Source organism: Candidatus Colwellia aromaticivorans (genome assembly GCF_003333305.1).
GTDB classification, from domain to species: Bacteria; Pseudomonadota; Gammaproteobacteria; order Enterobacterales; family Alteromonadaceae; genus Colwellia; species Colwellia aromaticivorans.
Genome location: NZ_QOLD01000066.1, coordinates 1 through 57671, shown reverse-complemented (window position 1 = coordinate 57671; position 57671 = coordinate 1). Strand labels below are relative to the sequence as shown.

Annotated in this window: 44 protein-coding genes (1 of these 44 running past the window's edge); 18 read left to right on the top strand and 26 right to left on the bottom strand. The window is 38.0% G+C overall.

Annotated elements, in window-relative coordinates:
• Nucleotides 1-220, top strand: partial view of an arginase family protein gene (locus tag DWA31_RS10185; RefSeq protein WP_114326480.1) — the 3' portion only. 887 nt of this gene lie to the left of the window's left edge; only the last 220 of its 1107 coding nucleotides appear in the window; its start codon lies off the left edge, out of view; the stop codon is at nt 218-220.
• 167 nt (nt 221-387) lie between these two features.
• Here DWA31_RS10185 and DWA31_RS10180 read toward each other — a convergent pair whose 3' ends face one another.
• On the bottom strand, nt 388-1983 hold the full coding sequence (locus tag DWA31_RS10180; RefSeq protein WP_114326479.1) for a YfaP family protein: 1596 nt from the start codon (nt 1981-1983) through the stop codon (nt 388-390).
• A gap of 236 nt (nt 1984-2219) precedes the next feature.
• On the opposite strand from DWA31_RS10180, the gene DWA31_RS10175 reads away from it, so the two are divergent.
• Both DWA31_RS10175 and DWA31_RS10170 read left to right on the top strand, forming a co-directional pair.
• Nucleotides 2220-3554: a dicarboxylate/amino acid:cation symporter gene (locus DWA31_RS10175; RefSeq protein WP_114326478.1), complete on the top strand. Its 1335-nt coding sequence runs from the start codon at nt 2220-2222 to the stop codon at nt 3552-3554.
• 396 nt (nt 3555-3950) lie between these two features.
• Nucleotides 3951-4511, top strand: a complete 561-nt coding sequence (locus DWA31_RS10170; RefSeq protein WP_114326477.1) for a DUF5610 domain-containing protein — start codon at nt 3951-3953, stop codon at nt 4509-4511.
• Between the two features lie 159 nt (nt 4512-4670).
• Here DWA31_RS10170 and DWA31_RS10165 read toward each other — a convergent pair whose 3' ends face one another.
• Genes DWA31_RS10165 through DWA31_RS10145 form a run of 5 tightly spaced genes read right to left on the bottom strand, consistent with a single transcriptional unit; the run spans nt 4671 to nt 10288 of the window.
• Complete coding sequence (locus tag DWA31_RS10165) at nt 4671-5651, bottom strand: ABC transporter ATP-binding protein (RefSeq protein ID WP_210725580.1); 981 nt, start codon at nt 5649-5651, stop codon at nt 4671-4673.
• Nucleotides 5648-6646 (bottom strand): ABC transporter ATP-binding protein, encoded by a 999-nt coding sequence (locus DWA31_RS10160; protein ID WP_245942580.1) that lies wholly within the window; start codon nt 6644-6646, stop codon nt 5648-5650. Before DWA31_RS10160 ends, DWA31_RS10165 begins: the two co-directional genes overlap by 4 nt.
• A complete protein-coding gene (locus DWA31_RS10155; protein ID WP_114326476.1) occupies nt 6643-7542 on the bottom strand; it encodes an ABC transporter permease in 900 nt (299 codons plus the stop codon). The genes DWA31_RS10160 and DWA31_RS10155 overlap by 4 nt, the downstream gene beginning before the upstream one ends.
• Entirely contained in the window at nt 7539-8492 is a 954-nt protein-coding gene (locus DWA31_RS10150; protein ID WP_114326475.1) for an ABC transporter permease, read from the bottom strand. Before DWA31_RS10150 ends, DWA31_RS10155 begins: the two co-directional genes overlap by 4 nt.
• A complete protein-coding gene (locus tag DWA31_RS10145) occupies nt 8492-10288 on the bottom strand; it encodes an ABC transporter substrate-binding protein (protein WP_168427329.1) in 1797 nt (598 codons plus the stop codon). Before DWA31_RS10145 ends, DWA31_RS10150 begins: the two co-directional genes overlap by 1 nt.
• Nucleotides 10289-10553: 265 nt before the next feature.
• On the opposite strand from DWA31_RS10145, the gene DWA31_RS10140 reads away from it, so the two are divergent.
• Entirely contained in the window at nt 10554-12395 is a 1842-nt protein-coding gene (locus DWA31_RS10140; protein WP_114326473.1) for a M3 family metallopeptidase, read from the top strand.
• A 625-nt stretch (nt 12396-13020) separates the two neighbouring features.
• Here DWA31_RS10140 and DWA31_RS10135 read toward each other — a convergent pair.
• Together DWA31_RS10135 and DWA31_RS10130 are read right to left on the bottom strand one after the other, a co-directional pair.
• The gene (locus DWA31_RS10135) at nt 13021-13512 is read right to left on the bottom strand and encodes an EF-hand domain-containing protein (protein WP_168427328.1); all 492 of its coding nucleotides are present in this window, start codon (nt 13510-13512) and stop codon (nt 13021-13023) included.
• Nucleotides 13513-13598: 86 nt separating this feature from the next.
• Nucleotides 13599-13769 carry a DUF3545 family protein gene (locus DWA31_RS10130; protein WP_168427327.1) on the bottom strand — a complete coding sequence of 57 codons (171 nt, stop codon included), beginning with the start codon at nt 13767-13769 and terminating at the stop codon, nt 13599-13601.
• 1762 nt (nt 13770-15531) lie between these two features.
• Here DWA31_RS10130 and DWA31_RS10120 point away from each other — a divergent pair.
• Complete coding sequence (locus tag DWA31_RS10120; protein WP_114326469.1) at nt 15532-16407, top strand: TIR domain-containing protein; 876 nt, start codon at nt 15532-15534, stop codon at nt 16405-16407.
• A gap of 73 nt (nt 16408-16480) precedes the next feature.
• Here the strand turns inward: DWA31_RS10120 and sucD are convergent, their stop codons facing one another.
• From sucD to sdhC, 8 genes are all read right to left on the bottom strand, one after another.
• A complete protein-coding gene (sucD, locus tag DWA31_RS10115; RefSeq protein WP_114326468.1) occupies nt 16481-17353 on the bottom strand; it encodes a succinate--CoA ligase subunit alpha in 873 nt (290 codons plus the stop codon).
• Complete coding sequence (gene sucC / locus DWA31_RS10110; RefSeq protein WP_114326467.1) at nt 17353-18519, bottom strand: ADP-forming succinate--CoA ligase subunit beta; 1167 nt, start codon at nt 18517-18519, stop codon at nt 17353-17355. Before sucC ends, sucD begins: the two co-directional genes overlap by 1 nt.
• Before the next feature lie 179 nt (nt 18520-18698).
• Nucleotides 18699-20174: a 2-oxoglutarate dehydrogenase complex dihydrolipoyllysine-residue succinyltransferase gene (gene odhB, locus DWA31_RS10105; RefSeq protein ID WP_114326466.1), complete on the bottom strand. Its 1476-nt coding sequence runs from the start codon at nt 20172-20174 to the stop codon at nt 18699-18701.
• An 85-nt stretch (nt 20175-20259) separates the two neighbouring features.
• Complete coding sequence (sucA, locus tag DWA31_RS10100) at nt 20260-23061, bottom strand: 2-oxoglutarate dehydrogenase E1 component (protein ID WP_114326465.1); 2802 nt, start codon at nt 23059-23061, stop codon at nt 20260-20262.
• Between the two features lie 280 nt (nt 23062-23341).
• Complete coding sequence (locus tag DWA31_RS10095; RefSeq protein ID WP_114326464.1) at nt 23342-24049, bottom strand: succinate dehydrogenase iron-sulfur subunit; 708 nt, start codon at nt 24047-24049, stop codon at nt 23342-23344.
• Between the two features lie 11 nt (nt 24050-24060).
• Nucleotides 24061-25827: a succinate dehydrogenase flavoprotein subunit gene (gene sdhA, locus DWA31_RS10090; RefSeq protein WP_114326463.1), complete on the bottom strand. Its 1767-nt coding sequence runs from the start codon at nt 25825-25827 to the stop codon at nt 24061-24063.
• A complete protein-coding gene (sdhD, locus tag DWA31_RS10085; protein WP_114326462.1) occupies nt 25828-26175 on the bottom strand; it encodes a succinate dehydrogenase, hydrophobic membrane anchor protein in 348 nt (115 codons plus the stop codon).
• Nucleotides 26169-26543, bottom strand: a complete 375-nt coding sequence (gene sdhC, locus DWA31_RS10080; RefSeq protein WP_114326461.1) for a succinate dehydrogenase, cytochrome b556 subunit — start codon at nt 26541-26543, stop codon at nt 26169-26171. The genes sdhD and sdhC overlap by 7 nt, the downstream gene beginning before the upstream one ends.
• A gap of 660 nt (nt 26544-27203) precedes the next feature.
• Between sdhC and DWA31_RS10075 the strand changes: the two genes are divergently transcribed.
• Together DWA31_RS10075 and tcdA are read left to right on the top strand one after the other, a co-directional pair.
• Complete coding sequence (locus DWA31_RS10075; protein WP_114326460.1) at nt 27204-28490, top strand: citrate synthase; 1287 nt, start codon at nt 27204-27206, stop codon at nt 28488-28490.
• An 860-nt stretch (nt 28491-29350) separates the two neighbouring features.
• Complete coding sequence (gene tcdA, locus DWA31_RS10070; RefSeq protein ID WP_114326514.1) at nt 29351-30160, top strand: tRNA cyclic N6-threonylcarbamoyladenosine(37) synthase TcdA; 810 nt, start codon at nt 29351-29353, stop codon at nt 30158-30160.
• Between the two features lie 66 nt (nt 30161-30226).
• On the opposite strand, the gene DWA31_RS10065 is transcribed toward tcdA, so the two are convergent.
• A complete protein-coding gene (locus DWA31_RS10065) occupies nt 30227-31954 on the bottom strand; it encodes a SufS family cysteine desulfurase (protein ID WP_114326459.1) in 1728 nt (575 codons plus the stop codon).
• 136 nt (nt 31955-32090) lie between these two features.
• Here DWA31_RS10065 and DWA31_RS10060 point away from each other — a divergent pair, with 136 nt between their 5' ends.
• Nucleotides 32091-32363, top strand: coding sequence for a hypothetical protein (locus DWA31_RS10060; RefSeq protein ID WP_114326458.1), 273 nt, complete (start codon nt 32091-32093; stop codon nt 32361-32363).
• Between the two features lie 177 nt (nt 32364-32540).
• On the opposite strand, the gene DWA31_RS10055 is transcribed toward DWA31_RS10060, so the two are convergent.
• The 9 genes from DWA31_RS10055 to rimP all read right to left on the bottom strand — a co-directional run bounded on the left by DWA31_RS10055 (nt 32541) and on the right by rimP (nt 44853).
• A complete protein-coding gene (locus tag DWA31_RS10055) occupies nt 32541-34097 on the bottom strand; it encodes a tetratricopeptide repeat protein (protein WP_114326457.1) in 1557 nt (518 codons plus the stop codon).
• 35 nt (nt 34098-34132) lie between these two features.
• Entirely contained in the window at nt 34133-35059 is a 927-nt protein-coding gene (gene nlpI / locus DWA31_RS10050) for a lipoprotein NlpI (protein WP_245942579.1), read from the bottom strand.
• Nucleotides 35060-35463: 404 nt separating this feature from the next.
• Nucleotides 35464-37578, bottom strand: a complete 2115-nt coding sequence (gene pnp, locus DWA31_RS10045) for a polyribonucleotide nucleotidyltransferase (RefSeq protein ID WP_114326456.1) — start codon at nt 37576-37578, stop codon at nt 35464-35466.
• A gap of 374 nt (nt 37579-37952) precedes the next feature.
• Nucleotides 37953-38222, bottom strand: a complete 270-nt coding sequence (rpsO, locus tag DWA31_RS10040; RefSeq protein WP_114326455.1) for a 30S ribosomal protein S15 — start codon at nt 38220-38222, stop codon at nt 37953-37955.
• Between the two features lie 217 nt (nt 38223-38439).
• Nucleotides 38440-39387, bottom strand: a complete 948-nt coding sequence (gene truB / locus DWA31_RS10035; RefSeq protein ID WP_114326454.1) for a tRNA pseudouridine(55) synthase TruB — start codon at nt 39385-39387, stop codon at nt 38440-38442.
• Nucleotides 39388-39804 (bottom strand): 30S ribosome-binding factor RbfA, encoded by a 417-nt coding sequence (gene rbfA / locus DWA31_RS10030; RefSeq protein ID WP_114326453.1) that lies wholly within the window; start codon nt 39802-39804, stop codon nt 39388-39390.
• Nucleotides 39805-40013: 209 nt separating this feature from the next.
• Nucleotides 40014-42695 carry a translation initiation factor IF-2 gene (gene infB / locus DWA31_RS10025; RefSeq protein ID WP_114326452.1) on the bottom strand — a complete coding sequence of 894 codons (2682 nt, stop codon included), beginning with the start codon at nt 42693-42695 and terminating at the stop codon, nt 40014-40016.
• A 23-nt stretch (nt 42696-42718) separates the two neighbouring features.
• Complete coding sequence (gene nusA / locus DWA31_RS10020; protein WP_114326451.1) at nt 42719-44215, bottom strand: transcription termination factor NusA; 1497 nt, start codon at nt 44213-44215, stop codon at nt 42719-42721.
• Nucleotides 44216-44397: 182 nt separating this feature from the next.
• Nucleotides 44398-44853 carry a ribosome maturation factor RimP gene (gene rimP / locus DWA31_RS10015; RefSeq protein ID WP_114326450.1) on the bottom strand — a complete coding sequence of 152 codons (456 nt, stop codon included), beginning with the start codon at nt 44851-44853 and terminating at the stop codon, nt 44398-44400.
• A gap of 557 nt (nt 44854-45410) precedes the next feature.
• On the opposite strand from rimP, the gene DWA31_RS10010 reads away from it, so the two are divergent.
• The 10 genes from DWA31_RS10010 (at nt 45411) to DWA31_RS09960 (ending at nt 56898) form a co-directional block, all read left to right on the top strand.
• Nucleotides 45411-47342, top strand: coding sequence for an EAL domain-containing protein (locus DWA31_RS10010; RefSeq protein WP_114326449.1), 1932 nt, complete (start codon nt 45411-45413; stop codon nt 47340-47342).
• A 168-nt stretch (nt 47343-47510) separates the two neighbouring features.
• Complete coding sequence (gene rsxA, locus DWA31_RS10005) at nt 47511-48092, top strand: electron transport complex subunit RsxA (RefSeq protein WP_114326448.1); 582 nt, start codon at nt 47511-47513, stop codon at nt 48090-48092.
• Between the two features lie 277 nt (nt 48093-48369).
• Nucleotides 48370-48939, top strand: a complete 570-nt coding sequence (gene rsxB, locus DWA31_RS09995; RefSeq protein ID WP_114326446.1) for an electron transport complex subunit RsxB — start codon at nt 48370-48372, stop codon at nt 48937-48939.
• A gap of 14 nt (nt 48940-48953) precedes the next feature.
• A complete protein-coding gene (gene rsxC / locus DWA31_RS09990; protein WP_114326445.1) occupies nt 48954-51161 on the top strand; it encodes an electron transport complex subunit RsxC in 2208 nt (735 codons plus the stop codon).
• Nucleotides 51162-51163: 2 nt separating this feature from the next.
• A complete protein-coding gene (rsxD, locus tag DWA31_RS09985; RefSeq protein ID WP_114326444.1) occupies nt 51164-52243 on the top strand; it encodes an electron transport complex subunit RsxD in 1080 nt (359 codons plus the stop codon).
• The gene (gene rsxG, locus DWA31_RS09980) at nt 52243-52959 is read left to right on the top strand and encodes an electron transport complex subunit RsxG (protein ID WP_245942578.1); all 717 of its coding nucleotides are present in this window, start codon (nt 52243-52245) and stop codon (nt 52957-52959) included. The genes rsxD and rsxG overlap by 1 nt, the downstream gene beginning before the upstream one ends.
• A complete protein-coding gene (locus tag DWA31_RS09975; RefSeq protein ID WP_114326443.1) occupies nt 52949-53752 on the top strand; it encodes an electron transport complex subunit E in 804 nt (267 codons plus the stop codon). Before rsxG ends, DWA31_RS09975 begins: the two co-directional genes overlap by 11 nt.
• Before the next feature lie 98 nt (nt 53753-53850).
• Complete coding sequence (gene nth / locus DWA31_RS09970) at nt 53851-54513, top strand: endonuclease III (protein WP_114326442.1); 663 nt, start codon at nt 53851-53853, stop codon at nt 54511-54513.
• 466 nt (nt 54514-54979) lie between these two features.
• Entirely contained in the window at nt 54980-55591 is a 612-nt protein-coding gene (locus DWA31_RS09965; RefSeq protein WP_114326441.1) for a LysE family translocator, read from the top strand.
• 581 nt (nt 55592-56172) lie between these two features.
• Nucleotides 56173-56898: a DNA/RNA non-specific endonuclease gene (locus DWA31_RS09960; RefSeq protein WP_114326440.1), complete on the top strand. Its 726-nt coding sequence runs from the start codon at nt 56173-56175 to the stop codon at nt 56896-56898.
• Nucleotides 56899-57671: the final 773 nt, after the last annotated feature.

Genomic DNA, 57671 nt, shown 5'->3' with positions numbered 1-57671 from the left:
TGCTAGTTCAACAGGTACACCTGAGCCTGATGGGTTAATGCCAGATGACGCAATGCAAATATTGCGAGCTATTGCAGCGAAATACCCAATAACAGGTGCTGATATGATGGAAATAGCACCCTTTACTGATAGCTCTGGTCAAGGTGAAATTAGCCGTATTAAAACGTTGAAAGTTGCCTGTGATATTTCTGCGTTTTTGCTAGAGGAAATGAGTAAATAAATTACAGACATTAATTTAATAAAAAACAAAAAAAAAGCTCAAAATAGAGCCCTTTCTGTAATACTTTAATCACTGAAGGTACAGTCACCTACAAAACCAAAACCGTTTGTAGAAAAATGGCAATGACTATTCCCTAATAACTGATTTATTTAACTAAACATAAGACATTAAAGACTTGGAGAGCTAAGAGTCCAACTTTGTAGAGACCTAAGATCTGTTACATTAAGATCGCTATCGACAACTACCTTAAACACATTCCAAGTTTTATTTACACCTTGCCCTTCAGGGGGAGAAAAAACAAAAGTATCACCATTAAAATTAAGCTCTACTTTGGTAGGCGATTCTGTAATATTGCTTGTGCCCGCAAAGTGATAGACAGAATAAACATAGTCACCATTGGTGGTTGGTTTAAGCATAGTTAATACTTCTGGACCATAACTGGTTGTATCATCTACATCTAATGCCGCGAAAGGGAATCCAGATAAAGATCCTTTCTCAACGTAATAAATATGATAATCAGGCCCCACTAAATGCGTATCTAAATCGGCAGGATTTTCTCCCCAAGTTAAAGTCACAGAAATTGAGAAGTCTTTCACGCTTAAACATTCAGAAATAGTGTTGCCGTCAGCTGTATCAACCACAACAGTATTACTGATTTTACCTTGATCTGAAATATTAATTAATACGGTAGAACTTGCTTTTGTTCTAATAGAAAAATTACCACTTTCATCAACGATAGCGGTACTAGCACCAATATAATCATTACCTCGTGCTCTTACAACAGCGCCATGTAAAGGTGCACCTTGCTCATCAAAAGCACAACCTATAACAATCGCTTCTGTAGCACCACTGAACTCTTCTCCAACATTCCACGTTGAAAAATGATCCACTGTTGCTCGATAAGCGGTCTGTAACTGATCACTTTCGTAAGCATTTGCTATACCTTTCTCCATCCAAAGCCCAGTTGAGCTAGAGTATGAATATAATGCTCTTGCTGTCTCTAAAGGAGTAGTTGAACTAGCAAAAGGAATGGTGATATCTGATGTAGCGCCAGTTTTTAAATTAAGCTCATTGCCGCTTTCATCAATAAAACTAACTGAAATAGCACCAAAGCTTTCTAAAAAATTGTCTGTCGTAGAGAAATCACCCGACATAATGTAAGGGTCTGATGACGCATCAACATTTGTTAAACTTGCCGTTACCATACCTACTGGTGGATGTTCCGCCCCGCCGTCTAAATAAACTAAACTATCCGCAGCAATTGAAACTGAAGCAGTAAAGAAACTGATCACCTCATCTGTGCTTGGATCAAAGATTTTACTAACACCTTGAGCCAACAAACTAGGGTCAACAATTACTGCCTTTTGTAAAGCAGACAAATTAACAACCTGAGATTGTTCACTAAACCCATTCATACTGGTATTTACAATAACTCTAGCATTATAAGGTACATTAACTAACATATAAGTACCGTCAACATCACTAGTTGCTGTTAGACTACCTGCCGACACAACAGCACCTTCAATAGCCGTTCCCGTAGCGCTACTATATACTTTACCGTAGATAACCCCTTTACCTGATTCTGTCTCGGGCAAAGTAACATCGGTAGGTAAAATAGACACTCCATTACCTATAGTACCGCCACGACCAAAATCCCCCCCCCCACTATCAGCTTCAAGGCCTCCATCACCGCCACCACATGCTACTAATGTGGTTAACATCATTAATAACAGAGTAAAACTAAAGCGTCGAAGTAACTCCATAAGGGCATTCCTATTGTCTTTTGATTAATTATAATGTGCGTAAGAAAACATCTTAACTGAAAAAAAGCAAAAAAGTACAACTTAATAGCTCAATTCAAAAAAAAAAGCTTAATCATCAAGGAAGTTAACCTAAAAACTCTTATATTTAGCGCAAAACAAGCAAAACTGTTTTTTATCGTTCAGTTTATTGCTAACCTTACCAATATAATCATATTAACAATATCCGTTATATACATATGACACTAAAAAAAAGCAGTTTGACCACCAGAATTATTATCGGCATGATTTCAGGTATTGCCCTTGGTACATTTTTACAATGGCTTATGCCTAATGGTCGTGATTTACTCATTAATGTATTTTTATTTGAATTGTCAGTACAAAACTTTTTAGTTGATGGCGTACTTGAAATAATCGGCCAAATATTTATGGCAAGCTTACGAATGCTTGTTGTGCCTTTAGTCTTTGTTTCTCTTGTTTGTGGTGTTTGCTCATTACAAGATACAACTAAATTAGGCCGTATTGGCGGTAAAGCAATAGGCTTGTATTTAATAACGACTGCAATAGCAATAACTTTTGCAATATTTATCGCTATAATTGTTGGTCCCGGTGAGGGAGTAGGCATGACTGCTAGCACCAGTTTCTCTTCCAGAGAAGCACCATCTTTTGCGCAAGTTATTATTCAAATGTTCCCCACCAATCCTTTTGAAGCGTTTGCACAAGGCAATATGCTGCAAATTATTGTTTTTGCTTTACTCTTTGGCATTGCGATTGCTTTATCAGGAAAAGCAGGTGAACGCGTAGCTAGTTTGTTTGAAGACTTAAGTGAAGTGATCATGCGCTTAGTGGCTATTTTAATGAATATAGCCCCGTATGGCGTATTTGCTTTACTCGCTTCCTTATTTACTACAGTGTCACTTGAAACCTTTGGTAATTTAATTGTTTACTTTTTAGTGGTACTGGCAGTTTTATTTATTCACGCCTTAGTCACTTACCCAGTAATATTAAAATTACTGACTGGCTTAAGCCCTGTTATATTCTTGAAAAAAATGCGTGACGCTGCTATTTTTGCATTTTCAACCGCAAGCTCAAATGCCACTATTCCGGTTACATTAGAAACAGCCACAAAAAAAATGGGCGTTAAAAATTCAATAGCCTCATTTACGGTACCATTAGGTGCCACCATTAATATGGATGGCACAGCAATTATGCAAGGCGTCGCTACGGTCTTTATCGCCCAAGTTTTCAGTCAAGATTTAACCTTAGCGGATTATATAACTGTTGTGCTAACAGCAACACTTGCCTCTATTGGTACTGCTGGCGTTCCTGGTGTTGGATTAATTATGCTAGCAATGGTGTTAGATCAAGTTGGACTACCTATTGAAGGTATTGCCTTAATTATCGGTGTTGATAGATTGCTTGATATGACTCGCACCGCTGTTAATGTTACCGGAGATAGTATGGTAAGCATTGTTGTTGCTAAATCTGAACAGCAGTTTGATAACGACATGTTTTTAGATGCGAATGCTGGTAGTAAAATTGAAGAGATAGATTTTCATCATTTGAAAGATTAAATAATAGGTAACCTCTTTAAGCAAAACTTTGTATTATTACACTAATAACACTACATATACCCGTAATCATTCAAAGTGCTCGATTCAGAGTACTTGAGCAATTTCAGTTTGAGGCGCGTCAATTAAATCATGGTATTCCCTATTTCTTTGGCGCAACAATAAAATGGGATTGCTCAAGTGCTTCTCCGATGGGGCTAAAAACGATTTACACTGCCTTATTGATTTTGACAAGGGAACAACCATTCTCCGCAATCAACACCTTGTTTAAATCGTTTTTTTCTCCCACTGAAACCTGCACTTTGAATGGTCACGGGTATAGATTTGTTAAACCCATTAATTTCAATTTTTAGCATAGTTAGCTATTGTTATGCTAAAGCTTAGTAAAAGAGGTGCTTTATGCCCATCACTAATATAAATGAAACACCGCAATTAATACATCCACCACAATCTAAACAAACCGATGCGGTTTATGATCAGGCTCAAGCTAAAAAAGAACAAAATAGCGCTATTGTTCGTTCACAAATGGACGTTAGCTTGAAAATGGGTAATGAGCCTATGGCTTTACTCTATAAAACAGCGTTAGCTGCAATTAATGAAGCGCTTGATCCCACACAAGAAAGTAAACCAATACAAACCGCTTATGACAACCAAGTTGATGTATCACCAGAAGCGACAGCGACAAGAATTGTCAGCTTAGCAACGGGATTTTTTCCGGCTTTTCAACAACAAAATACAGATATAGCACCCGAAGAGTCTTTAGATAAATTTATGGCGATTATTAGTGGTGGTATAGAAACAGGCTTTAAGGATGCACGTGATATCCTTGAAAGTTTATCAGTGCTTGATGGAAAAATTGCCACGGATATTGATAGCACTTATGACTTAGTTCAAGAAGGATTAAAACATTTCACAGATAGTTTTTTTAATGATGACGAATCGGCTAATAATGAAGAATAATTCCTGTTAACAATGCTTAATGACGCGTTTTATTAACCAAGGCCAAATTGTATAATAATCAATGCTGTTATCGCTGCTCAATTCCCATCAAACCCCCATCAATTATATACTCCTGCATATTTAAGATAAAACCATTGGTTTCCCAAATATCAGAAAAGCTTATGACAGTTCAAATAAGTGACAAGCTACCCAATGTGGATCATTTTTACTACCTACTTCTACTTGTAAAGGGGCTTTTTTGGCACATATATCCATTGCTTCAGGACAACGAGTTCTGAAAGTACAACCAGAGGGTGGATTTAGTGGTGAAGGTACATCACCTTTCAAAATTTGTCGTTGATTTTTGGTGGTTGGATCGGGTGTGGGTATCGCTGATAATAAGGCTTTTGTATAGGGATGTCTTGGCTCTTTATAAAGGCTTGTCGCGGTTGCTTTTTCAACTAACCGGCCAAGATACATTACACCTACATCATCGCTGATATGCTGAACTACCGCTAGATCATGTGAGATAAAGAGAAACGATATTCCTAACTTTTTTTGTAGATTTGAGATCAGATTTAATACTTGTGATTGTACTGAAACATCTAAAGCCGATACGGCTTCATCAGCAACAATGAATTTAGGTTCAAGCGTCAGTGCTCTCGCTATACCAATACGTTGACGTTGGCCACCGGAGAACTCATGTGGGTATCGATGCAATACATGTTTTCTTAAGCCGACTATTTCAAGCAGTTCTTCAATTTTTTGTTGGCGAGATTCAGCGGTGCCAATATGATGAGTTTCCAGAGGCTCAAGCAGCGTTTGTTGTATTGTTCTTCGCGGACTAAGCGATGCATAAGGATCTTGGAAAATAATTTGCATATCTCTACGCGCATCTACCAGCGCTTTTGGTTCAAGTTTGGTAATATCTATACCATCGAGTATTACCGTTCCACCTGTAGGTTCATGTAAACGAAGTACCGCTCGACCCAGTGTTGATTTACCACAGCCAGATTCACCTACAAGCCCCATAGTTTTGCCTTTTTCAAGTACAAAACTGACATCGTCAACAGCTTTTAACTGGCTGACCACTCGATTAAATAATCCACCATGAATAGGGAAATGTTTTTTTAAGTTTTTGACTTCTAATAGCACACTCATGATGCCTCTCCACAAGGATGAAAACAGGCCACTTCACGATTGTCTTTCGTTTGGTTCTTCGGTTGTTCTTGGTGACAACGATCATCAGAAAATTGGCAGCGTTCGGCAAAACGACAGCCCTTCGGCAAATGCAACAAATCAGGCACTGTACCTGGAATAGTGGGTAATTCTGCTATTTTATCTGCACGAATTCTTGGAATTGAGGCCATCAGTCCTGCTGAGTAAGGATGTTGTGGGTTTTTAAACAGCGGTATAATAGGTGATTGCTCTACAATGCGTCCCGCATACATTACTAAAGCTCTTTGACAAGATTCGGCAACAACACCTAAATCGTGTGTTACCAATACAACTGCTGTGCCTAATTCATGCTGTAATTTTACAATTTGTTCCATTACCTGAGCTTGTATTGTTACATCCAGTGCTGTGGTTGGCTCATCGGCTAATAACAACTTTGGATTACAAGAAAGCGCCATTGCTATCATCACACGTTGTCGCATTCCGCCTGACAATTGGTGAGGGTATTCATTAATACGCTTATCCGGTGATGGAATCCCTACCAATTCTAACATCTCAATGGCACGATTTTTAGCTTGTTTACCACGGATTTTTTGATGTCGTGACAGTACATCTGTCATCTGACTTGCAATGGAAAATACCGGATTTAATGCTGTCATGGGCTCTTGAAATATCATTGATATTTCGCTGCCACGGATTTTTCTATATTCAGACTCAGGCAACCCAACCAGTTCACGACCATTGAGTTGAATACTACCCGCAGTTATCCTGCCAGGAGGCGATGGAATCAAGCCTAAAATGGCCAACGACGTTACTGATTTTCCGCAGCCAGATTCACCTACAAGACCCATAGTTTCGCCAGGCATCACATCAAAACTGATGCCATCAATAGCGCGAACGAGACCGCGTTCAGTATTAAATTCAACAACCAAATCACGAACACTTAACAAGGGTTTTTTACTACTCATGTGAATGCTCATGCGCTTACCTTCTTTGGATCTAATGCATCTTGTAAGGCATCCGAAAACATATTAAATGCCATGACAAGTATAAAGAGTAAGGCTGAGGCTGCATAAAAGTTAGCAAATTCTCCTGCCTGTACTTCAAGTGTTGATTCAGCGATCATCAAACCCCATGAAACACCATCTTTCACACCCAATCCTAAGAAACTTAAGATCACTTCAGATTTAATAGCACCGACAAAAACGATGGTAGATTGCACTAATAATATGTGGAAGGTGTTTGGCAAAATATGCCTAAATATTATGATATGCTGAGGAACCCCCACGGCACGAGCCGCTTCAACAAATTCAAAATTTTTTAATTTAATCACTTCACCCCGTACAAGCCGTGAAGTGGTTGTCCAAAATGTGGCAATCATTGCCACATGCATTGAATAGGAAAATCCACTTAACGCAAAAGCTATGGCCGCTACAAATAAATAAAAGGGAATAGAATCGAGTACTCCCATTACCCAAAGAATAATTTCATCAATCCAGGTGTTACTGAAAAAACCAGATAATGCCCCCAAAATAGCGCCAATCAAGGTTGAAATAACGGCTACGACTAATCCGACTTCAAAGGCTGTTTTAGTGGAAAATATTGCTCGCTCAAAAATATCTTGGCCAAGTATATTAGTACCAAACCAGTATTGCGACGATATGCCTTCCCATTTTTGACCATTATTATCAGACCATTCAGTCCCCCAAAGTCCCAATGCGACGCCCAGTGCTATTAACATATAGAAAGCCACAACAGATAGTCCCATCATGCCAGTACGGTCACGGCGAAATTTATAAGCCGCCTTTGACCACATCGATTCGCCTACCTTATCTTCTACCCTTTCAACAGTAGATGTATCAAGTACTGTACTCATTTTAGAGAAATCCTCGGGTCGACAACTTTGTATAAGATATCATTGATAATCAAAGTGAAAACAAACATGATTGCGGTTAATCCAACAACTGCCTTAAGAATAGGTTGATCGCCCGAAAGAATAGCGTCATAAGTGACTTTACCGACACCCGGTATACCAAAATAACTTTCCAAAAGCAGGCTGCCTGAGATTACAACGAGTGGAATAGAGAACATAATTCGAGTAATGATAGGAATCAAACTATTTTTCAAAACACTCTTAAATAATAACTCAATCGGGTGAGCGCCAAACGCTTTAGCTGTGCGTACATGATCCCTACCCATTTCCTCAACAATTACTGCCCGGTAAAACCGAGTGTTGTAACCCAGAGATACGAAAATAGATGCTAAGGTAGGTACCGTTACATAGTGAATATAATCTGTAAATGAATACACATCCCAACCTCTAACAGGGAATAGATCAAGTCCTTGAGAAGAGGAGAATATAACTTGAAAGGCTATAATCACGATAAGGAAACTGACACTCATGCCCATAACAGAAACACCCATAATAATCTTGTCGATCCAATGCCCTCGATGATAGGCGGCAATTAATGCTAAAATAACCCCGAAAAGATTACCCAAAACAAACCCCGGAAGAATTAATGCTAAAGAAACAGGCATTGTCCGAATTAAAATGCTCGATACTTTTTCACCTGATGAATCAGAATAACCGAAGTTCATTGTGGCTAATTCTTTCAAATATTGTGTATAACGTACAACAAAGCTTTTATCGTAACCTAGTTGATGACGCACTTCAGTTATCTGTTCTTGCGTTGGATTTTTACCAAGTAGATCATAGGTTTTATCGGGACCAAAATGCACCATCAATGTAAAACTAATAAGTGTTACGCCTAATATCAAAGGGATTCCGGTGACAAGTTTTCTCAAGGTATATTGTAATGTTTCCATTATTTATCCTCCTCATCTAGCATATCAACAAACTTTAGATGGAAGCCTCCCACTATTTGTATATCCGCATAAGAAACAACATTTTTGTGCCATAACAATATTCGATCACGAGAAATGCCCGTCATACTGACACATTCATCGATGACCATATTATTCATTTCCCGATAGAGTGTTGTGCGTTCTGATGAGGGTTGCATGACAGATGTCTGTTCGTATAATCGATTATATTCAAGGTTATTATAATTGGAATTATTAGAGCCTGGGGAACCATAAGGACCATAGAATAATTGTAGCGTGTTTTGAGCATCAGGATAATCAAGTCCCCATCCCATGCCAATGATCATGATTTTCGCTTCCTTAACACTTTTATTAAAATCGCCAAAACTGGCATACGAATCAAAAGAAACTTTTTCCTCTGGGAAACCAATATCTTTCATCCATCCCCTAAATTGTTCATACATTTGCCTAGTGCCCACAGATGCTACGCCTCCATAGACCAGAGTCGGCACATTATCCGATGTCCAACCCCCTTCTAACATCAGGCGCTTTGCCTCATCTACATTACGCAATGTAGAACTATTGGAAAGCTGTGGGTCAAATTCTGGAACAACAGGTGGAATAATGCCTGGGTAAATGATGCCTATACCTGAATAGAATACATCATTTCTTTCTTGCCAGTTAAATGCTGAGCGTATAGCACACCTAAGTAATTTGTTGCGTTTGTCTCTAACAGGGTCATCGTTATATCCGATCAAAGGGTCACGCATATTAAAATCAGTATGCACAAAGCCGGCTTCAATGTTATGAGACATATGATATTTTTCATCCATTTCTGGCGTTAAGATGATCTTAGGTCTTTTCTGGCTAAGGATTTGATCCACTTGCTCTACCGGTACACCGGTAAAATTTATTTCATTAGCTTTGTTAAATGAAGCCCATCGGGAAGCGGTTTCTTTGATGAAATCTATCTTGAGTGCATCAACTAATGGCGGGGATTTACCCGAAATTTTATCAATACCATATTGTTTATGTAGCTTAGGATCATAACCTTCAAATTCGAGATCGATCGGCTCTTGTCGATATTTGATATTTCGAATCATCAACGCATAATTTGATGATTCGTAGCGAAGCATTTTAAAGGGACCGGAACCAACCGGATGCACCGAGAATTCACGGCCGTAATGGTCAATCGCTTCATGTGGCACTATTGCTGAAAATCCCTGAGCAAAAGTATGTATTAGCTGCGGATAAGGTGCTAATAAAGTAATTTGAATAGTGTGTGAATCTAATGCTTTTAGACCCTCTATCGTTTGACTATAGTGCGAGCCAACATCTTTCCATTCTTTAATACCTACAATTTTACCATCCCAAAGCCAAGATCCTTGAGAGCGATTAGTAACATCAAAATGTCGTTTAATGGAATAAATAAGATCTTCTGCGATAACTTCTCGACCTTTTCCACTTGGGAAAGCGGGGTCGTCAGCATAAAAGACACCTTTTTTAATTTTAATGGTATATATCAAGCCATCATCTGATACTTCAGGCATGGCTACAGCAAGGTTAGGAACTATTTCATAAGGACGAGCAAGGTATTTATATCGATATAAGGTGTCATAAATATTTACCACAATATTATTTGCATAGACTGTTGCGGCATTGACAGGATCTAGACTACTCGGCGCACCAGCAAGGGAATGACGATATATCTTTGCTGGGCCTTTTAAATGACCTTCTAACGCTTTATCGATATCTATTGCAGCATTACAGCCTACTAGGGACGCGGAGACTGCAAGCAATAACACATTCAACCATTTTAAATTTTGAAGCAAAACATTCACCATATACTTATTTGTTCTTATTTTTTGTTCTTAGCAGGCAACAAAATAATCAACGTCGTGAGGTTCAAAAGACTACATTAAAATTGACTAAATACAAACTTCAATAAAAAACAATCAATTTTTATAAGCATTTACTCTGTGTTCTGTTGTATTCTAAATAGCATAAAAATAATAACAGCCCACGCTTTGTTCAACACAGTATAATGATTTAAAAGGATAATTAATGCAAACTGCAAAACAATATTTTGATTTATTAAACAGTGAATATTTAGCTGTGCATCGTGAAAAAGAAGATCTTTTCTGGTCAACTTATATGGCGACTAGCGACCAAACTGATAATTTTACCGCCTCAGAAAAACGTTGGACTGATTTCATTTCAAACGCATCTCGTATAGGCGAAATAAAGACTTATTTAAATGAATTGTCAGGCAATAATCAAGCTGAGAGTTTGGGTGTTCAACATGGTTTAAAAGGTTGGCTAGCATTATTTGAGTCAAATGCATTGGAGTCTGAGGTAGAGCAAAAACTAAAAGCTGAATTAATAAACGCAGAAGCTATCTTATTCGAGAAAAAGAAAAATCATTTAATGACCTTCATTGATGAAAATGGCGTTAAAATTGAAGCCAGTTCACCTGCTCTGGCAGCTAACCTGAGAGCGAGTGATAATGAAAAAGTAAGAGCAAGTTCACACCAAGCATTTCTTGATCTAGAACAATGGGTACTCAATAACGGTTTTATTGCCTTAGTTAAATTGCGTAATCAGTTTGCAAGAGCCTTAGGCTATGAAAATTTTTTTGATTATTCCGTTGTAAAAACTGAGCACATGACCACAACTGAATTATTTACCATATTAGATGACTTTGAAAAGCAAACACGAGAAACAAATATCAAAAGCATTAAAAAATTAGAAACTGACAAAGGAGCAGATGCCATAAAAGCGCATAATTTCTATTTTAGTTTTGCTGGAGATGCAACCCGTGCCCTAGATCCCTACATGCCATTTTCTCGATCGCTAAGAGCCTGGGTAGAGTCTTTTGGTAGATTGAATATAGATTATGCTGGCGCTGAGCTAACGCTTGATTTACTTGATAGAAAAGGCAAGTATCAAAATGGCTTTTGCCACGGTCCTATTCCATCATATAGCGACAATGGGAAATGGGTTCCTGCCAAAGTTAACTTTACCAGTAACGCCCTACCGAGTCAGGTAGGCAGTGGTTATAGTGGTATAAATACCTTATTTCATGAAGGCGGTCATGCTGCACATTTTTCTAATGTCACTCAAAACGCCCCTTGTTTTTCTCAAGAGTTTGCTCCTAGCTCAATGGCATATGCCGAAACACAATCGATGTTCTGTGACAGTTTATTAGGCGATGCCGATTGGCTGAAAAAATATGCTAAAGACAAAGACGGTCAAGCCGTTCCCAATAAAGTAATTAAGGCCCTTATTGAAACAAAACAACCGTTCTTTGCCTATGGAGAGCGCAGTATTTTGGTAGTTCCTTATTTTGAACGGGCACTCTATGAAATGAGCGATGAAGACTTAATCGCTGAAAAAATCACCCAACTTGCCCGAAAAACTGAGCAAAAAATATTGGGATTAGCTTGCAGCCCGCGGCCACTATTAGCAATACCTCATTTATTATCAGATGAATCAGCCTGTTCATATCAAGGTTATTTATTGGCCAACATGGCGGTATATCAAACCCGCGCCTACTTTATTGATAAGTTTGGTTATTTATCTGACAATCCAAAAATAGGGCCACTATTAAGCAAACATTATTGGAATCCTGGTAATAGTATCAGCCATGATGACAGTATCAGATCTTTAACAGGAGAAAGTTTTAATGCAAAATATTTGGCTGATATCTGTAATTTATCGGTTGATGAAGCTTGGGCTCAAGAGATTATTAAAATGGAACACCTACTACAGAGACCAGGAACTCCCATGGCAGATCTTAACGCAAAAATTAAGGTAGTTGATGGCAAGAATATCTTAGCAGACAACGATGTATCTTTATCACAGATGTGTGATGACTTTGAAACGGCTATTGAAAAGATATCTTAACCAGTAGTAATTTTTAGGCTGAGTATTCAACTAGGATATTCAGCCTTATTATAAAGTAATTATTTATTAAAAAAGTTGGGTCTGTTGATCTTTCGTGGTTAAATTTTGTTCGAAATTGGTATTACTCCCTCTTTAATCAAACTTTATTTTTAATCATTTTTTGTCGGTGATTTATTTGATGTTCAGCAAACTCCTTTGAAGATACATCTGCATCACCATTTATATCTATACCCAAACCACTTCAAGATGCGAGTTTAAGGACGCCTGAGCGAATCATTATCAAGGCGCATTTTTTTATTAATGGTAATTCAGGAGAATGTGCTCCTGCATTCTCTAATAACACCATCCATGTAGCGTCCTTAAAAACAGATGTAACGATGGGCATGTTTTGCTTAAACATCCCCACAGGGCTGGTTTAGAAAAGTTTAAGCGACGTTATTGATTTCACAAGGGAGTAACCATTCTCTTCAATCAATGCCTTGCGTGCATGGATGTAGGTACTTAGGTTCAGTCTGGAACTATGAACCTGTGCCTAAAGACGTTTCTGGATCCTGCATATTGAGTTGGCTTGGCTATATGTCGGCGAAGGTGAAGGATTAACAATATTTCGCATTGGGTAGCCCTACTAAACACGCTCAGTTATTTTTTCTGCCTTAGCCTCATAAAACTCTTCCGCTAAAATGACAACATCACCATTCATGTCAAATTCAGAGAAATTAGCCATATTGCTATATTTTCCCATATTAGCTCCCTTTCCACGAGCCTGTCCCACATTAGAAGGTCCGCCTCGAGTACCACGGCGATTTTGTATTTGTGTTTGTTGACCCGAGACTAATTCGTTCTCCGACAACTGTCCGTTTCGATCTTCATCTATTGCAACAAACGACAGTGAATTACCAATATCACTCATAGAAAGACCTTGAGCTACTATTGCTGCAATACGCTCATTTTTCACCTGAATAAACTCTTGCCTACTGATCAAGCCGTTACCATCTCGATCATAGTTAGCAAAAGGAATGGGATCACTTGAAGGAAGTTCAGATAATATTGATAAGACTGAGGTAACACTCATACAAAAAACTAAAACTAAGGGAATGCTCTTAAATAGGTTTTTCATTATTACGCTCCTGTAAATTATAAAAAATGGGTAAAAAACACTTTTTTTCAACCAATGCATATCCTCCTAACGCCCTTTAAATTCGGTTACATTGAGTAATAATGATCATTAACATCCATGACTTTTCTCTCTCTTTGGCTGTCTTTAAACTTTTCTATTTCACGCCATTTACGCTTGTTTTGCTTTTTACTTTTATTTTTTTCACTTTCTTCTTCAAATTCTTTAAAGTCGAAATCTTGCCAGTCGTTGTTTTGCATAATCATTTCTCTCATCAATGGTTCACTTTAATGTAAATAATTTATGTGACAATTTTTTTACTAAAAGATGACAGTAATATGATTGTTGTGATTTTATTTTTATCAACTCACACTAGGGATCAGATTCTCTGCTTGGTGTCGCGGTGGCGACGACACCCAATGGGCGACGTACTTGCGTTCACTGCAGTTTATTCAACAGCAAACTTTTGGAGTTTGATTTCCTGTTTGGCGTCGCGGTGGCGACAGCACCCAAGGGGCGACGTACCGCCGCGCCTCCCCTTGGAACCCCTGCGGCGCCCACTCAGTGAAAACATGAATAACCCTTTTGAGTTTACAGTCAATACCTGCCGATATTCGTCCATGAAAAGCGGCAGTCTTCGCCATCCATGGCTCAGCTTGACTGACACTTTACAAAATGGTGATTCATTCACTGAGATGGGAATTGGAGTATTTGGTACGGTTATATGTTAAGTATTAACAGAATGGTTTTTTAATAATAACAAACTAAAAAGCACTTAGTTTCCCCACTCGATCAACACACTCTAAGTCTGCGTCTCCAAACGCTGGAATGAACGAAAGTGATCACGTATTACTGGCATGGATGCCAGTCAAAGCGATGTAGGGCATGGATGCCCGTTCAACGCTGTTACGTCGAAAACACTTGAGTGAATGCAAGATCACGTTTGGATCGCAGCGTCGGGGGATTCCAAAGGGGGCTCGGCGTTAAGCCCCCTTTGGGTGTCGTCGCCACCGCGACAATATATATTAACTGACTCTAACCTCGTTTATGTCAAATCAATAGATCTGACCTCCTGATATATACAAGGGGCAACGTACCGTCAAGCATGTTATTGGTTAGTTTCGGAATACAACAACATGCGCTTGCAGTGTGATTTTCGGCTTTGCGTCGCGGTGGCGACAGCACCCAAAGGGAGACTGCCTCCGGCCTCCCTTTGGAAACCCTCGGAGCCCCAACTCAGCAGAACATTCAATAACCAACTAGCGCAAGCCACGAACCCTGCCGATTTATCATCCCTGAACAACGGCAGCCCTCGACGTCCTTGCGTTCACTGTAATATATTCAACAGCAAATGCTTGGAGTTTGACCTTCTGCTTGGTGTCGTGGTGACGACAGCACCCAAAGGGACACTGCCTCCGGCGTCCCCTTGGAACCCCACGGAGCCCCAACTCAGCAGAACATTCAATAACCAACTAGCACAAACCACGAAACCTGCCGATTTATCATCCCTGAACAACGGCAGCCCTCGACGTCCTGTCTCGGGTCGAGGTTTGCCATTGCTAGTTGGTCATTTCATTGCTGAGATGGGAATTGGAGTGTTTGGCGTAGTTAGGTAAATTAACACCTGTCATCCTCGTGGTGTCTTAATCGAGGATCCAGCTTTAAATAAACTGAATTCCCGATCAGAAACTTCGGTAATGACGGAAGTAAACACCTCCCCTATCCACAAATACCAAGTCTGCTTGAATCAAGTGCCGGAATGAAAAGCAATATTCACGTATGTTCATCATGGATGATGAACAAAGCGATGTAGGGCATGGATGCCCGTTCAGCGCTGTTACGTCGAAGATATTGCTTTTCATGGAGGGTGACACTTGATTAGCAGCTCCGAGGGATTCCAAAGGGAGGCCGGAGGCAGTCTCTCTTTGGGTGTCGTCGCCACCGCGACTTTTAATTATGTAATTGATAACAATAAGTTGTAAAATATATATAGGAAAGCTTAAACAATGAGTAAAATTAAAAATGACTAATAAACCTAGAATTTTTATAGGATCTTCAAGCGATAGCTTAAATATAGCAAACGCATGTAATGTAGCGTTAGATCATACTGCTGAAGTTTCTGTCTGGCCAAATGTTTTTGATAAGGCAGGCAGCGATGCACTGAGTTCTTTAATGGCTAAAGCTACTAATGTTGATTTTGCTCTATTTGTTTTCTCTCCTGATGACGTAACTAATATCCGAGGAAATAATCATCAAACAGTAAGAGATAATGTTCTTTTTGAATTAGGCCTATTCATTGGCTCGCTTGGAAAGGAACGTTGCTTCATACTCAAACCAAGAAATAAAGAACTATACATCGCTTCAGATTTAGCGGGAATTAATACGTTAGATTTTGATTCAGAAAGAAGTGATACAAACTTAGATTGTGCTGTGAATGCCGCTTGTATAAAGATAACTACTCAAATGAGTCATCAGGGACGATTTAATAAGAGTGCCGCAATAGATAAAGTCATGACGCCTAAAATAGCTAAAAGCGAATATTCGATAAATGACAATTCTCTTCGGTTACTATCTGAGCTACTTTCTACTCATACGACAACTGTAGACGGCATGTTTTTTTGGGATATAGAACAAAAAGGTCTACCATTCTCAGAAGCCCAACTTCAAATATCCTTGATAAAGTTAACCCGAATTGGATATGTAAGTAGAATGATCACTGAAGACTATAACGGGAATACTGCTTATGGCTTCACAATTACAAATAGTGGTCTAGAGTGTTTATTAGAGAATGAACAAAGGCTTGATACCATAATTAAAGAAGAAGAAAATGCAAGACAACAATATCAACAAGTTCCACAGCAGTTTGGCGGATTTAACCCGCAGATTAAAAAGCTCTAGAAAATGTTTAATATAAAAAAACCCGCTAGATAGCGGGTTTTTAATAAGAATTCAGTTTGCAATCAAAAGCTGATTACCAACCTGTTTTCTCTTTAAGTGCAGAGCCAATTTCAGCTAAAGAACGAACAGTTTTAACACCGGCCGCTTCTAGTGCTGCAAATTTCTCATCAGCTGTACCTTTACCACCGGCGATAATCGCGCCAGCGTGACCCATACGCTTACCTTCTGGTGCAGTAACACCAGCAATGTAAGATACTACAGGTTTAGTAACGTTAGCTTTGATATATTCCGCAGCTTCTTCTTCAGCAGTACCACCAATTTCACCAATCATTACGATTGCTTCAGTTTGTGGATCGTTTTGGAACATTTCCAATACGTCGATGAAGTTAGTACCAGGGATAGGGTCGCCACCAATACCTACACAAGTAGATTGGCCGAAACCAGCATCAGTTGTTTGTTTTACGGCTTCGTACGTAAGCGTACCAGAACGTGAAACAATACCAACTTTACCTGGTAAATGAATGTGACCAGGCATGATACCAATCTTAGTTTCGCCAGGAGTAATAACACCTGGACAGTTAGGACCGATCATACGAACGCCAGTTTGAGTAAGCTTAGCTTTAACGTCAACCATATCTAAAGTTGGAATACCTTCAGTAATAGTAACGATAAGCGTGATGCCTGCATCAATAGCTTCTAAAATAGCATCTTTACAGAACGGAGCTGGAACGTAGATAACTGTTGCTGTTGCGCCAGTTGCTTCTACTGCATCACGTACTGTGTTGAATACTGGTAAACCAAGGTGCGTTTGACCGCCTTTACCTGGGCTTACGCCGCCAACCATTTGTGTACCGTAATCAATAGCTTGCTCTGAGTGGAAAGTACCTTGACCACCAGTGAAACCTTGACAGATAACTTTAGTATCTTTATTAATTAATACAGACATTATTTGCCCTCCGCAGCTGCTACAACTTTTGTTGCTGCATCACTTAATGATTCAGCAGCAATGATGTCTAAGCCAGAGTTTTTAAGAACTTCACGACCTAAATCAGCATTAGTACCTTCTAAACGTACTACAACTGGTACTTTAACGCCTACTTCTTTAACCGCGCCAATAATACCTTCAGCAATCATGTCACAACGAACGATGCCACCAAAGATGTTAACTAAAACAGCTTTAACGTTTTCGTCAGAAAGGATGATTTTGAATGCTTCTGAAACACGTTCTTTGTTTGCGCCGCCGCCAACATCAAGGAAGTTAGCTGGCTTGCCGCCGTGTAAATTAACGATATCCATAGTACCCATTGCTAGGCCTGCACCGTTAACCATACAACCAACAGTTCCATCAAGAGCTACATAGTTAAGCTCCCATTGTGCTGCATGTGCTTCACGTTCATCTTCTTGAGATGGATCATGGAAAGCGCGCATTTTAGGTTGACGGTATAAAGCATTACCATCAATACCAATTTTTCCGTCTAAACAGTGAAGATTACCTTCGTCAGTAATAACTAACGGGTTGATTTCTAATAAGGCGAAATCGCAATCTTCAAACATTTTAGCAAGACCCATAAAGATCTTAACAAATTGCTTCATTTGAGTAGGGTTTAAATCAAGTTTAAAACCTAATTCACGTGCTTGGTAAGGTTGAGCGCCAACTAGTGGGTCAATCTCAGCTTGGTGAATTAATTCAGGAGTCTCTTCAGCAATCTTCTCAATGTCAACACCGCCTTCAGTAGACGCCATAAAAACGATTTTTTGTGAAGCTCTGTCAACAACAGCACCAAGATATAACTCGTTAGCGATGTCAGTACAGCTTTCAACTAAAATTTTAGCTACTGGTTGACCATTTGCGTCTGTTTGATAAGTAACTAAGTTCTTACCTAACCAGTGTTGAGCGAATTCTTTGATTTCTTCTTTGGTTTTAACTAGCTTAACACCGCCAGCTTTACCACGTCCGCCTGCGTGTACTTGAGTTTTAACAACCCACATGTCGCCGCCGATTTTGTCAGCCGCTTCTGCAGCTTCTTGAGGTGTATCGCAAGCGAAACCTTCAGAAACTGGTAAACCATATTCAGCGAATAATTGTTTCGCTTGATACTCATGCAAATTCATGGTGTATTTCCATTTATCTGTGAATGAAGACAAATACTCTAAATACTTAGTGTGATTAAACACCAGTACTTAAGTAGGATGCCGATGAAAAGTCGCTTGATTATAGTATAAAAGCTCTAGTGACGGTAGTCAAAAGAGCTAATACTATAGTCTACTTTTAAAATAATTTAACAAACATGTTAAACATCTAAAAGAAGGCGAGTTGGATCTTCTAATAATTCTTTAATGGTCACTAAGAAACCAACGGATTCTTTGCCGTCAATTAAGCGATGATCATAAGAAAGTGCTAAATACATCATTGGTAAAATTTCTACTTTACCGTCAACTGCCATAGGGCGGTCTTGTATCTTATGCATTCCTAAAATAGCTGCTTGAGGTAAATTAATAATTGGTGTTGATAATAGTGAACCGAATACACCACCGTTGGTAATAGTAAAGTTACCGCCAGTCATATCAGCCATTGAAAGCTTACCGTCACGACCTTTAATCGCTAAGTCACGGATACCGTTTTCGATACCTGCCATGCTTAATTGATCAGAATCGCGTAAAACCGGTGTTACTAAGCCACGTGGCGTAGAAACAGCAATAGAGATATCAAAGAAGTTATGATAAACAATATCATCACCATCAATTGAGGCATTTACAGCAGGGTAGCGTTTTAACGCTTCAGTAACTGCTTTAACGTAGAAAGACATGAAACCTAAACGGGTATCATGAGTTTTCTCAAAGATATCTTTATATTGCTTACGAAGATCCATAATCGGTTTCATATTAACTTCATTAAAAGTTGTTAACATTGCCGTTGAATTTTTCGCTTCTAATAAACGCGTTGCAATCGTTTTACGTAAACGAGTCATAGGTACACGTTTTTGTGTACGCTCACCTAAGTCTTGCACAGCTGGAGTAGCAGCTTTCGCTGGTGCTGCAGGTGCTGATTTTGAAGCGATAGCCGCTTCAACATCTTCCTTAGAAATACGACCACCTTTACCTGAGCCTTTAACATCACTTGCAGATAAACCTTTTTCAGTCATCAAGCGACGAACTGACGGGCTAGCAAGTTCATCAGAGCTTAACGCTTCATCAGGTGTTGCTGTAGCAGTAGTATTGGCAGATGCGCCAGCATTGAGTTCACCAATTTTTTGTGAGCCTAAAACAGTATCACCTTCAACGTGAATAATTTTGCCAATCACGCCGTTGTCTTGTGCGACAACTTCTAGTACTACTTTATCAGTTTCGATATCAACTAAATTTTGGTCAACTGATACACTATCGCCTTCAGCTACATGCCAAGAAGCAACGGTTGCATCGGCAACTGACTCTGGTAACACGGGTACGATAATATCGATAACTTTAACTGCACCACCGCTATTACTAGCAGTAGGAGCAGCAGCTTCTTGTGGCACGGCTGAAGTAGCATCACCGGCAGAGAAAGTACCAATTACTTGATCACCTAATACAGTAGCGCCTTCAATTTGACTGATGTCGGTTAAAACACCGTCCGAAGTTGCTGGTACTTCTAAAACTACTTTATCAGTTTCAATATCTACTAATACTTGATCACGGCTGAATTTTTCACCTACTTGTACATGCCAAGTAGCTACAGTTGCATCAGCAACTGATTCAGGTAATACCGGAACTTTGATTTCTGTTGTCATTTTATTTTATTCCTTACAAACATTTGCACTTCGCTTCTTACTAGCCTTGATAAAAAGGGTAATAAGAAGCCGGTGAACTCAATAGTTAATCTAACGTTAACGCTTGAGTGACAAGCGCTTGTTGTTCTTTTACATGAACTGACATATAACCAACAGCAGGTGCCGCTGAGGCGTTTCGGCCTGCATATGTCAAATAAGTACCTTCAGGGATAGCATTTCTAAAATGATGCTGAGAACAATACCAAGCACCTTGGTTTTGTGGCTCTTCCTGACACCAAACAAATTGCTTCACATGTTGATACTCTTTAATTGCATCTTGAAGTTCTTTATCTGGAAATGGGTATAACTGCTCAATACGAATAATGGCAATATTATTAAGTTCATTTTTACGACGTTGATCAAGTAATTCGTAATAAACCTTACCACTACAAAATACTACACGTTCAACAGCGCTATGATCTAACTCATCTATCTCACCAATAACATTATGGAAAACACCTGTAGATAGCTCTTCTAATGAAGAAACCGCTAATGGGTGGCGTAATAATGATTTAGGTGACATAACAACTAATGGACGACGCATAGGACGTACCACTTGACGACGCAGCATGTTAAATACTTGCGCTGGTGTTGATGGCACACACACTTGCATATTGTGATCTGCACAAAGTTGCAAGAAGCGTTCTAAACGACCTGATGAATGTTCAGGACCTTGTCCTTCATAACCATGTGGTAACAACATAGTAAGGCCACATAAACGCCCCCACTTTTGCTCACCAGAGCTAATGAATTGATCAAAAACCACTTGTGCACAGTTAGCAAAATCACCAAATTGCGCTTCCCAAATAGTTAAACCAGCCGGCTCTGCCGTGGTGTAACCATATTCAAAAGCTAATACTGATACTTCTGATAATACCGAGTCATGCACATCAAAAGGACCTTGCCCTTCTGAGATGTTTTTCAATGGTAAATAGGTGCTGCCGTCTTCTTGGTTATGTAATACCGCATGACGATGGAAGAAAGTACCACGACCAGAATCTTGACCGGTAATACGTACACGATCGCCACGGTCAACAATTGAAGCATAAGCTAGATTTTCAGCCATACCCCAATCAAGTAACTTCTCACCTGAAGCCATTTTAAGTCGATCATCATAGATCTTCTTAACACGCGCATGTACTGGATGACTTTCAGGGTACGTTGATACTTTAGTCGCTAACTCTTTTAGCTTATCAATACTGATTTCTTTATCGTACTCATCGTCCCAATCATGACCAATATAAGGAGTCCAATCAACAGAATGTTCAGTCATAGGACGCCATTGGTCAACGGTACACTGACCTTCATCGAGCAATTTACGATAATAAGAAGTGAGCTCGTCAATTTTAGCTTTATTCAAGCTACCTTCTGCAATTAATTTATCTGCATATAATTGACGTGGTGTTGAATGTTTTTTAACTATTTTGTACATTAATGGCTGTGTAGCACTTGGTTCATCAGCTTCATTATGTCCATGACGGCGATAACAAACTAAATCAATGACTACATCACGTTTAAACTCATTGCGATAATCAAGCGCAATTTGTGTAGCTAAAATAACTGCTTCTGGATCATCACCATTTACATGTAAAATAGGTGCCTGTACCATTTTAGCTATTTCAGTACAATATTCACCACTACGAGTATCTTCTGATTTAGACGTAGTAAAACCCACTTGGTTATTAATCACAATACGCACTGTCCCACCTACTTTAAAAGCACGTGCTTGTGACATATTGAACGTTTCTTGTACCACACCTTGACCAGCAATTGCTGAATCGCCATGAATGGTAATAGGTAGTACTAGATCACCTTGGTTGCCATTACGTCTGTCTAAACGCGCTCGTACTGAGCCGATTACAACCGGATTTACGATTTCTAAATGCGAAGGGTTAAATGCCAAGGCTAAATGAACGTTACCGCCAGGCGTAACAAAATCTGAGGAATAACCTTGATGGTATTTAACATCTCCAGAGCTAGATATTTCATCATGTTTACCGGCAAATTCATCAAATAATTTTGATGAGTTTTTACCCATTACATTGACTAAAACATTTAAACGGCCACGATGAGCCATGCCCATAACGACTTCTTTAGTGCCTTTGGAACCAGCGCGAGTTATTAGCTCTTTAAGCATAGGAACTAATGCATCCCCGCCTTCTAATGAAAAGCGTTTTGCACCAGGAAATTTAGCTCCTAGGTATTTCTCTAAACCATCAGCAGCAATTAAGCCTTTAAGTATTTCAGTTTTTTCATCAACAGATAAACTTAATTGTGACTGAATAGACTCTATGCGATTTTGTAACCAACGTTTTTCATCCGTTGAAGTGATATGCATATACTCGGCACCAAGAGAACTACAATAAGTTTTCTTCAGTGTTTTATATAACTCACCTAACTTCATCGAATCTTGACCTACATCCAACGAACCGACATTGTATTCTTTGTCGAAGTCGTTTTCAGATAAATCATGATGGGATAGTTGTAAATCACGAACTTTATCTCGTTGCCATAAACCTAATGGATCTAAATTAGCATTTTGATGACCGCGGACCCTAAAAGCATTGATAAGCTGTAAAACTTTAACTTGTTTGGCGTCACCACCACTAGTAACAACCTGTTTGTGTTGTTCTTTAGCTAAAGCTTTAAATTCATCTCTAATAGCGCTGTGGCGATATTCCACCTCACTACCTTCAACTTTAGGAAGTTCTGAAAAGATCTCTTGCCATTCTGCAGATACAGAGGCTGAATTATCTAGATAAGATTCGTACAATTCTTCAATATAAACGATGTTACCACCGTTTAAGTGGGAAGACTCTAGCCAAGCCTTCATTACACCTTCTGACATTGCCTTGTATCCTTTGCTGGGGTAAAGCAACTAAAATAATATAATCATTTTCACTGTGTCAAATTGCACAACTTCTACGTTAAAAGTACTCATTGACTAACATCAACTCAGTGCTTTCCCATAAAGTTAAACAAACTTACTGTGATATAATAATTACCCTGTATTTACACTTTTTAATAAAATATCAGCGTGCTTGTTTAGAAAAGTACGCTGATATTTTATTTTGGAAATACCCAGACACTTAGCCTAGGCATTTCCACTTTACTATTATTTCAAACAGTTAAACTGCTCGGCTTAATAACATAGATTTAATGTGGCCAATGGCCTTTGTTGGGTTTAATCCTTTAGGACAAACATCAACACAGTTCATAATGCCATGACAACGGAATACGCTGTAAGCATCTTGCAAACCGTCTAAACGCTCTTCTGTTGCAGTATCACGGCTATCGATTAAGAAACGATATGCGTGAAGTAAACCTGCAGGCCCGATAAATTTATCAGGGTTCCACCAGAAAGACGGACAAGACGTTGAACAACAAGCACATAAAATACACTCATAAAGACCGTCTAACTTGTCACGTTCTTCAATCGTTTGTATATTTTCACGCGCAGGCTGCTGTGCATCGTTGATCAAGTATGGTTTGATTTTTTCATATTGTTGATAAAACTGAGTCATATCAATAATCAAATCACGCACAACCGGTAAACCAGGTAAAGGGCGAAGTACTATCGTATCCGCTTTTAACTCTGATAATGGTGTGATACAAGCCAAACCATTTTTACCATTCATGTTCAAGCCATCACTGCCACAAACACCTTCACGACATGAACGACGGAACGATAGGCTTGGGTCATTTTCTTTTAAAAGAATAAGCGCATCAAGTACCATTAAGTCTGAGCCATCTGGAATTTCTAGCTCATAATCTTTCATGTAAGGTTTAGCGTCTACATCAGGATTATAGCGGTAAATCGAAAAATTCTGTTTCATCGTATTTCTCCTTAGTAAACACGTGCTTTCGGAGGGAAAGCTTCGCGGTGAACAGGTTGCATATTAACGTCACGCTTAGTCATTTCTTCCGTTTCTGGCGTGTAGACTGAATGGCATAACCAATTCACATCATCACGTTCAGTGAAATCTTGTCTTGCGTGTGCGCCACGAGATTCAGTACGGAAGTTAGCTGCTTTAGCTGAACAAAATGCAGTTTCCATTAAGTTATCTAATTCTAAACATTCAATACGTTGAGTATTAAATTCAGATGACTTATCGTCTAACTTAGCATCTTTAAGACGTTCACGAATTTCAGTTAACTCGGTCATACCTTCAGCCATTGCTTTACCTTCACGGAATACCGAGAAGTTCATTTGCATACACTGTTGTAAGTCTTTACGAATTTGTACTGGATCTTCGCCCTTCGTTGAAGATTCCCAACGATTAGTACGTGCAAGTGAGGCTTCTAAATCAGATTCAGAGGCATCTTTAGCTGTTTGAGTATCGTTTAAGTAAGTTCCTAAGAAGTTACCTGCTGCACGACCAAATACCACTAAATCAAGTAATGAGTTACCACCTAAGCGGTTAGCACCATGCACAGATACACAAGCAATTTCACCTACAGCAAATAAACCTTCAACAATCGTTTCTTTACCATCGCTGCCAATATTAAGGGCTTGACCATTAACATTACAAGGTACACCACCCATTTGGTAGTGACAGGTAGGTATAACTGGAATTGGTTCGTCAGCGGGATCAATATGTGCGAAAGTTTTCGATAAATCACAAACACCTGGTAAGCGTTTATATAAGGTTTCGCGACCTAAGTGATCAAGCTTAAGTTTAATATGAGGACCCCAAGGACCGTCACAACCACGACCTTCACGAATCTCTGTCATCATTGAGCGAGCAACAACATCACGACCAGCTAAATCTTTAGCATTTGGTGCGTAACGTTCCATGAAGCGTTCACCATCTTTGTTAAGAAGGTAACCACCTTCTCCACGACAACCTTCAGTAACAAGCACACCTGCACCAGCAATACCGGTTGGGTGGAACTGCCACATTTCCATGTCTTGCATTTGAATGCCAGCACGAAGTGACATACCAACACCATCACCGGTATTGATATGAGCATTGGTAGTTGAGGCAAAGATACGCCCTGCACCACCAGTGGCTAAAACAGTTGCGCGCGCTTTAAAATAAACGATTTCGCCTGTTTCAATACATATAGCCGTTGTACCAACAACAGTACCATCATCATTTTTAACTAAATCTAACGCGTACCATTCTGAATAGACGTTAGTTTTGTTTTTAACATTTTGTTGGTAGAGACAATGAAGTAAAGCATGTCCTGTACGGTCAGCTGCTGCTGCTGTACGAGCGGCTTGTTCACCACCAAAATTTTTAGATTGTCCACCGAATGGGCGTTGATATATTTTGCCTTCTTCCGTGCGAGAAAAAGGTAAACCCATTTTCTCTAATTCAATTACTGACTCTGGGCCAGTTTTACACATGTATTCGATAGCATCTTGGTCACCGATATAATCAGAGCCTTTAACGGTATCGTACATATGTTGTTCCCAATGATCTTCATGGGCATTACCTAATGCAACGGTAATACCACCTTGAGCAGATACAGTATGAGAACGAGTTGGAAATACTTTAGAAATCAAGGCACAAGATTTGCCTGATTCAGAAATTGCTAATGCCGCGCGCATGCCCGCGCCGCCTGCGCCAATAACGATGGCGTCAAATTCACGAATTGGAACGCTCACTTACACACCCCACACAATTGAAAAGCCAAATACTAAATAGGCTAATAACAGAACTGAAAAGAAAAATTGCAATGAACCGCGTAAAAATGCTGGTTTTATGTAATCTGACAATACTTGCCAAACACCAATTTTAGCATGCACAAGTAATGCAATTAGCGCTAACAAGGTGGCAACTTTTACGCTCATACAAGCAAAGAAACCTTGCCATACATCATAAGTAACATTCGATGTTACCATGAAAAATCCAGCAAGAATCAAGGTGTATAGCACAAGAATAATTGCACTAGCTCTTAAAAGAATAAAATCATGTACGCCGTTACGGCCTACTGATGCGACGACGCTTACCATAACCAAACTCCTATTATTACAGATAGTACTAACCAAATAGCCATAATTGCTTTGGCACTAGCATTACCCGAGTCTAACTCTTCAAAATAACCTAAATCCATAAACAAGTGACGAACACCCGCTAATACATGGTAAGTCAATGCAGAAAGACAGCCAAAAATAATAAACGTAAAGAAAAAGCCATCAAGGTAACCTTGAATTTGGGCAAATCCTTCCGCAGAAGAAAGAGAGGTTGAAAGGGTCAATAATAAGATGCCAATAGCAAATACCATAATCACACCAGAAACACGGTGAAGAATTGAAGCATTAGCTGCCGGGTGCATCTTAATTGTAGTTAAATCTAGGTTTACAGGACGTTGTTTTTTCACAATTGTTGCCTAAAGAGCTCGAAAGCCTTCAACTTTTATTATTGTTACTCATGAACTACCTTTTTAGAATTTAATACTTATCTAGATTTTATACGTAACAAAAATTAGATAAATACTAAAGAGATTGCTAAATAAGTAATTCCCGAAATGTACGGTAACTGCCTTTTATTAAAAAATAGCGCCTTAGCTATTTCTCAGTTCACCGAAGTCGAATAATAATAGCGAACTTAGCTAAGTAATTCTATTAAGACTTTGGTATAAGAGAATAATTTTAAAGATTAAATCATTCTCTAAAAATAAGAAATTTGTTGTCTTTTTTCTTATTTATATTACTAATGTAATGAAAAGCAATTACAGAACGGCTAGATTATATAGCTGATAGTGATTAAATTCAATTTCCCTTCTCGAAAACAAATAATCTTTATCGATTTTTTGGTTCATTTGTAGATTCTCATCAAACTTTAGACTAACAGCTATTACATTTTATTTTAAAATTAAGGTAGACTGTCGGCAGTTTGATTTACCCAAGCGACATTTGAAACTGACCTATTTTTCATTCTTTTTTGAATAGTACTTATTTTCTTGATGTATAAGTAAGTACTAAGTGAGTCAGTTTGTCTGAAAATAATTGAAAATTAAAATTGATAGGGGATAAAACATATGGCTGATTCTAGAGCCTCTCTAAGCATTGACGGTAAAGAAGTTACCGAACTTCCTGTTCTAAAAGGTACTGCGGGTACCGATGTAATTGATATTAGAACCTTAGGTAGCCATGGCTACTTCACGTACGACCCAGGCTATTTGGCTACGGCTTCTTGTGAGTCAGCAATCACCTTTATTGATGGTGGTAAAGGTATATTACAACACCGTGGCTATGCCATAGCTGACTTAGCAAATAATGCCGATTATTTAGAGGTTTGCTACCTTTTACTTAATGGCAATGCACCGTCAAAAGCTCAATATGATGAATTTAAAGGTATTATAACTAATCATACGATGGTTCATGAGAAGTTAGTTCATTTCTTCCACGGTTTTTTACCTGATGCTCACCCAATGGCAATGCTATGTGGTGTTACAGGTGCATTATCGTCTTTCTACCACAGTGATTTAGACTGTGATGATCCTGCTCAACGTAAACGTACAGCTCACCGTTTAATTGCTAAAATGCCAACTATTGCAGCGATGGCATATAAGTATAGCGTAGGACAACCTTTTGTTTTTCCACGCAATGATCTTTCATATGCTGAAAACTTCTTACATATGATGTTTTCTGTACCTACAGAAGAATATAAAGTTAACCCGACTGTTGCTAGTGCAATGGATAAAATTTTCACTCTTCATGCAGATCATGAGCAAAATGCTTCTACCTCAACAGTACGCCTAGCAGGCTCTTCAGGTGCTAATCCTTATGCTTGTATTGCTGCGGGTATTGCTTCTTTATGGGGCCCTGCACATGGTGGTGCCAACGAAGCTTGTTTAGAAATGCTTGAAGAAATTGGTACGCTAGACCGTGTTGATGAATTTGTACTAAGAGCAAAAGATAAAGATGACTCATTCCGCCTAATGGGCTTTGGCCATCGTGTTTATAAGAACTTCGATCCACGTGCCACGGTAATGCGTGAAACGTGTCATAGTGTTCTTAAAGAACTTGGTATTCAAGATCCACTACTTGACGTAGCAATGGCATTAGAAAAAGTTGCTTTAGAAGATCAGTATTTTGTAGAGAAAAAACTTTACCCTAATGTAGATTTCTACTCAGGTATCATTTTAAAAGCTATTGGTATTCCATCAAGTATGTTCACCGTGATTTTTGCTCTATCAAGAACGGTTGGTTGGATTTCTCATTGGGATGAAATGCTAACTCAAGAAGGACAAAAAATTGGTCGTCCTCGTCAAAAATATACTGGCGAATTAAACCGAACATTTGCCCCTTTATCTGATAGATAAATATATAAAATTAACGTTATTGAAATTAATTTCTAAATAACGATTCCATAAAAAAGGTAGCAATTGCTACCTTTTTTATGCGACTTATTTAAATTAAGGCTCAATATTTTTGTATCTGAACAAATAAAACAGTACATTTATTGAACAACCCTTCCCTTTTAACCGTATAAATCACTATACGTTTTATTTATTACACCAATAACTATTATTCACAAAAAAAATACAAACTATAGCCATATTACGTAAAAACCTGTTTAGAAGTTTTTTCGATAAAAACTCAAAGTTAACTGGGTAAAGCATTTAAAAAGCTGTCTAAAATAGCTACATATTCATTCCCTACTGACCAAATTATGTAATCAGTTTCTGCTAACTCATCTTTTATACCAATTTGATTAAATTTCTTCCCAACTCAGAGCTATGCTCGATGTTCAATAACAAGGCAAGTTTATTTTGGTTTAGTCATTCTAAATCAAATAAATTTAACGATGTTAGTGGGCAACGAGCAAGCTCCCACAGGGCGAGTTTAAAAGGCTAACATACGGCGTTATTGATTTTGACAATGGCGCTACATGGATGTAGCTTACTAGAGAATGCAGGAGCACATTCTCCTGAACAACCATCCTCTTCAATCAATATAAGCAGCTAAAATCGTTTACCTTTATTATTTTTCTGTGCTTTAAAGACACATCAGGTGAATATATATACCCGTTCCACTTAAAATTCATGATTCAGCTAGAATTAAATGCCTCTATTTAAATAATGTTTATATAAAAACTGTTTGAGTTTATAGCTAAAAGAGTATTTATTGGCTTACTTTAACTAGGTATAATACTGTTGATTTTTATTCAACAATGATTAACATGACAGATTATTCTTTAAGATTCGGCGGTATAGCTCGCCTTTATGGCACAGATGGCGCAACAATATTACAGCAAGCTCACTTTTGTGTCATTGGTATCGGTGGCGTGGGTTCATGGGCAGCCGAAGCATTAGCTAGAAATGGTGTTGGACAGATAACGTTAATAGATCTAGATGATATTTGTGTTACTAATGTTAACCGTCAAATTCATGCTTTAACCAACACTATAGGTGCAAGTAAAGTAGAGGTAATGAGCGAACGTATAAAGCAAATTAACCCTGATTGCCGAGTGAATACAATAGAGGATTTTGTCACCACTGAGAACTTAACTGAATTAATGGCGGTGCATTATGATTATGTGATTGATGCAATTGACTCTGTGGATATTAAAACACGCTTAATTGCGCATTGTAAACGTAACAAAATGCCAATAATTACTATCGGTGGTGCTGGTGGTCAGGTTGATCCTTCAAAAATATCCATTAGTGATTTAAGTAAAACTTACCAAGATCCACTGTTAGCAAAAGTGAAGAATCAATTAAGGCGCGAATTTAACTTTCCCCGTGCCGATATAGCCAAAGCAAGTAAAAGAAAATTTTCTATTGATGCCGTATTTTCAACTGAGCAATTACGATACCCAAATGATTTGGGCGAAGTCTGTTTAGCTAAACCTGATACCAGTGATGGAAATAACAGTACTATGCGCTTGGATTGTAGTAGCGGTTTTGGCGCGACTACGCACGTGACAGCCACTTTTGCTTTTTTTGCTGTTGGTAGAGCAATTGATAAATTATTGAAACGTCAGAAATAGCTAATGGTGAACAGCATTTATGCTTTTCATACTCGTAGCACAAAATTAATAGCACAAGACTAAAAGCTATTGCGCCATTCCCTTAATTTTATCTACGATTGCTAAAATACCATTTCCCCGCGATGGACTTAAATGCTGTATTAAGCCCAAAGTGTTAAAGTAGCTTTCAATATCAAAAGCTTGAATTTGTTCTGCTGTTTTATCATTAAAAGCAGCAAGTACAATGAACAATAAGCCTCTAATAATTTTGGCATCACTATCTGCTTGAAAATGAAAAATATTATGCCTGTTTTTTTGCGTAACTAACCAAGCTAAACTTTCACAACCACTGATCAACGTTTGTTCATTGCGAGCGCTTTTATCTAAACGGTTTAATTGCTTTCCCAGTAGCATTATTTGCCGATGACGAGCATCCCAACTTTTAACCGCGGCAAACTGCGTAATAACCAGTGAACTCGCTTGTTCATTTTTTTCGTTCTTGCCATTATTATTAGCACATGCCAATGAACTATCGCTTTCTTGCGCTAATATTTTCTTTAAACAATTGATAAAATAATTAATTTCCTCAAAAGTGTTATAGGCTGCTAATGATACTCTTAAGCAACCTGAAATATTCAAATATTCCATTAATGGCATTGCGCAATGATGACCACTTCGAATGGCAATACCATAGCTATCAAGAGCCGTAGCAATATCATGATTATGGTGACCACTTAAGGTAAAACAAATTACGGGAATGTCAGGAAGTCCCTGTACAGTAAATGTCACTATTTTTTTTGAAGAAACTGACAGGTTTTGCAAGGCTTGGTAACAATGAATCGTTAGTTGCTTTTCATACTCACGTATTTGTTTAGCGTTATATGCACTGATAAATTCAATCGCTTTGCCAAAAGCAATTACACCAGCAATGTTTGGTGTACCCGCTTCAAACTTAAATGGTAAAGAGTTAAACGTCGTAGGCGAATTAAAACTAACCTGTTTAATCATCTCTCCTCCCCCTTGGTAAGGAGGCATAGTTTCGAGTAATGCTTGTTTACCATAAAGCACCCCTACCCCTGTAGGACCGTACATTTTATGCGCTGAAAAAACATAAAAGTCGCAATCAATTGATTGTACGTCTATCGGAAAATGTACCACCGCTTGGGCACCATCAATAACAGTAATTGCCCCCACTGACTTTGCCATTTGAATCAGCTCACTTATAGGGTTTATTTTTCCAATAACATTAGATAGATGAGCGCAACAAAACACTTTAGTTTTACTATTTAGCAGTCGCTCAAAAGCAGGAAGATCTACGCGCCCCATAACATCAAGCTCTGCAATTTTTATAACCGCGCCTGTTTGCTCTGCTATTAATTGCCAAGGAACAATATTAGCGTGATGTTCACTTAACGCTAAAATCACTTCATCCCCTTGTTTCAATATTTTCCGGCCAAAGCTCATCGCAATTAAATTAATACTTTCCGTTGTTCCTTTTGTCCATATTATTTCTTTATAACTTTTAGCATTAATAAAAGTTTTAACACGCTTTCTTGCATGCTCAAAAGCCGTTGTCGCTTTTGCACTTAATGCATGAGATGAGCGATGAACGTTAGCATTCGCCGTTTGATAAAAAGAGTGGTAACTATCAATAACGCAATTTGGTTTTTGTGTCGTTGCGCCATTATCGAAATAAACTAATGGTGAAGAAGACTCGATTTGAGATAGGCTATTATTAATAGATAAAGTATTCCCTTCATAGTTAACAACTAAAGGAAACTGTTGACGAAATAGTGCAGGTTTAAATTTTTTCATTTAGAAATTTATATTATAAAAACAACAAACTAAATAATTAGATAGTGATTATACCCTATACTATCATAGTTATTCATAGGTAATTATTCCCTGATGCACTATAATTAAGGCATAAAGGGATTATACAGGAGGTATTATGGCACTATATTCATGGTTTAGTAAAAATAATAATAAACCTAATAAAAAAAGTGTACGGGCTAACAATAACTTATTAAAAGCATCTGAATCTGCTAAATATATAGAAAATTACACCATGTGGCCAACGGCTAAGATAAAGCCAGGGATTGAAGTTACATTACCCGTCTATGATGAGGCTGAGGATAAATCAGCTAAAGATTCCAATAAAGCTGAATCGATGTTAGCAGATAAATCTGTGCCACTCGAAATAGCACTAATCACTACTAAATAATGGCTACTTTATTCAGTACACGTTAATTATTTTTTAGGTAATTAAAAATAACCTATTCACATTCATCTGAAAATTCATAAGTAGCTTATACAAAATTTTCAGTATGAATCCTTCGATAATTATTCACCATTCATATAAGCAAAAAATCATGGAAATGGCAACTGACGAATGGTGATATTAAAAACTCCCTTGCCTTACCTTTTTGCGTCTACCATAATCATTCTCCCAGCTAGCCGCTTGCTCAAGCCAATAATTTGCCTGTTTTAACTTATTTTGTTGATAATAAGCTAAAGCAATATTGTAATGAAAACTCGGCATTAAAAACTGAGATGATTTTTTGTTTAATAGTGCTATATATTGCTTTGGGAAATTGAGCCCATCATATTGCAATTTAGTTCGAGCCGATAATGGCTTAAAAGCATTAAAAGTGCTTTGTTGTTTAGCAGAGTTATTATCACAAGTTTGCGATCTAAATAAACCAACTTCCTGTTCAAATTGCTCAGGTGTACCTAATTGCCAGTATTGATTGTTTTGTAAACTTTCATCTTTGACATGTAAAATAGGGGTACTCTTTTTAATCTGTTCTGCCCATGCTAGCTGCTTTAATATTTTTGCTCTAACAACGCTGCGTTCTCCTTGATAACCATTTTGCAATACAGCAATGTTTTGTGCGAATACCTGCTGTTGACTTGCTCGACATTTGACATGCCCCTTAACTAATGGGTATTCATCAACAAATCCCAATAAATGACTTATCTCATGCTCAACAACATCTATACTGTCTTGTGCATCAAAATACAGCATACCAAAATGAACATTAGCGCCGCCTTCAGGTAACATAATGCCAATATAACGTGTAGCCACTGAATCAGCGACTTCATCAAGTTTGGTCTCATCACAAAGCGTTGCACTTTGTAGTACGGTTGAACAAGATAATGTCGACATAGGTATATAGCGCACAGGCGAAAAACACACTAAATCATTTAAAGGCTGATCTTTAAAGTGCATAACTAGTCGCTCAACCTGGGCTAAGTGCAATAAATTAGTAGCGAAAATTTGTATGCTATAGGGACAAGTTACAGAGTTATTATCAAGCTTAAGGTTTGTACCGCCAATTGATGGGAATACTTGATATTTTTCAACAGCACTAAGTAATGAAGCGCCTATCTCATCAGCTTGTAGCAACGATGAAAATTTAATCAACAATGACTTAGCAAACTCAACATCTCCGATGCTAATAGCAATTTTTATCGTGAGTATTATTGCAGTTATAGCAACATCATCACCTTGATATTGAGAGAACTCCATCACTTGCAATTCAGATAGAATATTTTGTGCGGCAACTACATTACCTCGTTGAAAGTACAACTGCGCTAGTGCGACAGAGGCCTTGGGATAATTTAGTCTAATCGCTTGCTGATACCACAATATGGCTTGTTCGGGTTGTGAAGAAAACTTTTTACCTAAGTAGGCTTTATTCAAGTAATAGTCAGCTAATAAATAGGCAATTTCTCCATTATTTTTGGATAATTGTTTAGCTAGTATTTGCCAGTTTTGACTACCTTGTTTTGATTGTTTCCATGCATAGAGTAAAGCCGCTTCATTTTCTTGTGCTATAGCGAAATTTAACTGCGTTATTGTGTGTTCATTTTTTTCAATAACACTAGTTAAAAAGTTAGCTAAAAAAAATGAGCTTGTTGATAATCCTGTTAACAGGAAAATCGACAAACTCATTGTCACTAGCCATTTTTTAATCATACCAAAAGAAACTATGACGGATCTTGTTGTTTGATACTAATCGCTTTTTTAGTTCGCATTAGATCTAGTTCTAATCTAGCATATCTATGTTCAACAAATTCATAAACATTCGTACTTAATGATAATTTAAAGAAATTTGCCGCTGCACCAAAGTTGTTCTGGCTTTGATTATATTTACCTAAATAAAAATAAGCTTCACACAGTCGATCGGTTAGCGCTTTATTAGAGCTAATATTCATGGTTAATTCACTAACAAATTCTTTTTGGCTAATACTACCTAAAAATAAATAAATAACTTGTTTAGCCCAAGTGCGATCATCAACAAGCTCCGCTCTTTGTTTTAAATTTTTCTTTGCTAGTACAGAATCTACTTCATATTCGGCTAAATAAAGCCATAATAAACGATAAGGATCATCGCTTTGCTTATAATGAAAGTTTATAAAATCTTGCGCGGCTAATTCAGGTCGGTCACCGTAATAAAGTGCAATTCCTCGATTTAAGTGGGCATATTCATGTTCAGGCGATAATTCTAAAACTGAATCAAACTTCTCATAGGCTTGAGAAAACTCTTTCAGTTGCGTTAAGTGTATACCTAGAAAGTTATAGGCATCTGTTAATGTCGGTTCAAGCTGTAAGGCATGAGAAAAATCAAGACGCGCCAACGAACGTAAACCAACACTGTCAAATAATACACCGCGATCATAATAAAGTTGTGCTTTTTGCTCATCCGTAATTTTTACACGGTTAATCACCTCTGATAAACGCGCTATAGCAATTTCGCTTTTAAAATTGATAGCCAAAGGCTCGGCAATAACTAATTGGCTTATTGCTACAGAACTAGCACCAGAATTAGCCTTATTCAGTGATACACAGCCTTGTGTAAGTAAAACAATACTAAAGACAATAGCTAGCATTAATGGTTTATAAAGTAATTTCACTAAAACGCCTTAAAAAATATTCGTTTAAATTTTTGTCTATTTTTTGATTGTACTTGATTTAAAGCAAAAAAGGAGCCGTAAGGCTCCTTTTTTATTATACCAAGTTAATTAAGTTCTTTCCCACTCAGCGAGAATTAAAAAGCTTAGAGGCAAGGCATTGATTGAAGAGAATGGCTATTCCCTTATCAAAATCAATAACGCAGCATGTAAGCTTTTTAAACTCGCCCTTTGGGAGCTTGCTAGATGCCCACTAACATCGTTAAATTTATTTGATTTAGAGTGACTAGATCTAAACAAATTTGCCTTGTTATTAAACATCGAGCATAGCTCTGAGTTAGGAAGAAATTTAATCAAATTGGTATTAGACTAAATTATAAATCATTTAGTTATTAGTATAAAAACTATTACTCAGCTGCTGGAGTTGCTACAGCTGGCTTTTCAATAGCTTCTTTAATACTTAAACGTACACGGCCTTGACGGTCAACTTCGAGTACTTTAACTTTCACGTCTTGACCTTCTTTAAGCACGTCACTTACGTTATTAACACGCTCTTCAGAGATTTGTGAAATATGTACTAAACCATCTTTACCTGGTAATACATTAACAAATGCACCGAAATCAACGATACGAACAACCTTACCTGTGTAAAGTGTACCTACTTCAATTTCAGCCGTTAATGCTTTAATACGATTAATCGCATCTTCTGCTTGCTCGCCAGATGTTGCAGCAATTTTAACTGTGCCATCGTCATCAATTTCAATCGTAGTACCTGTTTCTTCAGTAAGTTGACGAATTGTTGCGCCACCTTTACCGATAATATCACGAATTTTATCTTGGCTAACTTTAAGTGTATGAATGCGCGGTGCAAATTCAGAAATGTCTTCTCTGTGACCTGCAATCGCTTCATCCATTACAGATAAGATATGAGTACGAGCCGCTTTTGCTTGGTTTAACGCAATTTGCATAATTTCTTGCGTGATACCTTCAATCTTGATATCCATTTGCAATGCAGTAATACCGCCAGTAGTACCGGCAACTTTAAAGTCCATATCACCTAAGTGATCTTCATCACCTAAGATATCAGAAAGAACAACGAATTTTTCGCCTTCTTTAACAAGACCCATTGCAATACCGGCAACAGACGCTTTAATTGGTACACCAGCATCCATCAGTGCCAGTGAAGTACCACAAACAGAAGCCATTGAAGATGAACCGTTTGATTCAGTAATTTCAGAAACAACACGTACAGCGTACGGGAATTCTTCAACAGTAGGCATAACCGCTAACATACCGCGTTTTGCTAAACGACCATGACCAATTTCACGACGCTTAGGAGAGCCAACAAAGCCAGTTTCACCAACACTGTATGGAGGGAAGTTGTAATGAAGCATAAATGCATCAGTTTTCTCACCTAAGATACTGTCAATACGTTGTGCATCACGTTGAGTACCAAGCGTAGCAGTTACTAATGCTTGAGTCTCACCACGTGTAAATACAGCAGAGCCATGAGTCCTTGGTAACACGCCAGTCATCACGTCTAATGCGCGAATCGATTCAGGATCGCGACCATCAATACGAGGGTTGCCATCAGTAATACGACCACGTACCACTGTTTTCTCTAAATCATGAAATAAATCTTTAGCATCTTGAACGTCAAGTTCAGCATCTTGAGCTAATAACGTTTCAATTACTGAGTTACGGATTTCTCTAATTTTTTCATAACGAACTGCTTTTTCTGTAATTTGGTAAGCTTCATTTACTTGGCTTTCAGAAAGCTCAGCAATTTTAGCAAGCAATTCAGCATTTTTAACTGGCGCTTCCCAGTTCCATGAAGGCGTGTTAACTTCAGCTTTCATTTCTTTAATCGCTGAAACAGCTACTTGCATTTGCTCATGACCATATACTACAGCGCCAAGCATTACTTCTTCAGATAAAACATCCGCTTCTGATTCAACCATTAATACGGCAGAGTCTGTACCTGAAACAACTAAGTCTAATTGACTTGCTGGTAATTCAGATTGAAGTGGGTTAAGAATGTATTGACCATCAGTATAGCCAACACGTGCTGCACCTACTGGACCACTAAATGGTACACCGGCAATAGCAAGTGCTGCAGAAGCACCAATCAATGAAATAATATCAGGGGCAATTTCTGGGTTAACTGAAACAACAGTGATAATTACTTGAACTTCGTTCGTGAATCCTTCAGGGAATAATGGACGAAGTGGACGGTCAATTAAACGGGCAATAAGTGTTTCTTCTTCTGAAGGACGACCTTCACGTTTAAAGAAACTACCTGGAATTTTACCTGCAGCGTAAGTACGCTCTTGATAGTTTATTGTTAACGGGAAAAAATCTTGACCTGGTTTAGCTTCTTTTTTTGCAACAACAGAGACGAGTACACAAGTATCGTCCATGCTTGCCATAACAGCAGCAGTCGCTTGACGAGCAATGTTACCCGTTTCAAGTGTTACGGTATGCTTACCGTATTGAAATTTCTTAGTTACTGGATTAAACATTTACTATGTTTCCTTAATATTTACTTAATTATATTAATCAATCTGTACAATTATTTATTCACTTAAACAATATTATTTAACCGTTAAGTGGAACAAAAAATTATACAGTTTGATTGATTATTTACGGGCTAAATACTATCGACCTTGTATGACGATATTATTAAGCAGGCGTATTATACTACCCTGAGCACTATTTGCTAGTTAGAATGGGGAGTTACTATCGTATTAGTACAAAAAAGATCAATTTATTGTCGCAAATTTTTTTAGCTAAAGACCTAATTAATACAGATAGGGTTAATTTTTAAAAATTAAACAGTAGAAAAGCAAAAAGGAGCCAATGGCTCCTTTTTCATATCATTTGATTAAACAAATGATTAACGACGTAGACCTAATTTACCGATTAACGCAGTATAACGTTCAACGTTTTTACCGTTTAAGTAATCTAGTAATTTACGACGTTGTGCAACCATACGTAATAAACCACGACGTGAATGGTGATCATGGATGTGCTCTTTGAAGTGACCTTGTAAATGGTTGATTTGTGTAGTTAACAAAGCAACTTGTACTTCTGGTGAACCTGTATCACCTTCTTTTTGAGCATATTCTGCAACGATTGCTGCTTTTTCTGTAGCATTTAAAGACATAATAAATCCTTAGTGTGTAAACTCAATTCTATGAATAAACATTAGTTTGAGTTATTAAAATTCTACCTGTGCCAAACACTAATTCAGCGTAGGTAACGAAAGAGCGCGTATTCTATCAGGGCGCAGCTAAAATGCAACTAAAAATCTATACACTTGTTATAAATATTAGGGGGGTTAAATATCAAGTACCCCTGAAACCTCAGTAGTTGATTAAAAGCTATACTACAACAATGCGTTTCGGCGCTAATTGGCCATCGTCATTAATGAAGCCAACACCAATAAACTCAGCATTTTCATCATGTTCATCTTCACCAAGATAGACCTGAATACTTCCTTCTGCCGGCGCTTTATAGGCTCGTACTGGGTTACCATGACGTAGGAAATTAGCTGACACATCATCAACATAAACCACTGGCATACCCGTTACTGCACTTTGCATCGGAAGTAACAATGGGTCGAGTAATTCTGATGGTGTGATATCTTGTTCGATAGCTTGTTCTAATAAGGCTTCTAATTCAGGCAAGGTGACCATTTTTTCAATAGGGTAACTGCCTACGGCTAACCGTCTCAAATTAGACACATGTGCACCACAGCCCAATAGCTCACCTAAATCATCAATAATCGTTCGAATATAAGTACCTTTAGATACGTGTATATTCAGTTCAACTTCATCGTGCTCAAAACGCAATAGCTCTAAAGAAAAAACGGTAATATCACGTGATTCCCGAGGTACTTCAATGCCTTCTCGGGCATATTTATACAAGGGTCTACCTTGATGTTTAAGTGCAGAGTACATTGACGGTACTTGCTGCGTTGTTCCTCTAAAAGTATCAAGTGCTTGTGTCAATTGATCATTCGAAACAGTCACTTTCTTTTCGCTAACAACTTCACCGCCTGCATCACTGGTCGTGGTACGGATACCAAGTTTTGCCGTTACTTGATAAGTTTTATCTGTATCAAGTAAGTACTGTGAAAACTTAGTCCCTTCACCTAAACAAATGGGTAACATACCTGTTGCCAGAGGATCTAATGCCCCCGTGTGACCTGCTTTTTGAGCAAAATAAAGTCGTTTTACAGTTTGTAAGGCATGATTTGATGACAAACCATGCGGCTTATCTAGTAACAGAACACCATTAATTTGGCGACCTTTTCTACGTTTAGCCATTTATGACTCACCCTGCTCACTATCATCATTTGATTCATCGTCTGCTTGCGAATCAGTACTTTTATCACTGGCGACGGCTTGATCAACTAAGGCGCTCATACGAACGCCTTCACTCATTGAACTATCATAAACAAAACGTAAATGCGGCATAATACGCGCACGTAATCGCTTTCCTAATAATGAGCGAATATAGCCTTCTGCATCAGCTAATACTTCAAGTGACGCTTTAATTTCGTCAGCATTGTCATTAAAGAAAGTGACAAATACTTTTGCATAAGCTAAATCGCGAGTAACTTCCACAGCGGATACTGTCGTCATACTTAAGCGCGGATCTTTAATTTCGCGCATTAAAATAATCGCGATTTCTTTTTGGATTTGCTGACCTACTCGGTCAGTACGGGCGTATTCTCTAGCCATAATTTTTCTCTTATCTTTCTCTTGAAACTGACTATCTATTAACAAAAAAGGGACATCAGTCCCTTTAATATAATTGTAGTAAAATATTCTACTATCTGTTGCTTTAGATTGAAGCTAATGACTTCGAAAGCAAAGCGGATGCACGGAGTTGACGAATGTCAATGAGTACTTCCAATGCCGCTATCGATGACATTAGCAAAGATATAAAGTTACAGCGTACGTTTAATTTCTACGGTTTCGAAAACTTCGATTTGGTCGCCTACGCGTACATCATTGTAGTTCTTCACACCGATACCACATTCAATACCGTTACGAACTTCTTGTACATCGTCTTTAAAGCGACGTAGTGATTCAAGTTCACCTTCGTAAATAACCACGTTTTCACGCAATACACGAATTGGTGCTGAACGCTTGATAATACCTTCAGTAACCATACAACCAGCAATTGCGCCAATTTTAGGTGATTTGAATACATCACGAACTTGAGCAAGACCAATGATCTCTTGCTTGAATTCTGGCGCTAACATACCGCTCATCGCTTGTTTAACTTCATCGATTAAAGCGTAGATAACACTGTAGTAACGTAAGTCGATGTTTTCTGATTCAATCACTTTACGAGCAGAAGCATCTGCACGAACATTAAAACCAACAACGATGGCATTAGAAGCGGCAGCTAATGTTGCATCAGTTTCAGTGATAGCACCAACACCTGAACCAACAATTTTCACTTTCACTTCATCTGTAGAAAGTTTCAATAGTGAATCAGAGATTGCTTCAAGTGAGCCTTGAACATCAGATTTAATGACTACGTTAACTTCTGATATTTCGCCTTCGGCCATACTAGCAAACATGTTTTCTAACTTAGCTTTTTGTTGACGAGCCAGCTTAATATCACGGAACTTACCTTGACGGAACAACGCGACTTCACGCGCTTTTTTCTCATCTTTAACAACCGTTGCTTCATCACCTGAAATAGGTACACCACTTAAGCCAATAACCTCAACGGGAATTGAAGGGCCTGCTGATTGAATCGTTTTGCCGTTTTCATCACGCATAGCTCGTACACGGCCATACTCTAAACCACAAAGTACAATATCACCTTGCTTTAAAGTACCTTCTTGTACCAGTACGGTTGCTACTGGGCCACGGCCTTTATCTAATTTAGACTCAACCACAACACCACTTGCCATTTTATCAACAACAGCAGTTAGCTCTAATACTTCAGATTGTAACAATATAGCATCAAGTAGTTCTTCAATACCTAAACCAGTTTTAGCTGAAACATGACAGAATTGAACATCACCGCCCCACTCTTCTGAAAGCACATCGTGTTGTGACAATTCACTTTTAACACGATCTGGATCAGCGCTTTCTTTATCCATCTTGTTTACGGCAATGATAATTGGTGCATCTGACGCTTTCGCATGTTGAATTGCTTCAATTGTTTGTGGCATTACACCATCATCAGCGGCAACAACAATGATAACAATATCAGTTGCTTTAGCACCACGTGAACGCATTGACGTAAAGGCAGCATGTCCTGGAGTATCTAAGAATGTGATCATGCCATGACCTGTTTCCACATGATAAGCACCGATATGCTGAGTAATACCACCCGCTTCACCGTCAGCTACTTTCGCTTCACGAATGTGATCAAGTAGTGATGTTTTACCATGGTCAACGTGACCCATGATAGTCACAACTGGCGCACGAGTTACCGCTTCACCAGTATGACTACGATCAGCTAGTACCGCTTCTTCTAAGGCATTCTCTTTAACTAACACCACTTCAAAGCCCATTTCTTCAGCAACTAAAGCTGCTGTTTCTTGGTCAATTACTTGGTTAATGGTTGCCATTGCACCTAATTTAAACATCACTTTAACAACTTCAGCGCCTTTCTTAGCCATTTTATTAGCTAGTTCAGCAACAGAAATAGTTTCACCAATGCGAATATCATTTAATTTAGTTTCAACTGGCTTAGTAAAGCCATGTTTTAAACTTTGTGGTGCAGATAATGTTTGCTTACGTCCGCCACGGGCATTACGTCCGCCACGGGCATTTTTATCTGTTGAAGATTTTTTCTTCTTACGACGACGGCCTGCGCCTTCATCAGCAGCATCAACTTTATCTTCAGCTTCTTGCGCATATTTAGAAGAAGTAACATGAACGACTTCTTTTTCTTTCGCTTTACGCTCTTCTTCTTGTTCTTTCCAGCGCGATTCATTTTCTTCCGCTAATTTTCTAGCCGCTTCTGCCGCTTCTTTAGCTTCTGCTTCAATTTTAGCCGCTACTTCTTGCTCTTGTGCTAAACGAAGTCGTTTGGCTTCTTCTGTTTCTTCAACTTTAGCAACAGGTGCTTTATCAGGATTCTTCGCTTTATCAGCAGCCACTTGTTTGGCTTTTTCTGCTGCTTCAATTTTAGCTGCTGCTTTACGCTCAGCTTCAACTTCGGCTTTTGCTACCGCTACCGCTTTAGCATTTTCAGCTTCTTTCGCTGCTGCTTCTGCTTTCACTAATGCTAACGCATCTGCTTTTGCTGTTGCTTCTGCTTCGGCTTTTTCTGCTGCTTCGGCAATTTGTTGTTCTTCTAGCTCGCTACGTTTCACGTAAGTACGTTTTTTACGTACTTCAACATTAACCGATTTAGCTTTACTACCGTGTCCCATAGTCAATGTAGACTTAGTTTTACGATTTAGCGTTAATTTGCTCGGCTTTGCGGCTGAGTTATCGCCATGTTGCTTTTTCAAATGTCCTAACAACGCTTCTTTTTCGTCTTGCGAAATAGCATCGGTTGCCGATTTATTCACGCCTGAGTCAGCCAATTGGCTCACTAAACGCTCCACCGGTGTACCTATTTCGTTGGCAAGCTCTGCTACAGTTATATCTGCCATTTACACTATTCTCCCGGTGTTAATTATTCTTCGTTAAACCAACAAATGTTACGTGCAGCCATAATTAGCTCGCCCGCTTTGGTTTCAGTTAATTCTTCAATATCGCTTATTTCATCAATGCCTTGTTCAGCTAAGTCTTCTAGTGTTTTCACACCACGACTTGCTAAAACGAATGCTAAATGACGTTCTAAACCGTCAAGCGCTAATAAATCAGCAGCGGGCTCTGCGCCCTCTAACGTTTCTTCACTAGCAAGTGCTTGTGTCGTTAACGCTTCTTTAGCTCGTTCTCTTAGCTCTTCAACAATTTCTTCAGTCAAACCATCAATTTTAAGCATTTCTTCTGCTGGCACATAAGCTATTTCTTCTAATGAAGTGAAACCTTCATCAGATAGTAATGTAGCGAAATCTTCATCAAGATCTAACTTTTCGATAAATAAATTTAATACTTTATCATTCTCTGCTTGATGCTTTTCTTTCATATCAGCAACAGTCATTACATTTAGTTCCCAGCCAGTTAACTGACTTGCTAAACGAATGTTTTGACCACTACGGCCAATGGCCATAGCTAAGTTACCTTCTTCAACGGCAATATCCATCGTGCCTTTGTCTTCATCAACAATAATTGAAGCAACTTCTGCAGGGGACATAGCGTTAATTACATACTGAGCAACATTGTCGTCATATAACACGATATCAACACGTTCACCGCCTAATTCACCCGAAACGGCTTGTACACGTGAACCACGCATACCCACACAAGCACCAACAGGATCAATGCGTTTGTCGTTGCTTTTAACAGCAATTTTAGCGCGTGAACCAGGATCGCGTGCTGCGCCTTTAATTTCTAACATTTCTTCGCCAATTTCTGGCACTTCAACACGAAATAGCTCAATTAACATTTCAGGTTTGGTACGGCTCACCAATAATTGTGCGCCACGTGCTTCAGGTTTAATTTCATATAATAAACCACGCACTCTATCACCAGGACGAAATGTTTCGCGCGGTAACATGTCATCACGATAAATAATCGCTTCAGCATTATTACCTAAATCTAAAATAACGCTTTCACGACTAGATTTTTTCACTACACCGGTAACTAACTCACCGACTTGATCTTGGTATGCATCAACAACTAAAGCGCGCTCAGCTTCACGAATCTTCTGTACAATAACTTGCTTAGCGGTTTGCGTAGTTACGCGATCAAAGGTAACTGATTCAATTTGATCTTCAGAATAATCACCCACATTTAATTCAGGATCCTCATATTGAGCGGCCGCTAAACTAATTTCAGCGTAAGGATTTTCCATAGGCTCATCGCTGTCTGCAATGATTAACCAACGGCGAAAAGTGTCAAATTCACCGGTAATACGATCAATACAAACACGAACGATAATATCGCCATCATATTTTTTCTTGGTCGCAGTTTCTAAAGCAGTTTCCATTGCTTCAAAAATACTTTCACGGGGTAATGCCTTTTCATTTGATACAGCATCAACAACCAGTAATATCTCTTTACTCATGTTTCTTTAGCCTTACTTTTTAGGTAACTATTTATCTTGTTGCCGTATAAACCAACTTATTCGTCCAATTAACAGTTTGACTTAAGTCAGCCTGCGTTTTGTCCTGTAAATTAAATTATATGGCTAGAAGCTAAACAACTACTGCTATTAAACTTAAATATATATTTGTTACTTAATTTTTTCTAAAGTTTCGCGACAAGGTTTGCTTTGTCTACATTATTGATAACAAGTTCGTAATCTATGCCATCTACAGTTACTATTAATGTGTCATTTTCTATGGCAACTAAAGTGCCTTTAAATTTTCGACGACCATTTAATGGCATCGATAATTTCACATTGACCGTTTCACCAACCACTGTTTTAAAATGCGCTAATTCAAATAACGGTCTATCAACGCCAGGGGATGAAACTTCTAAATTATATTCACTACTTATTGGATCTTCTACATCTAAAATAGCGCCAACTTGACGACTTACTTCTGCACAATCATCGACATTGATACCATTCTCATGGTCAATAAACAAACGTAAAACTGAATTATTACCCGCACTGATAAACTCAACACCGAGTAATTCTTTACCTGTTTCAGCCACAGCGGGGCGAAGCATGTCAGTTAATTTTTGTTCAAATTTAGCCAATCGTTTTCTCCTGTTAGGATGAAGAAAGAGCTAAGAATTAGTTAACTATTTCTTTTAAAATAAAATTTTAGGTACAAAAAAAGGGCTTATAGCCCAGCGTTATTTTGCTGTATATTTTGCATACAGTGATTTGTTAATCTAACACCATAAACAAAAAAGCCCCTTACGCGGGGCCTATCACTGACCCCATACAAATAGCATCACCGTATTAGGTTTACTATTAGTACTAGCAACAAGAATAGAGTTACCCACTAAAATAGGTAAATCCTCAGTGACATCTTGCTACGTACTTAATTTTGCCTACAAGCATAAATTGAGCACCGCGAATTATATAGCGACAAAGCCATAAGCGCAAGCCTGAATAGACAATATAGTAAAAGAATAAGTAATTGGCGTGGTTTACAATACTAGAATTAATGGTAAAAATTAACTTATGCTTTACAATCAGTTAGTATAGCGTAAACAATCGTGCTATAAACACTTTTATAGGTGCTGACATTAATTCAATTAGTTTCAAATTAGTGCGGTTAATTTTTTGCGGAGCAATTTAACTCGACATGTATACATTTCCCCAATTATTATTAAGAAATGCAATTTTATCATTGATTTTTATTATATGTATTAGTGCACTTTCTTTATCAATGCTTTCTTCATTACTTGAAGATAAAGCTACGCAGCATAGTAAAGTAATTAGTGTATTGACTAAACAGTCTATAACAACAGATGGTGCTGTAACAGCTAATGATAATATAGGCACTGCTAAAGGTATTGCAAAAGCACTCCAGCAAGCCACAAATTACAACGTTTTAATAATAACTAACAAAGCCGGTGAAAATTTATTTAACTATAAAAATTCTGATACTGGTTTAACTTTACCTTTGACCGCACCAAAGTCTAAAAATCATGAAGCCGAGCAGTTAGGATTAAATGTCGAATATCAGCTTGATTTTTCAGGTGAATATATTTTAGTTGTTAGCTTTATTTTATTTTCTATTGTTCTCTCATCTTCTTTAGTCGTTTTTGCTGCAACAATGAGTAATAAAAGGCATAAAGCAGTATTTAAAATAATTAGTCAACAAATAAAAAATGATCTTGCTTTAATTAATCATCCCAATAAATCTGACACAGAAAAATCAGGTTTTGATTGCGATATATTAGAAATACCCGAGCTTAAACAAGGTATCAGCGACATCAAAGAGCTAATGACAAAACAAATAGAAAATACCATTGCTTTAGAAAAAGAAGCCTATGTTGACCATTTAACTAAAATTGATAATCGTAACCGCTTTGTGCAATTTTATGAAAATCAAGTAGTTCAGGAAAGTCCGGTACAATTTGGTGTCTTGATCATAATTCGCTGCTCAGAATTACAAACTATAAATCAGATTCATGGTTACAAAGAAGGCGATAATTATATATCGCATGTCGCTAACCTTATTAAAAAGGCTCTTTCAGAATACTCAGACGCTAATATTTTTAGATTAAATAGTTCAGACTTCGCCTGCATTTTACCAAATATCGAGTTAAAAGAGGCAGAAAAATTTACCAGTGAATTAACCCTATTATTTAATAAGTATCAGCAAGAGTCAGATCTAGATTCTGTAGCCTATTCTGGTTTAGTACGTTTTGATAAATCTAAACCTTTAGGTGAATTACTTGCTTTTGCTGATACCGGAGTGAGTGTTGCCCAAACTCAAAGCTCTAACTCTTGGTATTCACAAAAAGATACCGATATATTACAAAAAAATACTGTTAACTACGGCAACCAAAATTGGCGCCAAGAAATAGATAGTGTGCTAGAAAATCAGCGGATTACTTTATTACTACAACCGATTCAGCCTAATGGTAGAAATAATAAGGTTTATGGTGAAATATTAGCTCGTTTCCTTAATTCGAATGATGAAATGCTTCCTACCGCGTCTTTTATCGCTATGGCTGAAAAACTTGATAAAATTACTGCTGTTGATAGGCTTATTATCGAAACAGCAATTAATCAAATTATTAACAAAAACATGTTTATGCATAGCTTTGGTATAAACATTAGCGCTCGAAGTATTAGTGATGAACACTTTATTATTTGGCTAGAACGTAAACTATTACGTGAACCTAAAGTTGCCCCACTATTAATTTTTGAAATAACAGAGTACGGTTTACAACAAAATATCAAAACAAGTAAACGTCTAATCGATATGTTACACCGTGTTGGTTCACGAATTACTGTTGAGCGTTTCGGTGTTGGTTTAACCTCATTTAAATTTTTTAGAGATTTAACGCCTGATTATATAAAAATGGATAGCTCTTACACTCGAGATATTGACGATGATAAAAACAATCAATATTTCTTACGCCTAATGGTAGATTTAGCCCATAGATTAAGTATTAATGTATTAGCTGAGAGTGTTGAAAGCCAAGAAGAAAAACATATGTTAGAAAAGTTATTTATTGATGGTTGCCAAGGGTTTTATATTGGTAAACCAGCACCGTTGTAGCTGTCTAATCAAAACTATTTACTTTAAAGCCCGAACATGAATGTTTGTTTTTATCAAGCAAAGTAAATAAAAACAATAACCCTATCCACACTAGTGTTGTTATATGTAAGAAAAAAAAGGATAATACTGACAGTTTTTTAATAATTAACATCATAACATATAACGCAAATGACTGATTACGCTCTACTGCTTATAGGCACTGTACTGGTGAACAACTTTGTACTGGTGCAATTCCTTGGTTTGTGCCCTTTTATGGGGGTATCTTCACGCACGGAAACAGCCATAGGTATGTCATTTGCAACTACCTTTGTAATGACCTTAGCTTCTTTGCTGAGTTATCTCGTTACCACCTATATATTAGTACCTTTGAATCTTGAATATTTAACCACGATGAGTTTCATTTTAGTCATAGCCGTCGTAGTCCAATTTACCGAAATGGTCGTTCATAAAACAAGTAGCAGTCTTTATCGTTTACTAGGTATTTTTCTCCCATTAATCACCACCAATTGTGCCGTTCTTGGTGTTGCTTTATTAAACCTTAGATTGCAGCATAATTTCTTTGAATCCATTATTTATGGATTTGGTGCTGCGGTTGGTTTTTCTTTGGTGCTAATTATGTTTTCAGCCATGAGAGAAAAATTAACTAATGCAGATGTGCCGACACCTTTTAAAGGAGCGGCTATTGCAATGATTACTGCTGGCCTAATGTCTTTAGCCTTTATGGGCTTTGCAGGCTTAGTTAAAATTTAAGGCAGAAATATACTCATGATACTTCAAAATGTCTATTTCAGGATGTCTGAGCGATCCATGATCAAGACGCATCTTTTTATTAATGGTTGCTTCCTTAAAAAAAGGTGCAACGCAGAGCATAGTTTGCTCAGCCATCCCCTCAGGGCGAGTTTAAAAGGCTTGTATGCTGCGTTATTTATTTCAATAAGAGAGCAATCATTATCTTCAATCAATGCCTTGCCTCTAAGCCTTTTAATTCTCGCTGAAACGAGTATTTCGAGGTAACATGAGTATAATAATGAATATTTTAATTGCCATACTCGTTTTAGGTGTTATTTCTGCATTATTTGGCGCTTTGCTTGGTTATGCGTCAGTACGGTTTCATGTTGAAGGTGATCCAATTGTTGAGCAGCTTGATGCGTTACTTCCACAAACACAATGTGGCCAATGTGGTTACCCAGGTTGTAAACCTTATGCTGAAGCAGTTGCTAATGGTGAAGCTATTAATAAATGCGCACCCGGCGGAGAAGACACAATTAAAAAAATTGCTGACTTGCTTGGTGTTGATGTTCAGCCTGTAGATGACAATCATGAACAAGATGATTCGTCACAAAGTAATAGACCCAAAGTAGCTTTTATCATTGAAGAAGATTGTATTGGCTGTACTAAATGCATCCAAGCTTGCCCTGTTGATGCAATATTAGGTGCAGCAAAACAAATGCACACCATAATTATTGACGAGTGCACCGGTTGTGACTTATGTGTTGCTCCGTGTCCTGTTGATTGTATTGAAATGCGACCAACTCCTGAAACCATTCAGAATTGGCAGTGGGATTTGAATAAAATTGCTGTGAAGCAAGTAAATTAGGAGAGTATAACCCCATGGAATCTATTATTGAACGCATCAACCAAGGTAAACTCTGGCATTTTCATGGCGGTATTCATCCACCTGAGCAAAAGGCAATAACCTCAGGCAAACCCATTAAACATCTTCCATTACCTAAACAGTTAATTTTACCGTTACAACAGCATATCGGTCGCCAAGGTGACTTACTTGTTAACGTTGGCGACAAAGTACTTAAAGGACAGGCTCTCACTCAAAGCTATAATCCTATGGCTGTACCCGTACATGCGCCAACGAGTGGAACGATTAGTGCAATTAAAAAATCCGTTATCGCTCACCCTTCGGGTTTAAGTGAATTATGCTTATTTATAGATGTAGACGGCGAAGACACATGGAAAGCACGAGAAATTTGTCAAGATTTCACCAAGTTAAATCGCCAACAAATTATTAAAAAAATTGCCGATGCAGGTATTGCTGGTATGGGCGGTGCTGGTTTCCCTACTCATATTAAAGTGAATACAAAACCAGATATCAACTTTCTAATAATCAATGCTGCTGAATGTGAACCTTACATTACGGCAGATGACTTATTAATGTGTGAACAAAGTGAAGCCATTGTTGATGGTATAAAAATACTTGACCAATTACTTAACCCAGCTTTTATTTTAATCGGTATTGAAGATAACAAGCCACAAGCAATAAAAGCGTTACAACAAGCGACTAAACACATTGAAAAAATCAAAGTCTGTGTGCTAGCGACTAAATATCCCACTGGTGGTGAAAAGCAATTAATAAAAATATTAACAGGCAAAGAAGTTCACAGCGCTACTTTACCTATTAATTCGGGTATTGTGATGCAAAATGTTGCAACCTGTTTTGCCATCAGCGATGCGGTCATCAATGACATTCCTCTTATTCGCCGTGTAGTCACCTTAACGGGTAGCGCTTTCTCAAAACCTCAAAATGTCTGGGCTTTATTAGGAACACAAGTTAGTTACTTACTTGACCAAGCCGGTTTTGTCAGTGAGGTTGGTGAGCCAACATCTAGCCTTAACTCAGCACAGCCAAGTCCCCCAGTGATTATGGGTGGGCCATTAATGGGTTTTAGCATTTTAAATGAGCAAGTCCCCATAGTTAAAACAAGTAACTGCATTTTAGCGCCAAGTAAGGTAGAGATGCCTAGCGCCTTTGACAATAATTCTAATGAGGTTGAGTGTATTCGCTGTGGTCAATGTGCTGATGTATGCCCAAGTCAATTGTTGCCTCAAGAATTACAGTGGAGCGCAAAAGCAAAAGATCATCAACAATTAATGCAACTTAATTTATTTGATTGTATTGACTGTGGTGCTTGTGCCTATGTATGCCCGAGTCAAATTCCTTTAGTACAATATTATCGCGTTGCCAAAGCTGAAATACGCCAACAACAACAGCTTGATATAAAAGCAGAGAAAGCAAAAGCACGTTTTGAAGCAAGAAAACTTCGCTTAGGGCAAGAAAAAATAGCTCGCCAAGAAAAACATGAAAAAGCCGCTGCTGCCCGTAAAGCAACAATGAATAAAAAATCGGCGGATGGTGGTACAGCAAGCTCTGCAGTAGCTGCAGCGCTTGCTCGAGTAAAAGCAAAGAAAGCCGCTGAAAACAAAAGTACTGAGTTGTCTGCAACCAGTAGTGAAAAATCAGATAACAATGAACAAGTTGAAAACTCACCAGTAAAAGCGGCGATTGCAAGAGCCAAAGCTAAAAGACTGGCTAAAGAGCAAAGCTCTGAGTCACCCGTAACAAGTAACGTTGTAACCAGTGGCCATGAACAAACTGAAAAATCACAAGTAAAAGCGGCGATTGCAAGAGCCAAAGCCAAAAGACTGGCTAAAGAGCAAAACACAGAGTCACCCGTAGCAATTAGCAATGCGCAAGATGTTAAAGAAGAAACAAAAACATCACCAGTGACTAATGAGGAAACTCAAAATAAAGTTGTTAATGATAAAAAGGCGCGAATTGCAGCTGCTGTTGCGAAAGCAAAGGCTAAAAAGGCACAAGAAAAGCAATCCTCTGCTGTAGGAAAAACACTTTCAAAAGAAACAATGCAAGAAACACCTAGCGAAAAAACAACAAAGACTCCAACTTCAGCTAATGACAAAAAGGCTCGTATTGCTGCAGCCGTAGCTAAAGCAAAAGCAAAAGCTAAACTTAGAATAATGGATGAAGCACAACAAGCATCTACAACTAACAGTGAAAAATCGACATAATTATGGCATTTTGGATAGCAAGCTCACCCCATAATCACAGTAAAGCAGAAACCTCTGCTTTGATGCGTTTAGTAATATATGCGGTTTTACCTGGCATTTTTGCGCAATGGTACTTCTTTGGCTGGGGTAATATCATTCATATTCTGCTAGCGATTACTACCGTATTATTTTGTGAATTTATCGTCTTATCATTACGAAATAAGAAAAATATCCGCAAGCAACTTTTTGATGGAAGTGCCATATTAACAGCAATATTACTTGGGATTTGTTTGCCTGCTATAGCTCCATGGTGGATTTCAATCATTGGTGCTGTGTTTGCTGTTGTAGTGGTTAAGCAACTTTATGGTGGCTTAGGACATAATCCATTCAATCCTGCGATGGCTGCTTACGTAATGCTTTTGATCTCATTTCCTTTGCAAATGACTTCATGGCAACCACCACTAGCTTTAATGACTATCGACTTAGACTTGGCTAACACCTTAAGTGTCATTTTTACCGATTTCACTAAAGAAGGTTATTCAGTACAACAACTACGAACTAGTGTTGACGGTTTTACTATGGCAACACCATTAGATACTTTAAAAACAAATACTGGCTTAGGTCTTACAGTATTTGAGAGTATGGAAAATAGCGTTTTCGGTGAACATTTCTCTTTAGGTTGGGAATGGATAAATGCCGCTTTTTTCATTGGTGGCCTGGTGCTAATAGCGAAGAAAGCCATTGCTTGGCAAACACCCTTGAGCTTTTTATTAAGCTTATTTATTTGTTCCTTTATTGCTTACAGTATCAGCCCTGACAGTAGCGCATCGACTATGTTTCATTGGTTATCTGGCGGCTGCATGTTAGGGGCTTTCTTTATTTTAACCGACCCTGTAACGGGTGCTACCAGTACTAAAGGTAGATTGATCGTTGGCGCTTTAGCAGGGTTGTTAGTTTATTTGATCCGAACCTTTGGTGGCTACCCTGATGGGATCGCTTTTGCAGTTTTATTATGTAATATGGCAGCACCTTTAATTGATCAATACACTCGCCCTCGCACTTATGGCCACCAAACAAAAGAAAAACAAGGGGAGGCTAAATAATGACGATGCAGCCTCACAAAGATAGCGATAGCTATCGTTTACCCGTGCAAAAAAACAGTCAGATACTTGCTATATTTGCTATCGTTTGTACCGCAATTCTTGGCTTAGTAAATGAATTGACTTCAGATAAAATCAAAGCACAGGAGCAGTTACAACTTTTAAATACCTTACACAGCATTATTGAACCAAGTCGTTATAATAATGATATTACCCAAGATTGCGTAAGTCTCAGCTCTACACTACTTGGCAATGCAACAAACGACAAAAAAATGCAAACCGCTTACATTGCTCGACAAGATAACCAAGCAATTGCTATTGCGATGACAAGCACTGCACCTGATGGTTACAATGGCAATATAGAACTAATTGTTGCCATAAATATGGACGACACTGTCAGTGGTGTTCGCGTATTAAAGCATCAAGAAACGCCTGGTTTAGGGGATGACGTTGAATTAAGAAAAAGTAATTGGATCAATAGCTTTACAGGCAAGAAGTTATTATCTGAAAATGATAACCGTTGGGCTGTCACTAAAGACAATGGCGTATTTGATCAATTTACTGGTGCCACCATCACGCCACGTGCAGTTGTTAAAGCCGTGAGAAAAACGCTACTTTATTTTAAAGACAACAAACATTCACTGTTAACACGTCCTAATATTTGTCTTAACGAAAACAACAGAGCTCAAATAACAAGTGAGGTAAACAATGAGCACTAAAACAGAGACAAAATTACCAACAATAAATGATGATACTGAGTTAACTGATACTGTAGCACCTGATGAAGCAGCACTTACTTTAGCTAAACAAGACAATAAAGATGAATACAAAGAATTAGCCATACAAGGATTATGGAAAAACAACCCCGGATTAGTACAATTATTAGGGCTTTGTCCATTACTTGCGGTGACCGCTACCGTTACTAATGCTTTAGGCTTAGGGCTTGCCACCTTATTAGTACTCGTGTGTTCAAATACCACGGTATCTGCTATTCGTCACTGGGTGCCTAAAGAAATTCGCATCCCCATTTTTGTTTTGATCATTGCATCTTTTGTGACTTGCGTGCAATTATTAATGAATGCTTATACTTACGGCATCTACCAATCACTGGGCATATTCTTACCTTTAATCGTTACCAACTGTGCCATTATCGGTCGCGCCGAAGCCTATGCTTCTAAAAACCCGATAAAACAAGCAAGTTTTGATGGCTTAATGATGGGGTTAGGTTTCGCTTTAGTACTTATTGTGCTCGGAGCCATACGGGAAGTTTTAGGGCAAGGAACACTCTTTGACGGCGCTAATTTATTATTAGGCGATTGGGCAACCGTTTTACGCATTGAAGTTATTCACTTAGATAGCCAATTTTTACTAGCCATTTTACCTCCTGGTGCATTTATTGCCATGGGCTTTATCATTGCGCTTAAAAATGCCATTGATTCATACATTAAACAGCGCCAACCTAAAAAATCAGACAAAGCCATTGAGCGAATAAGAGTGAATTTTGATTCATAGAAATTTAGCAGCGAGTTTACAAGTGACTGGTTACTAAGAGCAAATATCAACAGACTATTGGGTATATATCACGAAGAACAACATAGTGAATAATAAAAATGAACAAAAAAAAACGTTTAGAAATATTAACCAGACTTCGTGACAATAATCCTGAGCCAACAACAGAGTTAAACTTTAGCTCGCCATTTGAATTACTGATTGCGGTATTACTTTCAGCTCAATCAACCGATGTGGGAGTCAATAAAGCAACAGCTAAACTCTACCCTGTAGCTAACACACCACAAGCACTATTAGATTTAGGTCTTGAGGGATTAATTTCCTATGTAAAAACGATCGGCCTATTTAATACCAAGGCAAAAAACACCCTAAAAACCTGTCAGATGCTGGTTAGTTTACATGGCGGTGAAGTACCTGAAAACAGGGAAGCATTAGAAGCTCTACCAGGGGTTGGTAGAAAAACTGCCAATGTAGTGTTAAACACAGCCTTTGGTTGGCTAAAAGATAATGAAGGTAGATACTTTCTAGCAGTCGACACTCATATCCAAAGGCTTGCAAACCGCACTGGTTATGCTAAAGGTAAAACGGTTGAACAAACAGAACAAGCAATCATAAAAAACACGCCTAACAAAACAGAGTTCATGTTCAATTTACACCATTGGTTCATTTTGCACGGACGCTATACTTGTACTGCTAGAAAACCAAAGTGCGGCTCATGCATTATTGAAGATTTATGTGATTTTAAAGACAAGACTGAAGACTAAAGGTTTACTTAAACCACTTTTAATATTATCTCATAGTCAACTATGTAGAGATAAACCATCGTTAATGACAAGCTCATACACCCATCCTAACGCTCATTTAGTTACTGGTTATTCTTTAGGGTAACTGAGTCGCTAGAAACAAATATTGTCGAAATAATTTAAAATTCTAAAAATTGCCACTATGATGACGTTAGCTATTCATCAAGTTAGTCTCTTCTTTGCGTAGTAGCCAGCCCCAAACTGAAATAAGCAAATGCAGCTTAATATAAAGCGTACCGCTTAATATTTTATTGCTTGGGTAGATAATTTAACTGTTATGTGGTCGTCATGTTGAATGTTAATTACTGATTTATGTGATGTAACTGAGTGTTAAACTCAATAAAATTGTCTGTTTAAGGTATATAACTCTAGGTTTATTTGCTATTTTAATAACCTTAACTGTTATCTCTACTTTGCTGGAAAATTGATGGAATTATTGCATTGGCTATCACTTGCATCAATATGCATCCTAGGCGCTATGACTCCAGGTCCAAGTCTTGCTGTGGTATTAAAACATACTATATCAGGTAGTCGAAAAAATGGAGTTTATGCTAGCGTGTTTCATGGATTAGGTGTAAGCATATATGCCGTATTAACTGTACTTGGCATGGCAATAATTATCAAAGAAACACCTTGGTTATTTAACTTGATAAGATACTCAGGCATTGCTTTTTTGCTTTGGTTGTCATTCAAAGCACTTACAACCAAATCAACATCGAGTGGACAGATAGCCAATATAGACCAACCATCATTTAAGAAAAGTGCCTATGAAGGGTTCATGATCGCCTTTTTAAATCCGAAATTAGCCCTTTTCTTTTTAGCACTATTTAGCCAGTTCATTAATGAAAGTTCATTATGGCAACAAAAAATGATTATGGTGCTTACGGTTGGAGGCATCGATACACTTTGGTATTGCCTAATTGCTCTAGTATTTTCACAGTCAAAAATGATTGATAAACTCAAAAAAAACACCAATGTCATTGAAAAAGTTACCGGTGTTGCGTTATTACTGGTAGCAACAAAAATCTTCTTTAGTTAGCGTCTCTAATTATTATTTACTGATGAAGATTAATAGCGAACATATTAATTATTGCAGATATTTAAATAATACCAGTTTCATTAATTAGGTGATCTATTTTATACGTAGGAAAAGCGGTCAAATACAAGGCGTTTATTTCAATAACTAGTTGTTCAGGACAATATGCTCCTGCATTGTCTAATAAGCTGCATCCATGCAGCGTTAATTATTAAATAAATAACGAAGTAGTTGGTCGTTTTAACAAGTAGAAATGATCACATAGTTAGTGAGATTGGTATAACACCTATTAAAAAGTGTATTTGAAGTATCTATTCTCCTATGTTGATTATGACAAAATTTGTAAGCAATATTCGTAGAAGACTTAAACAATGATGAATTAAAAACAAAGGATCCTAATTAAAACCTTTGTTATTCCTCAATCCCATAACGCTTTAAAATGCATTAAAAAACCTCCCTCTCAAACGTTAAATTGAACAAAAAATACACTGGTAGTCGTAACCTATTCTTAGTAAGGTAAGTAATGGATTGCTGTGTTGATTAAGCAGTACGGAAAGCTCTAATAAATCACGAGGAATGTGACAATGATTGATTTACCAAGTCTTAAGCGTGAAACACGCTACGGTATGCCTGCCGCAGATCAAATTCTATTTAACCGACATTATGTGGTTGGCTATTCATATTATTTTAGACAAGCTAAATGGGCATTAGAAATAATAGATCCAAATAAACAAGATATTACTACGGTAGATCGCATGGATAATTTTAGGTCTGATTATCGTATTCCTAAGATGTTTAGAGCAGATAACCAGGATTACCGTGGCTCAGGTCATGACAGAGGTCATTTAGTTGCTAGTGCTGATTTGCGAGATACAGAAATTCAAAACAGCGAAACATTCTTACTTTCAAATATGTCCCCTCAAAAACCTCAATTTAATCGCGGTATATGGAAAAATTTAGAAAGTGAAGTTAGAAAGCTTGATTCTCTAGATGATGTATTAGAAACCTATGTCATTAGTGGCCCTATATTTAACTTTGATCGATCAATATCGACTATTGGTATCAAAGATAATAATAACGTAACCCTGCCGGTTCCACATGAATATTTCAAATCTATCCTAGCGGAAACATCCACGGGAAAACTTAAAATGTGGAGTTTTGTTTTCCCTAATGAACCAACTGATGATTCAATTGAATCTTTTCAAGTAATAACATCAATAGTAGAAAAAAAAGCAGGTATTTTACTTTGGGAACGCTTGGTAGGTCCAGAAATTGATAAAGAGAAGAATAAAATCAATTCGGTTTGGTAAAAATGGCCTCAACCGCTTTATAAAAACGATGTAAGGCCATATGAATAGTCTGTTGACACTATTTTGTAAAAATAACTGAACGACTATTTAACGTTAGCAGAAGGGCTTGCCCCGGGGATGTTTATTTGGCTATTTTTATCGGGCTATAAACCAAAAGTTGAAATTAGGAGCATATAAAAAAATGGTGACACCATCAGTGATAATATGCTTATACCACAAACCTTTTCTATCTGGTTTAACTCAAATTTTATGCTTTTAATGTCAGCAATAAAAAGAGCTCTAATATTTTTATTGCGAATGTTGATTTCTATAACCAATATCGCCATCAGAACAAGACAAGGAACAAAGATATAACCAAAGTGCGTGTAATCAATCGAAGTGATTAAAACACCAACTAAGAACGAAGTTACCCCTACTATTATGTACAATACTTGCATAATCATCCTTAATAGAGACTAATTAAAATATAGTGCACTTTTTAGTTTATACAATTAATTCATTTGAAATAAAATAATCGCGCCTATAGCCTATTGATGAACTTTAACCCATTACGGTAAAGGGGATAGAAAAGGAAATGCAGCAGGAAGTACAAAGAGAACTATAAAAAATAATGCAGCTGATATTTTTACTACGTTTTACCGGCAAAATCGAGTAGGGTGAGGCTCATGCCTCATCCCTCTCACAGAACCGTACGTACGGACCTCGTATACGGCTCATGCAATTTACTATTTCTCATCACTTTGATCAGTAATAAGAAGCGAGAACGCCTGTTT

Excerpts from the sequence above, each read along its gene's own strand:
- odhB (WP_114326466.1), bottom strand. The coding sequence starts at position 20,174 with ATGACAACAGAAATCAAAGTTCCGGTATTACCTGAATCAGTTGCTGAT.
- pnp (WP_114326456.1), bottom strand. The coding sequence starts at position 37,578 with ATGTTTAATCCAGTAACTAAGAAATTTCAATACGGTAAGCATACCGTA.
- DWA31_RS10155 (WP_114326476.1), bottom strand. The coding sequence starts at position 7,542 with ATGAGTACAGTACTTGATACATCTACTGTTGAAAGGGTAGAAGATAAG.
- DWA31_RS10160 (WP_245942580.1), bottom strand. The coding sequence starts at position 6,646 with ATGAGCATTCACATGAGTAGTAAAAAACCCTTGTTAAGTGTTCGTGAT.
- DWA31_RS10130 (WP_168427327.1), bottom strand. The coding sequence starts at position 13,769 with ATGCAAAACAACGACTGGCAAGATTTCGACTTTAAAGAATTTGAAGAA.
- DWA31_RS10075 (WP_114326460.1), top strand. The coding sequence starts at position 27,204 with ATGGCTGATTCTAGAGCCTCTCTAAGCATTGACGGTAAAGAAGTTACC.
- DWA31_RS10140 (WP_114326473.1), top strand. The coding sequence starts at position 10,554 with ATGCAAACTGCAAAACAATATTTTGATTTATTAAACAGTGAATATTTA.
- nth (WP_114326442.1), top strand. The coding sequence starts at position 53,851 with ATGAACAAAAAAAAACGTTTAGAAATATTAACCAGACTTCGTGACAAT.
- DWA31_RS09965 (WP_114326441.1), top strand. The coding sequence starts at position 54,980 with ATGGAATTATTGCATTGGCTATCACTTGCATCAATATGCATCCTAGGC.
- sucD (WP_114326468.1), bottom strand. The coding sequence starts at position 17,353 with ATGTCTGTATTAATTAATAAAGATACTAAAGTTATCTGTCAAGGTTTC.
- DWA31_RS10060 (WP_114326458.1), top strand. The coding sequence starts at position 32,091 with ATGGCACTATATTCATGGTTTAGTAAAAATAATAATAAACCTAATAAA.
- sdhD (WP_114326462.1), bottom strand. The coding sequence starts at position 26,175 with ATGGTAAGCGTCGTCGCATCAGTAGGCCGTAACGGCGTACATGATTTT.
- rsxG (WP_245942578.1), top strand. The coding sequence starts at position 52,243 with ATGACGATGCAGCCTCACAAAGATAGCGATAGCTATCGTTTACCCGTG.
- rbfA (WP_114326453.1), bottom strand. The coding sequence starts at position 39,804 with ATGGCTAGAGAATACGCCCGTACTGACCGAGTAGGTCAGCAAATCCAA.
- DWA31_RS10135 (WP_168427328.1), bottom strand. The coding sequence starts at position 13,512 with ATGAAAAACCTATTTAAGAGCATTCCCTTAGTTTTAGTTTTTTGTATG.
- rsxB (WP_114326446.1), top strand. The coding sequence starts at position 48,370 with ATGAATATTTTAATTGCCATACTCGTTTTAGGTGTTATTTCTGCATTA.
- rsxD (WP_114326444.1), top strand. The coding sequence starts at position 51,164 with ATGGCATTTTGGATAGCAAGCTCACCCCATAATCACAGTAAAGCAGAA.
- DWA31_RS10065 (WP_114326459.1), bottom strand. The coding sequence starts at position 31,954 with ATGAAAAAATTTAAACCTGCACTATTTCGTCAACAGTTTCCTTTAGTT.
- DWA31_RS10055 (WP_114326457.1), bottom strand. The coding sequence starts at position 34,097 with ATGAGTTTGTCGATTTTCCTGTTAACAGGATTATCAACAAGCTCATTT.
- DWA31_RS10180 (WP_114326479.1), bottom strand. The coding sequence starts at position 1,983 with ATGGAGTTACTTCGACGCTTTAGTTTTACTCTGTTATTAATGATGTTA.
- truB (WP_114326454.1), bottom strand. The coding sequence starts at position 39,387 with ATGGCTAAACGTAGAAAAGGTCGCCAAATTAATGGTGTTCTGTTACTA.
- DWA31_RS10120 (WP_114326469.1), top strand. The coding sequence starts at position 15,532 with ATGACTAATAAACCTAGAATTTTTATAGGATCTTCAAGCGATAGCTTA.
- DWA31_RS09960 (WP_114326440.1), top strand. The coding sequence starts at position 56,173 with ATGATTGATTTACCAAGTCTTAAGCGTGAAACACGCTACGGTATGCCT.
- rpsO (WP_114326455.1), bottom strand. The coding sequence starts at position 38,222 with ATGTCTTTAAATGCTACAGAAAAAGCAGCAATCGTTGCAGAATATGCT.
- infB (WP_114326452.1), bottom strand. The coding sequence starts at position 42,695 with ATGGCAGATATAACTGTAGCAGAGCTTGCCAACGAAATAGGTACACCG.
- rsxA (WP_114326448.1), top strand. The coding sequence starts at position 47,511 with ATGACTGATTACGCTCTACTGCTTATAGGCACTGTACTGGTGAACAAC.
- DWA31_RS10165 (WP_210725580.1), bottom strand. The coding sequence starts at position 5,651 with ATGAGTGTGCTATTAGAAGTCAAAAACTTAAAAAAACATTTCCCTATT.
- DWA31_RS10095 (WP_114326464.1), bottom strand. The coding sequence starts at position 24,049 with ATGAAACAGAATTTTTCGATTTACCGCTATAATCCTGATGTAGACGCT.
- sucA (WP_114326465.1), bottom strand. The coding sequence starts at position 23,061 with ATGTCAGAAGGTGTAATGAAGGCTTGGCTAGAGTCTTCCCACTTAAAC.
- sucC (WP_114326467.1), bottom strand. The coding sequence starts at position 18,519 with ATGAATTTGCATGAGTATCAAGCGAAACAATTATTCGCTGAATATGGT.
- rsxC (WP_114326445.1), top strand. The coding sequence starts at position 48,954 with ATGGAATCTATTATTGAACGCATCAACCAAGGTAAACTCTGGCATTTT.
- nusA (WP_114326451.1), bottom strand. The coding sequence starts at position 44,215 with ATGAGTAAAGAGATATTACTGGTTGTTGATGCTGTATCAAATGAAAAG.
- DWA31_RS10150 (WP_114326475.1), bottom strand. The coding sequence starts at position 8,492 with ATGGAAACATTACAATATACCTTGAGAAAACTTGTCACCGGAATCCCT.
- DWA31_RS09975 (WP_114326443.1), top strand. The coding sequence starts at position 52,949 with ATGAGCACTAAAACAGAGACAAAATTACCAACAATAAATGATGATACT.
- DWA31_RS10170 (WP_114326477.1), top strand. The coding sequence starts at position 3,951 with ATGCCCATCACTAATATAAATGAAACACCGCAATTAATACATCCACCA.
- DWA31_RS10010 (WP_114326449.1), top strand. The coding sequence starts at position 45,411 with ATGTATACATTTCCCCAATTATTATTAAGAAATGCAATTTTATCATTG.
- tcdA (WP_114326514.1), top strand. The coding sequence starts at position 29,351 with ATGACAGATTATTCTTTAAGATTCGGCGGTATAGCTCGCCTTTATGGC.
- DWA31_RS10175 (WP_114326478.1), top strand. The coding sequence starts at position 2,220 with ATGACACTAAAAAAAAGCAGTTTGACCACCAGAATTATTATCGGCATG.